52 protein-coding genes, 1 tRNA gene and 2 pseudogenes (1 of these 55 running past the window's edge) are annotated in these 57671 nt (G+C 64.2%); 25 read left to right on the forward strand and 30 right to left on the reverse strand.

The genetic code is table 11. The annotated features are described in order from the left end of the window. Positions 1–322: 322 nt before the first annotated feature. Positions 323–1021: a transporter substrate-binding domain-containing protein gene (locus F623_RS0110570; RefSeq protein WP_026278668.1), complete on the reverse strand. Its 699-nt coding sequence runs from the start codon at positions 1019–1021 to the stop codon at positions 323–325. A 103-nt stretch (positions 1022–1124) separates the two neighbouring features. Further along, positions 1125–2648 carry an NAD(P)H-dependent oxidoreductase gene (locus tag F623_RS0110575; protein WP_018868777.1) on the reverse strand — a complete coding sequence of 508 codons (1524 nt, stop codon included), beginning with the start codon at positions 2646–2648 and terminating at the stop codon, positions 1125–1127. Between the two features lie 114 nt (positions 2649–2762). Between F623_RS0110575 and F623_RS0110580 the strand changes: the two genes are divergently transcribed. Further along, on the forward strand, positions 2763–3254 hold the full coding sequence (locus F623_RS0110580; protein ID WP_018861541.1) for an SRPBCC family protein: 492 nt from the start codon (positions 2763–2765) through the stop codon (positions 3252–3254). Here F623_RS0110580 and F623_RS0110585 read toward each other — a convergent pair. Continuing rightward, positions 3221–3769: a cyclin-dependent kinase inhibitor 3 family protein gene (locus F623_RS0110585; protein ID WP_018861542.1), complete on the reverse strand. Its 549-nt coding sequence runs from the start codon at positions 3767–3769 to the stop codon at positions 3221–3223. The genes F623_RS0110580 and F623_RS0110585 overlap by 34 nt on opposite strands. Positions 3770–3871: 102 nt before the next feature. On the opposite strand from F623_RS0110585, the gene F623_RS13520 reads away from it, so the two are divergent. The 3 genes from F623_RS13520 to F623_RS0110600 all read left to right on the forward strand — a co-directional run bounded on the left by F623_RS13520 (position 3872) and on the right by F623_RS0110600 (position 5468). Then, positions 3872–4024 (forward strand): hypothetical protein, encoded by a 153-nt coding sequence (locus F623_RS13520; protein ID WP_018861543.1) that lies wholly within the window; start codon positions 3872–3874, stop codon positions 4022–4024. A 156-nt stretch (positions 4025–4180) separates the two neighbouring features. Beyond that, positions 4181–4834 carry a phosphoribosyltransferase gene (locus F623_RS0110595; protein ID WP_018861544.1) on the forward strand — a complete coding sequence of 218 codons (654 nt, stop codon included), beginning with the start codon at positions 4181–4183 and terminating at the stop codon, positions 4832–4834. Beyond that, positions 4821–5468: a dienelactone hydrolase family protein gene (locus F623_RS0110600; protein WP_018861545.1), complete on the forward strand. Its 648-nt coding sequence runs from the start codon at positions 4821–4823 to the stop codon at positions 5466–5468. Before F623_RS0110595 ends, F623_RS0110600 begins: the two co-directional genes overlap by 14 nt. Here the strand turns inward: F623_RS0110600 and F623_RS0110605 are convergent. From F623_RS0110605 to F623_RS0110625, 5 genes are all read right to left on the reverse strand, one after another. Then, positions 5443–5874, reverse strand: a complete 432-nt coding sequence (locus tag F623_RS0110605; protein ID WP_018861546.1) for an SRPBCC family protein — start codon at positions 5872–5874, stop codon at positions 5443–5445. The two genes, F623_RS0110600 and F623_RS0110605, sit on opposite strands and share 26 nt — an antisense overlap. A 22-nt stretch (positions 5875–5896) precedes the next feature. Beyond that, the gene (locus F623_RS0110610; RefSeq protein ID WP_018861547.1) at positions 5897–6376 is read right to left on the reverse strand and encodes a VOC family protein; all 480 of its coding nucleotides are present in this window, start codon (positions 6374–6376) and stop codon (positions 5897–5899) included. A 39-nt stretch (positions 6377–6415) separates the two neighbouring features. Further along, positions 6416–6793 (reverse strand): VOC family protein, encoded by a 378-nt coding sequence (locus F623_RS0110615; protein WP_018861548.1) that lies wholly within the window; start codon positions 6791–6793, stop codon positions 6416–6418. 89 nt (positions 6794–6882) lie between these two features. Continuing rightward, entirely contained in the window at positions 6883–7071 is a 189-nt protein-coding gene (locus tag F623_RS0110620) for a hypothetical protein (protein WP_026278670.1), read from the reverse strand. Positions 7072–7420: 349 nt separating this feature from the next. Then, the gene (locus tag F623_RS0110625) at positions 7421–9478 is read right to left on the reverse strand and encodes a sodium-translocating pyrophosphatase (RefSeq protein ID WP_018861550.1); all 2058 of its coding nucleotides are present in this window, start codon (positions 9476–9478) and stop codon (positions 7421–7423) included. A 500-nt stretch (positions 9479–9978) separates the two neighbouring features. Here F623_RS0110625 and F623_RS0110630 point away from each other — a divergent pair, with 500 nt between their 5' ends. Together F623_RS0110630 and F623_RS0110635 are read left to right on the forward strand one after the other, a co-directional pair. Then, complete coding sequence (locus F623_RS0110630; RefSeq protein WP_018861551.1) at positions 9979–10524, forward strand: HIT family protein; 546 nt, start codon at positions 9979–9981, stop codon at positions 10522–10524. Positions 10525–10650: 126 nt separating this feature from the next. After that, positions 10651–11319, forward strand: coding sequence for a c-type cytochrome (locus F623_RS0110635; RefSeq protein ID WP_018861552.1), 669 nt, complete (start codon positions 10651–10653; stop codon positions 11317–11319). A gap of 136 nt (positions 11320–11455) precedes the next feature. Here F623_RS0110635 and F623_RS0110640 read toward each other — a convergent pair whose 3' ends face one another. The 8 genes from F623_RS0110640 to F623_RS0110675 form a co-directional block, all read right to left on the reverse strand. After that, the gene (locus F623_RS0110640; RefSeq protein WP_018868535.1) at positions 11456–12370 is read right to left on the reverse strand and encodes a sulfite exporter TauE/SafE family protein; all 915 of its coding nucleotides are present in this window, start codon (positions 12368–12370) and stop codon (positions 11456–11458) included. Positions 12371–12498: 128 nt separating this feature from the next. Further along, a complete protein-coding gene (locus F623_RS0110645; protein ID WP_018861554.1) occupies positions 12499–13998 on the reverse strand; it encodes an SLC13 family permease in 1500 nt (499 codons plus the stop codon). Next, positions 13982–14551 carry a CBS domain-containing protein gene (locus tag F623_RS0110650; RefSeq protein WP_018861555.1) on the reverse strand — a complete coding sequence of 190 codons (570 nt, stop codon included), beginning with the start codon at positions 14549–14551 and terminating at the stop codon, positions 13982–13984. Before F623_RS0110650 ends, F623_RS0110645 begins: the two co-directional genes overlap by 17 nt. 253 nt (positions 14552–14804) lie before the next feature. Continuing rightward, complete coding sequence (locus tag F623_RS0110655) at positions 14805–15401, reverse strand: molecular chaperone TorD family protein (RefSeq protein ID WP_231367703.1); 597 nt, start codon at positions 15399–15401, stop codon at positions 14805–14807. A 193-nt stretch (positions 15402–15594) separates the two neighbouring features. Next, on the reverse strand, positions 15595–16431 hold the full coding sequence (locus F623_RS0110660; RefSeq protein ID WP_018868536.1) for an ethylbenzene dehydrogenase-related protein: 837 nt from the start codon (positions 16429–16431) through the stop codon (positions 15595–15597). Between the two features lie 14 nt (positions 16432–16445). After that, positions 16446–17573: a 4Fe-4S dicluster domain-containing protein gene (locus F623_RS0110665; protein WP_018868537.1), complete on the reverse strand. Its 1128-nt coding sequence runs from the start codon at positions 17571–17573 to the stop codon at positions 16446–16448. A gap of 19 nt (positions 17574–17592) precedes the next feature. Then, the gene (locus F623_RS0110670; protein WP_018868538.1) at positions 17593–21075 is read right to left on the reverse strand and encodes a molybdopterin-dependent oxidoreductase; all 3483 of its coding nucleotides are present in this window, start codon (positions 21073–21075) and stop codon (positions 17593–17595) included. Between the two features lie 154 nt (positions 21076–21229). Then, complete coding sequence (locus F623_RS0110675) at positions 21230–22009, reverse strand: hypothetical protein (protein WP_026279381.1); 780 nt, start codon at positions 22007–22009, stop codon at positions 21230–21232. Between the two features lie 196 nt (positions 22010–22205). Here F623_RS0110675 and F623_RS0110680 point away from each other — a divergent pair, with 196 nt between their 5' ends. Then, the gene (locus F623_RS0110680) at positions 22206–23480 is read left to right on the forward strand and encodes a hypothetical protein (RefSeq protein ID WP_026278672.1); all 1275 of its coding nucleotides are present in this window, start codon (positions 22206–22208) and stop codon (positions 23478–23480) included. Positions 23481–23643: 163 nt separating this feature from the next. Here the strand turns inward: F623_RS0110680 and F623_RS0110685 are convergent, their stop codons facing one another. Next, entirely contained in the window at positions 23644–25305 is a 1662-nt protein-coding gene (locus F623_RS0110685) for a GGDEF domain-containing protein (protein ID WP_231367704.1), read from the reverse strand. Positions 25306–25399: 94 nt separating this feature from the next. Here F623_RS0110685 and F623_RS0110690 point away from each other — a divergent pair, with 94 nt between their 5' ends. The 3 genes from F623_RS0110690 (at position 25400) to F623_RS0110700 (ending at position 28467) form a co-directional block, all read left to right on the forward strand. Further along, positions 25400–25876 (forward strand): hypothetical protein, encoded by a 477-nt coding sequence (locus F623_RS0110690; protein WP_231367705.1) that lies wholly within the window; start codon positions 25400–25402, stop codon positions 25874–25876. A gap of 230 nt (positions 25877–26106) precedes the next feature. Further along, entirely contained in the window at positions 26107–27345 is a 1239-nt protein-coding gene (locus F623_RS0110695) for an MFS transporter (protein WP_026278673.1), read from the forward strand. Between the two features lie 183 nt (positions 27346–27528). After that, entirely contained in the window at positions 27529–28467 is a 939-nt protein-coding gene (locus F623_RS0110700; protein WP_018868541.1) for a hypothetical protein, read from the forward strand. 107 nt (positions 28468–28574) lie between these two features. Here the strand turns inward: F623_RS0110700 and F623_RS0110705 are convergent, their stop codons facing one another. The 4 genes from F623_RS0110705 to F623_RS12915 all read right to left on the reverse strand — a co-directional run bounded on the left by F623_RS0110705 (position 28575) and on the right by F623_RS12915 (position 32983). After that, positions 28575–31247, reverse strand: coding sequence for an AMP-binding protein (locus F623_RS0110705; RefSeq protein ID WP_018868542.1), 2673 nt, complete (start codon positions 31245–31247; stop codon positions 28575–28577). 300 nt (positions 31248–31547) lie between these two features. Next, positions 31548–31880 carry an antibiotic biosynthesis monooxygenase gene (locus F623_RS0110710; RefSeq protein ID WP_018868543.1) on the reverse strand — a complete coding sequence of 111 codons (333 nt, stop codon included), beginning with the start codon at positions 31878–31880 and terminating at the stop codon, positions 31548–31550. Between the two features lie 49 nt (positions 31881–31929). Continuing rightward, a complete protein-coding gene (locus tag F623_RS0110715; RefSeq protein ID WP_018861569.1) occupies positions 31930–32250 on the reverse strand; it encodes a hypothetical protein in 321 nt (106 codons plus the stop codon). A gap of 301 nt (positions 32251–32551) precedes the next feature. Next, on the reverse strand, positions 32552–32983 hold the full coding sequence (locus tag F623_RS12915) for a TetR/AcrR family transcriptional regulator (protein WP_231367706.1): 432 nt from the start codon (positions 32981–32983) through the stop codon (positions 32552–32554). Between the two features lie 47 nt (positions 32984–33030). Between F623_RS12915 and F623_RS0110725 the strand changes: the two genes are divergently transcribed. Further along, positions 33031–34041: a TIGR00341 family protein gene (locus tag F623_RS0110725; RefSeq protein WP_018868544.1), complete on the forward strand. Its 1011-nt coding sequence runs from the start codon at positions 33031–33033 to the stop codon at positions 34039–34041. A 130-nt stretch (positions 34042–34171) separates the two neighbouring features. Here F623_RS0110725 and F623_RS0110730 read toward each other — a convergent pair. From F623_RS0110730 to F623_RS0110745, 6 genes and pseudogenes are all read right to left on the reverse strand, one after another. Continuing rightward, positions 34172–34910 (reverse strand): annotated as a pseudogene (locus tag F623_RS0110730) (transposase). Between the two features lie 210 nt (positions 34911–35120). Beyond that, positions 35121–35291, reverse strand: a pseudogene (locus tag F623_RS13300) (transposase); the annotation flags it as partial. A 726-nt stretch (positions 35292–36017) separates the two neighbouring features. Continuing rightward, positions 36018–36521: a hypothetical protein gene (locus F623_RS13435; protein WP_155984202.1), complete on the reverse strand. Its 504-nt coding sequence runs from the start codon at positions 36519–36521 to the stop codon at positions 36018–36020. 88 nt (positions 36522–36609) lie between these two features. After that, positions 36610–38046 carry a toll/interleukin-1 receptor domain-containing protein gene (locus F623_RS0110735; RefSeq protein ID WP_018868546.1) on the reverse strand — a complete coding sequence of 479 codons (1437 nt, stop codon included), beginning with the start codon at positions 38044–38046 and terminating at the stop codon, positions 36610–36612. Between the two features lie 249 nt (positions 38047–38295). Continuing rightward, positions 38296–39534 carry a ribonucleotide-diphosphate reductase subunit beta gene (locus F623_RS0110740; protein WP_018868547.1) on the reverse strand — a complete coding sequence of 413 codons (1239 nt, stop codon included), beginning with the start codon at positions 39532–39534 and terminating at the stop codon, positions 38296–38298. A 109-nt stretch (positions 39535–39643) separates the two neighbouring features. After that, the gene (locus F623_RS0110745; protein WP_018868548.1) at positions 39644–42538 is read right to left on the reverse strand and encodes a ribonucleoside-diphosphate reductase subunit alpha; all 2895 of its coding nucleotides are present in this window, start codon (positions 42536–42538) and stop codon (positions 39644–39646) included. Positions 42539–42977: 439 nt separating this feature from the next. Between F623_RS0110745 and trxB the strand changes: the two genes are divergently transcribed. The 6 genes from trxB (at position 42978) to F623_RS0110780 (ending at position 49908) form a co-directional block, all read left to right on the forward strand. Continuing rightward, positions 42978–44093, forward strand: coding sequence for a thioredoxin-disulfide reductase (gene trxB / locus F623_RS0110750; protein ID WP_018861580.1), 1116 nt, complete (start codon positions 42978–42980; stop codon positions 44091–44093). Positions 44094–44096: 3 nt separating this feature from the next. Further along, the gene (locus F623_RS0110755) at positions 44097–45317 is read left to right on the forward strand and encodes a GNAT family N-acetyltransferase (protein ID WP_018868549.1); all 1221 of its coding nucleotides are present in this window, start codon (positions 44097–44099) and stop codon (positions 45315–45317) included. Between the two features lie 324 nt (positions 45318–45641). Beyond that, a complete protein-coding gene (gene aat, locus F623_RS0110765; protein WP_018861583.1) occupies positions 45642–46397 on the forward strand; it encodes a leucyl/phenylalanyl-tRNA--protein transferase in 756 nt (251 codons plus the stop codon). A 195-nt stretch (positions 46398–46592) separates the two neighbouring features. Then, positions 46593–47267 (forward strand): hypothetical protein, encoded by a 675-nt coding sequence (locus tag F623_RS0110770; protein ID WP_018861584.1) that lies wholly within the window; start codon positions 46593–46595, stop codon positions 47265–47267. A gap of 146 nt (positions 47268–47413) precedes the next feature. Continuing rightward, the gene (gene gloA, locus F623_RS0110775) at positions 47414–47914 is read left to right on the forward strand and encodes a lactoylglutathione lyase (protein WP_018861585.1); all 501 of its coding nucleotides are present in this window, start codon (positions 47414–47416) and stop codon (positions 47912–47914) included. Positions 47915–48024: 110 nt separating this feature from the next. Further along, positions 48025–49908: a DEAD/DEAH box helicase gene (locus F623_RS0110780; RefSeq protein ID WP_018868551.1), complete on the forward strand. Its 1884-nt coding sequence runs from the start codon at positions 48025–48027 to the stop codon at positions 49906–49908. Between the two features lie 50 nt (positions 49909–49958). On the opposite strand, the gene F623_RS0110785 is transcribed toward F623_RS0110780, so the two are convergent. Together F623_RS0110785 and F623_RS0110790 are read right to left on the reverse strand one after the other, a co-directional pair. After that, positions 49959–50720: a TIGR01458 family HAD-type hydrolase gene (locus tag F623_RS0110785; RefSeq protein ID WP_018861587.1), complete on the reverse strand. Its 762-nt coding sequence runs from the start codon at positions 50718–50720 to the stop codon at positions 49959–49961. Between the two features lie 113 nt (positions 50721–50833). Further along, the gene (locus tag F623_RS0110790) at positions 50834–51454 is read right to left on the reverse strand and encodes a methyltransferase domain-containing protein (protein WP_018861588.1); all 621 of its coding nucleotides are present in this window, start codon (positions 51452–51454) and stop codon (positions 50834–50836) included. Between the two features lie 79 nt (positions 51455–51533). On the opposite strand from F623_RS0110790, the gene F623_RS0110795 reads away from it, so the two are divergent. The 8 genes from F623_RS0110795 to F623_RS0110830 all read left to right on the forward strand — a co-directional run bounded on the left by F623_RS0110795 (position 51534) and on the right by F623_RS0110830 (position 56800). Next, positions 51534–52241 (forward strand): MBL fold metallo-hydrolase, encoded by a 708-nt coding sequence (locus tag F623_RS0110795; RefSeq protein ID WP_026278674.1) that lies wholly within the window; start codon positions 51534–51536, stop codon positions 52239–52241. 64 nt (positions 52242–52305) lie between these two features. After that, positions 52306–52382: transfer RNA gene (locus tag F623_RS0110800), tRNA-Arg, on the forward strand. A 295-nt stretch (positions 52383–52677) separates the two neighbouring features. Beyond that, positions 52678–53124, forward strand: coding sequence for a hypothetical protein (locus F623_RS0110805; RefSeq protein ID WP_155984203.1), 447 nt, complete (start codon positions 52678–52680; stop codon positions 53122–53124). Between the two features lie 119 nt (positions 53125–53243). Then, a complete protein-coding gene (locus F623_RS0110810) occupies positions 53244–53564 on the forward strand; it encodes a rhodanese-like domain-containing protein (RefSeq protein WP_018861591.1) in 321 nt (106 codons plus the stop codon). A gap of 8 nt (positions 53565–53572) precedes the next feature. Next, positions 53573–54301, forward strand: coding sequence for a glycosyltransferase (locus F623_RS0110815; RefSeq protein ID WP_018868552.1), 729 nt, complete (start codon positions 53573–53575; stop codon positions 54299–54301). 104 nt (positions 54302–54405) lie between these two features. Next, positions 54406–55599 (forward strand): succinyldiaminopimelate transaminase, encoded by a 1194-nt coding sequence (gene dapC / locus F623_RS0110820; RefSeq protein ID WP_018868553.1) that lies wholly within the window; start codon positions 54406–54408, stop codon positions 55597–55599. Positions 55600–55632: 33 nt separating this feature from the next. Beyond that, entirely contained in the window at positions 55633–56454 is an 822-nt protein-coding gene (gene dapD, locus F623_RS0110825; protein WP_018861594.1) for a 2,3,4,5-tetrahydropyridine-2,6-dicarboxylate N-succinyltransferase, read from the forward strand. After that, positions 56447–56800 (forward strand): ArsC family reductase, encoded by a 354-nt coding sequence (locus F623_RS0110830; protein WP_018868554.1) that lies wholly within the window; start codon positions 56447–56449, stop codon positions 56798–56800. The genes dapD and F623_RS0110830 overlap by 8 nt, the downstream gene beginning before the upstream one ends. A 258-nt stretch (positions 56801–57058) precedes the next feature. Here the strand turns inward: F623_RS0110830 and F623_RS0110835 are convergent, their stop codons facing one another. Continuing rightward, positions 57059–57671, reverse strand: the 3' end of a protein-coding gene (locus F623_RS0110835; RefSeq protein WP_018868555.1) for a methyl-accepting chemotaxis protein. It continues 623 nt past the right edge of the window; the window shows 613 of its 1236 coding nt (coding positions 624–1236); the start codon falls outside the window, past its right edge — the gene reads right to left on this strand; its stop codon occupies positions 57059–57061.

Here is a 57671-nt window from a genome sequence, read left to right on the forward strand (position 1 = left end):
CTAGGGAGACGCTGATTTAATCGCGCGTCCGCGCTCGAGTCGCTTTTGCGTGGGAACAAGGCGCGGTGACTGCCGTGCAGTCATTCTGCACAAGGGAACCGCAACGCCGTTCCCGCGCCCGTTGTTGATCAAAAACGGGCGGCCGAGCCCCTGCAGTAAATGGCTTGCGGGGTTGGTGCCCCCTGTTCCCCGATCCTGCGTTGCGCCCCGAATCAATCAGCAACGGGCGGGTAGAACCACTACCCGCTACACGACGCGCCTTGTCTCGGAAAACAGGGGGCACCAACGCGGACGTGCGATCAAATCATCGTCTCCCTAGGCCTCAGATACCCAGCTCCCGCAGAACCTTGTCGATACGCGGCACCAAGTGCACATGTGGCGAGTCCTTGCGCACCAGCAGGTGCATCGAGGTCACGTCCAGGACGTTCGAGGAAGCCGCGACCCGATCCAGGGCATCGGCCTCGTCGGGGTAGGCCCGTTTCAGTTCCCGGATCGTGTGTTCGGTCACCTCGCTCATGTTGATCAGCACGTCCCCTTCGCCGGCCGCCAGGCGGCGCAGGTTTTCCGAAAGCGTTCCCTCGCGCTGCACGTCCAGGCCTTCCAAGTTGGCCTTGCCCCAGCCATTCCCGGCGTAGTCCAGCACACGGTAACCGGAAAAGTCCTCCAGATGTTCCTTGGCCAGCAAAGCATCGCGCTCCGGGTGATCCTCGCGTACAAATGCCACCCACTCCGGTTCGGCCAGGGCAACCTCACTCGCGACCAGATATTCCTCGCGCTCAGCCGTCATGGTGGTGATGATCGCATCGGCCTTGCCCTCCCTGACCAGACGTTGCGCCTCTTCCCATTCGTAAGGTTCATGGCGCAGTGGCACCCACAAATGGGCAAAGGCCTCCTGCATCAACTGCACGTAGTGGCCGACAAAGCGTCCGTCGCGGTTGATATACCCATATGGCGCCTCGTCCCGATCACCCGCGATATGAAACGCCTCGCGCTGATCCGCCACCGCAGGCACCGACAACATGCCCAATACCGCAATACCCGCTAACAGCCGTCCCAACATCGCTTACTCCCTCCATAGCATGCCGTCCAGACTCTGAATCCGCCGGTGGCCGGCATCCAGTCACTCAAGCCGCGGCGAGGTTCACCAGCGGCACCAGGCCGAACCACAGCACATAGGCTAGCGATACCGCCATCAGTCCGTCGATACGCCCGCCGGGCGCACCGCGCTGCCGCTCGCGCCACAGCATCCAACTCAGCCACAGCGCATGCGGCACGACGAAATAGGCAATGCCTGCATAGGCCCCCTGAGCCCAACCGGTCAGGTGGAATGCGGTTCCCGCAACCGCCGCCAGAACGGTGAACCCCAGCGCCACACCAAGGGCACCACCATGCCCCAGCCGCACCGCCAGGGTGCGCTTGGCCGCAGCCGCGTCCGCCTCGCGATCGGGAATACCGGACAGCGTAATCGACGGGATGATCGCAAGAAACAGCGGAAGGCTCAGCCACCAGGGCAGTGGATCCATCCAGTCCCCCGCGAGGAATACATACCCGCACAGCAACACGCCCAGGCTGTGGGTCAGCGCGACATCCACCTCCCCCAGCCCGCGGTAACTGAGCTTCACAGGTGGCGCCGTATAACCAATCGCCAGCACTGCCAGCACCCCCGTCACCACGAGCAGCGCAACAAGATCGCCAGGCGCGACCGCGAGCAGGGCCGCAAAGGCCGCTGCGAAGCCCCCCAGCGCCACCACCGTACCCGTGGTTATCTCGCGCAGCGACAGCCGCCCCTCCACCAGCACCCGCGAGCCGCCGGTAAACGGGCCGTAGAAGCGATTGCGGCGATCGGAGCCAAGGTCCACCCGTTCATTGACGAGAACCGTGGCGACCTCCAGCAGGAACAGGCACAGATAGCCCAGCCAGAACGCCGGATTACGCAACAGGCCTTCTTCCGGCGCTGCGGCGAGCGCCCCCACGGTATAGGCGACGAATGTCATCGGGTAGAACTGCAGTCGCAAGGCCTGTAGCCAACCACCCAACTTGAACGCCACCCGCTCACGCAGGCTCTCGCGCCCATGCCGCAGACGCAGCCCTTCCTGGCGTGCGCGTTCGAGCCAGGCCTCGCGCTTTCGGTCGTCGGCCTCGCGCACCGAGCCCAGCATGAGTGAACGCACCGGGCGGATGCCGCAAAAACCCAGGGTTGCCCGCGCCATCGCGTTGATTCCCGGCTGTCGATACATCAGTCGATGAATCAGTACCGGTGTGTCCATGGTGGTAATCAGTTGGGCGGATCGGCCCTGCAACAGACCCTCGTATCCGGTGCCGCCCTCGCAGTTTCGGAAGGCAAACTCCGGCGTCATTACCCGATCAAGAAAGCCCTTGAGAAGGGCCGGCATGGTGCCCCACCAGGTGGGAAAGACGAATACAAGATGATCGGCCCAGGCGACCAGTGCACGCGCCGCATCCAGATCGTGTTCCAGCGCCTGCTGATTCGGTGACGGTGTATGAACGTAAGGGTCAAAATCCAGGTTCGCGAGATCCAGGGAACGCACGTCCACACCGGCGGACCGCGCCCCGTCACGGTAGGCCTCGGCCAGCGCGCCGCACAGGCTGTCAGTACGCGGGTGGCCCAGGATCACGAGCACCTTCACGCGCGGTGGCTCCCGGCAAGGGGCTCGCGACCGCTACGCCCCGGATCGGGGGATGTGGTGCATACCGGGTTGCCTCCCTGCATACTCGACGTTCTCCGAATCCCGTCTTTGACCATGCCCACGATCGAACACCAGGCCCACATCCGAGCGGACCGACCCGATGTATTCGCTCTGATTACGCGGGTCGAGGAGTTCGTCCATTACAGCGAGGCTATCGAAACGATAGCGCGCGTCGGGGAGGCCCGCTACCGATGGGTGGTGCGCATCGCCGGCATTCCCCTGAATTTCGATGTCGAGATCACAGAATCGGAAGCTCCGGAGCGTTTTTCCTGGCAATCGCTGACCGGCGTGCAGAATCACGGGACCTACCATCTGACACCCGCGCAAGGGGGCACGAACATCCACCTGCTTCTCGAATACGAACTCGACAACCCATTGTTGGAAAAAACGATCCGCCAGGCGGCCAAACCGCTCATCGAGACCTTGAGCCGGGAGATCATCGGCAACGTGGAGGCGGAGTTGCACAAGACATCGGGGGAAGACGCAGACCGAGAGGGCCCGCGCAAGGGTCGTCAGGCCCGGTTTCCGGATGGGCCCAACAAGTAGCGCTGCTGGTCCGGGCTCTCGATCGCTCCGGGGCGCGCCCCGCGCACCGATCCGATGGCCTCCTCCGGCGCGAGGCCCCGCTCGATCAGTGCCAAGGCCGCAATCGTCCCCGCGCGGCCAAACCCGCCACCACAGTGAAAAATTACCCCCTCACCCGCATCCAACCGCCGGTGCACCTCGGGGCCGACCTCGCCCCATCGTAACTCCCATGGGCGATCCGGGGCCGCCATGTCACCGATCGGCAGGTGCAGCCACTCCATCCCCGCCGCATGCACGGCATCGCCCAGCTCGGGCACACCCAGCGCGTCCAGCTCATGCCCCTGGTTCAGCGTGACCACGGCCGTCGCTCCCCAACTGCGGATCGCAGCCAGATCCGCCACCAGATCCCGCTGACCACCGGGCGCACCCGGCTCGCACTTGCCGGGACAAGGCGTCATCCCGATCGTTCCGCCCTCTGGCAGGCGCACCGTGCCAATCTCGAGGGGGCTGGCCGGAGTATCGTCAGTCTGAGTCATCTAGTCTCTCTCGATCGTCAGGCGCCAGGGCCAGTCGTTCCGATCCTGGGCCCGCGAAGGACCCGTCTGCGAACCAACCCCGTATCCCCCAATCCTACCGGTATGGACACCCCGTTATTCATCCTCGGCCTCCTGTTGATCGCCAGCCTGACCACATTCTTCACCGGCGTACTGCCCTATCCCATCGGATGGATCATCCTGATCATCGCCTTCATCGCACGCTTGCTCTTTAGCCCGAAGTGCTCGATCGCGTGATTCGCTACCACGATCTCGAGATCCACTAGGCCTGCTGCCGAAGGCGGAGTATGAAGGCCCTGCTGGGGCCTCCTATTTTGCTCAGACCCACCGGATTTCCGGGCCATGCGGGCCTACACTTCAAGGCGATTCTTGTACATTTGTGACGGAGGCCCCATGCGTTTCCGGGACCGCACCGACGCCGGCCGACGGCTGGCACAAGCCCTGGACCGCTTCCGTGGTCAGCCCGGGGTCGTGTTTGCCCTGCCACGCGGAGGCGTCCCGCTGGGGGCCGAGGTCGCCCGGCACCTCGACATGCCCCTGGATCTCGTGATCCCGCGCAAGATCGGCCATCCGTTTCATCCCGAATACGCCATCTGCGCCGTCCCGGAACGCGGCGAACGGGTCTGCAACCCCCGCGAGGAAGAACGTGTCGACCCGGAATGGCTGGAGCAAGCCGAAGCGCGCGAGCGGGCCGAGGCTCACCGACGGCGCGAACTCTATTGCACCGCTCCCGCCCCGGACGTCACCAACAAAATCGCGATCATCGTCGATGACGGCATTGCCACTGGCCTCACCATGCGCGCAGCCATCCGCGATGCACGTCAGCGCCACCCGAGCCAGATCGTCGTAGCGATCCCCGTAGCGCCCGCCGACACGGCGGCACTGCTCGAGACAGAGGTCGATTACGTAGTGACCCTGGACACCCCGCAGTACTACCGAGGCTCGGTCGGGTCCTACTACGAATCCTTCGAGCAGACCTCCGACGACGAGGTCATCCATCTGCTGGCCACCGCATATCGTTCCCGGAAACCCGATGTCTCGCGCTGAACAACACGACGTAACGCTCGTACTGGATGGCCAGCCCCATCAGGGCATCCTCGGCCTGCCCGCCAGGCCTGTCGGGCTGGTCGTGTTCGCGCATGGAAGCGGCAGCAGCCGGCTAAGCCCACGCAATCAACAGGTCGCCCATGTGCTGCAGGCCGCCGGCCTTGCAACCCTGGTGTTCGACCTCCTGACGGAGGCCGAAGACCTCACCTACCAGGGCCGCTTCGATATACCGCTACTCGCCCAACGCCTGCTGCAGGCCTGTGAATGGGCGGCTTCCGAACCTCGACTCGCGCGACTCGCGGCAGGACTTCTTGGGGCCAGCACCGGAGCCGCCGCGGCACTCCTGGCCGCAGCAGAAGCCCCCGACAACATCCACGCCGTCGTCTCCCGTGGCGGGCGTCCGGACCTCATCGGCAAGGCGCTGGCCCGGGTCGAATCACCGACCCTGTTGCTTGTCGGTGGCGAAGACAGCCTGGTGATCGAACTCAACCGCGAAGCGCTTTCGCTCATGCACGCAACGCGCAAGCTCGTGACCATTCCCGGCGCCAGCCACCTGTTCGAGGAACCGGGCACGCTGGAGCAGGCAGCCGACCTGGCAGCCGCATGGTTTACCCGCTGGTTACGTTCCAGGTAGGCGGCCTGCTGGTCCCTTCCAGCAGTCTCTTCAGGGTATCCAGGTCCTTCTCTAACGCGTCGCGATCCGAGGCAAACTGCTCGGCGGACATCCCCGGCTGCCGGAAAAGGCTGAACACAAATTCGCTCCCCTCGCCGTTCGGCAGGACGCGCATGGGGTTGCGGACCACTTCGCCCGAGGGCAGTTCGACATCGTGGTCCATCACGCCGAGATCGTTGGGTAGCGCAAACCGAACTCGGACGGTTCCGAGCGGCCCATCCAGCAACCACGCATCCCCCTCCTTCCGAACCTCCGAACGTGCCAGTCCTTCGGCCCATAAAGGGAGATTCCCGGGATCGGAGGCAAAGGCATAGACATCCGCCGAAGAGCGGGCGATGTAGACGGTCACATGCACCACCTCCGCCATGCCTCGAGCGCCAACCTCCATCTCACCGGCCTTCGTAGGCCCGTACCAGAGCCGCAACGTCGAATTTCTTCATTTTCAGAAATGCCTGCGTGATCCGGGCCAGCGCCTCAGGATCGCCCGATCGCATCATCTCGTCCATCACCACGGGGACGATCTGCCAGGACAGTCCAAACTTGTCCTTCAGCCAGCCACATTCGACCTCCTGCCCGCCATCGGCCGTCAGCTGACCCCAGTAGTAGTCGATCTCCTGCTGGGTATCGCACTTGACCATGAACGATATTGACTCGTTGAACGGGACCAGCGGGCCCGCGCTGATCGCCTGGAACTCCTGCCCCAGGACGAAGAAGGTAACGACCTCCACCGAGCCGGACGGTGTGTCTTCCAGGGTTACGGTGCTCTCGACCCACGAATTCTCGAAAACCGAGGCGTAGAACTCGGCCGCTTCCCTGGCCTGATGCTCGAACCACAGGTGCGGCACAAGCTTTTGCTGAACGGTTGCCATGATGTCTCTCCCGTACCTCCGGGCTGTACTACTCGGACATCACACCCACTCATTGGCTCCGTGCTCGAATCCACCGCGATAGGGACTGCCGACACAAAAACGATGGCCACTCGGCGCCTGCATCACCACCCAAGCCTCGTGCCGGGACACAACGGTCGCGCCCTGGCCCTCCAAACGCGAAACCTCGGCCTCGATCGAGTCGGAGTCGATATCCAGGTGTGCGCGCGGCTCGTGATCCACGCGCTGGATGATGACCTGCACGTCCCCGGGCGGCGTGACGAGCTGGATGAAGCCGCTGGCCGCATCGAAGTCCTCGGGCATCGGGAAGCCCAGTGCGCTGGCCCAGAAACGCGCCTCGGCCGCCAGGTCCGGCGTCCGGCAGTCAATCACGATGTTTCCGAGTCGGCTCTTGTGCATGGTGTCAGGGGACAACACGGCACGCGCCCATCCCCAAAGCCACCGTTCGGTTCGGGAGAACACGCTGATGGGCGTGTTCTCCCGCCCCGTTAGCGCGGCTTGCAGGCCAGCCCGTACTCGAAGGTATGGATCTTGAAGCCTTCGGGAAACGCCGCCTTCAGCCGGCGTTCGAACTCGGCGTAGATCTCGGCCTTGTGCTGCTGGACATCCCAGTCGCGGCTGTCGCAATCAACCCCCTCGACGTCCAGCTCCATGTTCAGCTCCAGATCCGGAGCCATTTGCAGTCGGATTGTCGGCATCTCGGTTCTCCTTCCGTTTCGCTGGGCCCTAGGGAGACCCTGATTTAATCGCGCGTCCGCGCTCGAGTCGCTTTTGCGTGGGAACAAGGCGCGGTGACTGCCGTGCAGTCATTCTGCACAAAGGAGCCGCAACGCCGTTCCCGCGCCCGTTGTTGATCAAAAACGGGCGGCCGAGCCCCTGCTTTCAATGGCTTGTGGGGTTGGTGCCCCCTGTTCCCCGATCCTGCGTTGCGCCGCTTGCGGGTAGAACCACTACCCGCTGCACGACGCGCCTTGTCTCGGAAAACAGGGGGCACCAACGCGGACGAGCGATTAAATCAGCGTCTCCCTAGAGGACGGGCACCAGCAGCAGCGCCATGATGTTGATGACCTTGATCAGCGGGTTGATCGCCGGGCCCGAGGTGTCCTTGTACGGGTCGCCCACCGTGTCGCCGGTGACGGCCGCGTGGTGAGCCTCGGAGCCCTTGCCACCGTGGTGCCCGTCTTCAATATACTTCTTCGCGTTATCCCAAGCCCCGCCACCGGCGGTCTGGGAGATCGCCACGAACAAGCCGGTCACGATCGTCCCGATCAGCAGGCCACCCAGGGCCTCGGTACCAAGGAACACACCCACCAGTACCGGCACCAGCACCGGCAACAGCGAGGGCAGTATCATCTCGCGGATCGCCGCACTGGTGAGCATGTCCACGGCCCGGGTGTAGTCCGGCTTGGTGGTGCCCTCCATGATCCCGCTGATCTCGCGGAACTGGCGCCGCACCTCGTTCACGATCCCCGAGGCCGCGCGGCCGACCGATTCCATCGTCATCGACGCAAACAGGAACGGGACCAGACCTCCGATGAACAGCCCGACAATCACATTCGGGTTGCTCAGCTCGAAGTTGTGACCATCCCCGGTGTGACGCACCAGCTCGTGGGTGTAGTCGGCGAACAGCACCAGCGCCGCGAGGCCCGCCGAGCCAATCGCATAGCCCTTGGTCACCGCCTTGGTCGTGTTGCCGACCGCATCCAGTGCATCGGTGGTTTCACGCACCTCCGAGGGCAGATCGGCCATTTCCGCGATACCACCGGCGTTGTCGGTAATCGGGCCGTACGCATCCATCGCCACGATGATCCCGGTCATCGACAGCATGGTGGTGGCGGCAATCGCGATGCCGTACAGGCCCCCGAAGGCATAGGCGACGAGGATCGCCGCGCAGACTGCCAGCACCGGCGCGGCGGTAGCCTTCATCGACAGTGCCAGACCGGCAATGATGTTGGTCGCGTGGCCGGTGGTCGAGGCCTCCGCCAGATGGCGGACCGGACGGAACACGGTGGAGGTGTAATAGTCGGTGGCGACCATGATCACACCGGTCAGTACCAGACCCACCAGCGCCGCGCCATATAGCCGCAGGGCCGCTCCGCTCTCGATCCCCATGCTGGTGGCCAGCGCGTTGTCCGGCACCAGCACCAGCGTAATCGGCAGGAATGCCACCGCGGCCAGCCCGCCGGATACCATCAGGCCCTTGTAGAGCCCCTTGATGATCTCCGAGCCCTCGCGTGCCTTGACTGCAAAGGTGCCGATAATCGAAGCGAGGATCGCCCCACCACCCAGCACCAGCGGATACACCGCGGCCATCAGCCCCAGCTCGGGCAGCAGCAGCGTTCCCAGGATCATCGTGGCGATGATGGTAACCGCGTAGGTCTCGAACAGGTCCGCGGCCATCCCGGCGCAATCACCGACGTTGTCGCCCACGTTGTCGGCGATCACGGCCGGGTTGCGGGGATCATCCTCGGGGATACCCGCCTCGACCTTGCCCACCAGATCCGCTCCGACATCCGCGCCCTTGGTGAAGATGCCGCCGCCAACACGCGCGAAGATCGAGATCAGGGAGCCGCCCAGCGCCAGACCGACCAGCGGCGAAAGCCCAATGTCAGCTCCCTCTGGCGTGAGCCACCAGAGCACCGCGAAGTAGCCCGCGACCCCCAGCAGCCCGAGTCCGACCACCAGCAGGCCGGTAACCGCACCCCCGCGGAAGGCCACATCCATTGCGGCTTCCAGCCCTGACTTGGCAGCCGCGGCGGTTCTCACATTGGCGCGCACCGCCACATGCATGCCAATGAAGCCGGCGGCACCCGAAAGCACGGCACCAATCAGGAACCCGACCGCGGAGCCCACACCAATGACCAGCCACAACCCGACGAACAGCACCACGCCGACCACCGCAATGGTCGTGTACTGCCGCTTCATGTAGGCCGATGCGCCTTCCTGCACCGCACGGGCAATGCGCTGCATTTCCTGGGTTCCCTCCGATTGCGAGAGCACCCAGCGAATGGAAAACAGACCATAGGCCAGCGCGGCAACGCCGCACAGCAGCGCAAACACGAGGCCAAAAAATGGCATGGACATGGACTCCCCCTTCGATACGTCGTGGCACAAGTAATCCGGGCGTCGGGCACCCGCGACGGCCGACAGTCAGGCTGCCGACAGCCGCAACTGCCCGGCGCGAATCCGGGCATCCGGTTTGTGCTGCTGCCAGGTCGCGCATCCGCGCGACCGTCAAGGCGCGCGGCCACCGCTGATGCGGGGCGTACGTACTACCTCGACAAACGTATCGGGGGATGGTGGGTCTGATCGGAAAAACGTCGCAGGACAGACCGCAAAAACCCCTTGCAATGCTGGGGAACTTACGTGGTGCCATGCGGGGCGTCAAGCGCGGCGTTCATCAGGCGCAGAGGTACAGGCATGGTCCATGGTGCTTCAGTTGCCAGACCTCTCGGGCGTGAATGGCCAGGAACCGGGCGGTCCGTCAAGCAGGTTGCGCGCGGCTGCCCACCACGAACACGCAAAAATCCAGTAAGATCGTTGGCTTAAGCCATGAAACAAACCGAACACCGCCAGGCATCTCGATGACCAGTGCCACAACCGACAAGGATTGTTATTTCTGCCGAGTAGCGGCCAGACTGGCCGACCCGCTGATCTACGAGAACGACTCCTTCGTCGCCCTGTTCGACACGAACCCGGTCAACCCGGGGCATGCGCTCGTGATCCCGCGACGCCACGTCGTGTCCCTGTTCGAACTCGATGAAAAAGAACAGTCGGACTACTTCGACGCGATTTATGGCGTCCGGCAGGTGATCGAAAATACCGACCTGACCAAACTCTACCGCAGCATGCTGGTTCGCGAGGATCTGCGGGAGCGCCCGAAAGACCACATCGAAGGCGTACTGGAACTCCCCTTTCTAGGCAATCAGCCCGATGCCTACACGGTCGGCAACAACGACGGCCGTATGGCGGGGCGTAGCATCGATCACCTGCACGTGATCGTTCTCCCCCGCTACGAGGGCGACGTCGAAGACCCGCGAGGCGGCATCCGCAACGTCATCCCGGACCGCGCCAACTACCACAGGCCGCCGCACGCCCGCGTTCACACCGACCGTGTGGGATCCCAATAGCCCCACCGACCCAAGTGGCAAAGGCCGGCGCACCAAACTTGGCATCCGGCATTCCAGACTACCCCGCTCACGCAGAGGCCCCATCCCGCTACAATACGAAGAACCACCTTGCCACCGGGGGTTCCGATGACGGCTGCACACATCCCCTGCCAAAACGCTTTCCGGTTACTGCTCCTGATCGCCTCCCTGTGGCTTCTGGGGAGTGCGGCCAGCGCTGAAGAAGACCCCGGCGCACGCCTCGCCCATGAAGGCAACGAGCGCGGTGCGACCGCCTGCATCCAGTGCCATGGCGAACAGGGTCAGGGCCAGTCGCAGCCCCCATTCCCGCGCCTGGCGGGACTGCCAAGGGAATATCTGATCGAGCAGATGGAGGCCTATCGGGAAGGCCTGCGCCCGAACGCCACCATGGCGCAGATCGCGCAGAATCTGGACGACGACGAGATCGAAGCAATCAGCCGCTATTACGCCGAAATGGAACCGGCAGGCGGCCCGCACGACGTGCCGGACAATCTCGTCAACAAAGGGCGTGAGATCGCCCTCGATGGGCTGCCAGAACGCAACATTCAGTCCTGCGCCTCCTGCCACGGCGAAGAGGGGCGCGAGCGCAATCCCAGCCTGCCGCCACTGGCCGGCCATCCCCCCCAGTACCTGATGGCACAGCTCCAGGCATATGCCCACGGCGCGCGCGAAACCTCGCTCGCCGGACTGATGGAGGGTATTGCCAGCGAGCTGGAAGAAGAAGAAATGGCGGCCCTGGCGGCCTATTACGCCTCCCTGCCGGCCAGCGAAGAATAACCGGGGCTCGCCGGGCCCGGTCCATTCAGCCGGCCCTAATCCGGTCCCACCGCCCTCGTGGCTGGCTCAGACATTGCGGTCGGACCGTGATAGACCCCAGTCAGCGGAGGCGCGATCTACCGCTCAAGCGGCCTGCCTACTCTACCGAGGTTATCAGTGCCGACAGGTAATGGATCGCCAGCACCAGAATCACGACCCCCAGCAGCAGCGTCAGCGCCGCGTGAGGCACGTAGCGCTGTAGCCGCGCGCCGACATACATGCCCAAGGCGCCACCGATACCAAACAGCACACCCAGCTCCCAGTCCGGCCGCGTAGCGACGCCGGGTGGCGCGGGCAACAGGCTGTACATCAAGATACCCGCGATGGACGTGATGAAGGTGGCCGCCAATGCCGCACCTGCCACCGTGTAAACCGGCAAGCGGAAGATGGCGACGCAAAACGGTGCAATGAGTGCACCGCCGCCGATCCCGTAGATGCCGCCGATGATACCGACGGCGAAGGCCAGCAGCGCCATCGCCGGAAGGCTGAACGAGTGCGTGTCTCCCCCGAAGGTGAAGGTAACCCTGAAGGGGTCCACCGTCCGTGTACGTGCGACTGAGCCCGTCGCCATTCCCGATGTCCCCCAGCGGGCTTTTCCCCGCCAGGGCGCGAGATCGGTCAGCAAGCGCAAGGCGAGATACATGAGCACCATGCCGACGAAGACCTTGAACAGGGCCGGCTCGTACAGGTGATAGACCCGTACGTAATAGCCAACTCCTACACCGGGCAGGGTTCCCGCGACGATCACCCAGTTGAGCGACCACAGCATTCGCCCTTCGCGGAAAAAGCGGTAGACACCCGAGGGTATGGCAACAAGATTGAAGACCAGGTTGGTCGCGCTCACCGATGGGGCCGTGTAGTTCAGCACACTCATCTGAAACGGCAACAGCAGGAATGCCCCGGAGACACCCACCATGGCCGTCACCAGCGAGATGAGAAAGGCGATCAGCGGTGGCAGCCACAGGCTCGTTTCCACGCCCGATCGTGCAAACTCGTATTGGAGGAATTCCAAGGCGAGCCCCCTCGTTCTGACACAGATTCAGCGAGGGGACACGAACCCCTGCTGGCGCCCTGTCATGCCCGTCGCGATGCTCTGCCATCATGCCCAGCCGGGATCCACCGCCGCCGGCTCCGACCCGCTCAGCCCGTAAGGATGGGCATACCCAGAAGCGGCCAGATCACCAGCACCGAGAAGGCAATCACAACCGTAAGCACAATGCTGGCGGGAACGCCGGTACGGAAGAATTCCCAGGTGGAAAACTGACCGGACTGGTAGGCGATGGCATTGGGTGCGGCACCCACCAGGAACAGGAAGGGCATGCCAGTGGCGACCAGCGCCACGAACAGCACAACATGCGGACTCACGCCCATGTAGCCGGCCATAACCAGCGCGACCGGCAGCACGATGGCAATGGCAGCCACATTCATGATGACGTTGGTCATCACCACGAAGAACAGGCCCAGCCCCAGGACGAACAGCAGCCAGTGGGCGCCCTCGAACATACCGAGCCAGGTGATCGCCAGCCATTCGGCGGCCCCGGTCTGCCACAGGCAGAACCCGATACTCATCGCACCGCCGAACAGCAGGATGATGTTCCAGGGGATCTCCTCGAGTTCCTTCAGCGTGAGCACGCCCAGCGCGAAGAACAACAGCGTCGTCACCAACAGGATTGCCGGGCGGGAGACGGGCTCGAGCGCCGGGACCATGGCCTGCAACGCCAGTACCAGCACGGCGCCCAGAACGATGAGTATCGTGAGCCACTCGTCCCGCTTCATCGACCCCAGTTCCTGGTAGCGGCGCTCGGCCACTTCGGTTAGACCTTCGATGCGCTTTTTCTCCGGGGGGAAGAAGATCAGCATCATCCACCAGATGAGTACCGTCATCAGCAGCCCGACCGGCGCCAGATAATAGGTGACCTCGAAAAAGCCAACGTCGATATCGGCCACGTCCCGCGCAAAGGAGACCCCCACGATCCCGCGCGCCGAACCCAGCAGCGTGATGATCGAGCCAGCCCCCGCCGCGAAGGCCATCCCGATGAACAGGCCCTTGCCGAAGCGTGTCGGGCGATCCCCCGCGTCATACAGTGAATAGATCGCCAGCAGCACCGGGAAGATGGTCGCCGCCACCGCGGTGTGGGCCATGACCAGGGTGAGCGCGACCGTCACCAGGAACGTGCCCAGGTAGATGGTACTGGTGCGTTCCCCGACCAACATCAGCATGCGATAGGCAAGCCGTTGGGTGAGCCCCGACTTGGTGAACGCAATGCCAATCACCAGCGAGGCGAAGATGAACCACACGGCCGGATCCATGAAATTCCCGAATGCCACTTCGGGCGGGCGGATCAGGAACAGGGCCTGGAAGACACCGATCGCAATCGCGGTAACGCCGATCGGTATGGGGGTGAACACCCACCAGATGGCCGCCAGCAGGAACAGCCCCAGTGCGGCCTTGCCGGCGTCGCTCAGCGGGAATTCCTCGCCGGCCGGGTCGACCGCCGGGGCCGGAGCGTCCATGAACCAGAACAGGAAGAAGACCGCCAGTCCGGCGGCCAGGATCAACCAGCGCCGCCAGTCCAGCGTGTTCGGTGCTGCGCTGTCTCCCGGGTCGTCTTTCGACTCCGATCTAGGCTCCTCGCTCATGGACTTCTCCCAGTACGTGCTTGACGACCAGGTCGAAGATATCGGCCAGTCGCAACGCCCCGACCACCTTGTCCTCCTTGACGACCGGAAGCACGAAGGCACCGCACGCGACCATTTCCTCAAGCCCGTGCGCCAGCATGTCGTCACGGGAGAGCACTTTCCTCACTGGTTCCGCCAGATCGCCCGCGGTGTGCGAAGCCAGGTCGAGCCTTGTCTCCAGCTTGTCCGCCAGCAACCGCTCCCAGAAAACCTGCATGGCCACGTTCTCGCCGGAATCGGCCCGACCCCAGTACCCCTGGGCGGCACCACGGGCTTCCCGCTTGAGCAGCGAGGGCTCGATCGCTTTGAGCAGCGTGTGAATCGACAGGATCCCTTCCAGGCCGCCATCCTCCTTCAGGACCAGAAGGTGGCGAAAATAGGGAGTCCCATCCTTGCAGGGCTGGTGCCCCAGGGCCGTCAGTGCATCTTGTATGGTCGCGGTGGAAGGCAGGTGTGGATAGAGCTCGAGGGGAATCATAAACTCCCCGATCAGAAGTCGGTTCGGATCGGCCATCCCCTGCCCCTTTCAGAAACGCGTTTCCACGGAATCCGGGCGATCGGCGCACCCGCCTGCCGGCTCAACACACTCTGTTCAACAATAGACCGTAGACAAGAATGCAGCCAGCAGAAGGGCAACAGGCCAGGGATGGCCCGGCAATTCTTGGCGGTCAGCACGTGGCGTAGTGCCCCACACTGACCCGCAGCCTGGCGTGAAATCGCTGTCGTGTGTCCAGGCCCACTGTTGCCTTCACCCGTATGGTGCACGCTCAGTGCTGAGCGCCCTCCCGGTGCTGGAAGTGAACCGGCTGCTCGGCGGGTGCCCTGGCGCTTCCGCCCGTACCGTGCGGACAGATGAACTCGTCGGCCTGGAGGGGGTCTTCGAGCGGGCACTTGAAGGGCGTTGGGTCCACATTGAGGCGGGCGCACTCGTCGGCGAGTGCCTCGTCCAGCCATGCCGCGGTCTCCGGATAGGGGGAGGCGGCATTCTGCTCCCGCAGCAGCGGCAGCAAGACGCCCTGCCACCCTCCCAGATGGTCCGTCAGGAATCGGACCACGGCTTCATGGGTTACCTCCGCGTGTTCGTCCCACCCCTCGGAAATGGCGTAGGCCTCCTTGACCAGCAGGATCCCGTAGAACCCCAGCTGAACGGCCAGGTGATCGGGTCGCTCGGCGTCCTCATCCGACGTGTCGAGGCCAAAGGCCTGGTAGAAGCCGCTGATATCCGCCAGCAGCGGACCCGGCCCGGCGAGCTGGGTACTGCCAGCATAAGTGGCCGAGTGTAGGGAACAGGCCGTCCGGCCCATGAACAGGCGCGTGTACTCCGCCCTAAGGGTTTCGTCGTCGGCTGCTGCCCAGACTTCCACCACCGAGGATCCCGATGGAAGCACGGCGAGGATCTGGGGAGTAACGGCCGCTTCCAGTGCCTGGTGGATCCTCGCGCCGTCCCCGAGTCCTGGATAGGCAAAACAGGTGCCCAGAATCCGAAATCGGTAGGCCCGCGCGAGGAGATCAGAGATCTGGGGCTCCGGTGATTGGTTTTGCGCGCTGCACATGTGCTCACTCCTCGACCTTAAGGTCGATCCAGCTGGACCAGGACTTGCGGCCACCCACTTCGCGGTTTCCCCCGTCCCAGACAGCGAAGGCTGCAAGGGTATCGGTTCCCGGGGAGAGATCGGGATCGCCGGGCATCACTTGGTTGGCGGGCCGTGTGATCGCAACGCGCCAGGTCCCGTCCTCCCAGACACCCCAGCCGTCGGCATGCTGCATGGGTTTGACGGTGAGGCTGCCCCATCCCTCCGCCATCTGTTCCAGCACGGGGCTTTCGAATGGTCGGGCCACCGGATTATCCACACCCATGGCCCCGGCAAAGGCCCGGGCGTCGGTGACTCTCAGCACCTCGTCCGGATAAACGTCGACCAGGGCATAGGGATAGAGATCCCTTATGTCCGGCTCTCCATCGACCAGATCGCGCTGAAACGCGGCCCGCCACTGGAGGATGTTCACCTTGCCCCCAGGATTGCCCATCATCGGGCTGGCGGGTCCCTCCACGGGAAACTGGACCGCCACCTGGTCGCCAAAGGCGTCCGTCAGGAACCAGTCATCGCGGGTGTCGTCCTCCCATTCGATCAGGATCCCGAGCCAGGTCCCGTTGTTGACGGCCCTGACCGTCAGCTCGGTCACCGCGATATCGGCGTGATGAGGCCGCGTGACCTGCTGGGGGTTCAGGCGTACCGTCACAGTGGGCGCCTCTTCCCAGAACGCCGCCTCCGGATCGTTGAAGGGCCCGGTGGCATCCACCGGGACTGCGCGCAGGGTATCGGCCGCGGCCATGGGTGCCACGACCATGGCCACCACCAGGGTGGCCAGGCTGCGGTGCAATGCGGTCTTGTTCATGGCTGGCCCTCCTGTCAGGTCACATTGGTCCGGTGCACGTCGAGATCCGAGTCGTACTCGACCCGCATGTAGATGGGCTCGCGCATCGGTACCCGCACCACCTCGGCGCGTTTGGCGTCGTAGCCGATCACGTTCCTTCCCTCGACCTTGAAGTGGTGAATGATCTCGGGGGTGGCGCCGAACAGGAGCATCGCACCCAGCAGCTGGGGGTCCTCACTCGCACGCTTGTAGGTGTCGATGGCGTCCTCCACGCCCCAGCCGAACATCTGCCGCAGGTACTGCGGCGGGACATGGATCGGCGGGATATAGAAGGTGTTCGGCTCCAGGCCAAACTGGGGGTAGAGCGGCTTGCCGATCTTGGCCACATGGATCAGGTAATCCATGGGGTTGTCCTCGCGGATCTCGTCGGGCCGGGAGATGAAGCCCTGGAGCCGGATCTTGCCGATGCAGGTGATCGTGCACTGGGTCTGCCGGTTGTTCTCGATGGCCGGGTAGCAGCCGATGCACTTCTCCGACACACGCGTAACCGGGTTGAACATCACCTTCTTGTAGGGACATCCCTTGACGCATTCCCGGTAACCCCGGCAGCGCTGCTGGTCCAGGAGAACGATCCCGTCTTCCGGCCGCTTGTAGATGGACTGCCGGGGGCAGGCGGACAGGCAGGCGGGATAGGTGCAGTGATTGCAGATGCGGGGCAGGTAGTACATCCACTGCATGTGCGGCATGGTCAGCAGCGCCCCCTGCTCCATGGATCCGGTGCAGTCGTCTTCCCCGATGTTGGGATAGGCCCAGTCCTCGTCATCGGGTGTATAGCCCAGGACGATCTCGCCATCCGGGGCCGCCTCGAACAGGGTCCTGCCCTGGTATTCGGGGCCATCCATCTCCTGCACGCCGTGCTTGTCCAGAATGTTCACATCCCAGCCCAGCGGGTAGTAGCCGTAGGGCTTGGTTTCGACGTTGTTCCAGAGCATCTGCTCCTGGCCACGCCCCGAGGTCCAGGTCGTCTTGCAGGCGACCGTGCAGGTCTGGCAGGCGATGCACTTGTTGGTATCGAAGATCATGGCGAATTGTTTCTCGGGCCGGACCCCCTCGAAGGGGTAGTCCATCTCGCGACCGAGTTGCCAGTTGTAGACGCGGGACATGGCGAGTCTCCTTGAGCCGTTATTCGTCGGTATCGCGGATGAAGTCGCCCGCGAGATAGCGTTTCATGGCGTCGCTTTCAGACGTGGGCCGCAGCCCCAGGGTGACGGGGCGCCAGGCGCCCTCGCCCCCGATGCCGCCCGGTTCGGCCTTGGTGATCTTCGCCATGGCCTCGCGGGGGGCACCCGTCACGCAGTGGACATCCGCGGCGAAACCGCGGCCCTGGACATGGCTGAACAGGCTCCTCCAGACCAGACTGTTGGTCTGATGGGTGGGCTTGAGCCAGGAGCGGGTCAAGCTCTGGTGTCCGCCGTAGCGGAACATGGACTGGTAGTTGGTCTCGGGGTTCTTGGCGAGACCGTCCTCCCGTTCCTCGTGCCCCTTCACCGAGCCCGGGGTAGCCATGTAGCCGTTGAACCACATCCGTGTGACCCCCGGCGGCGTGCCGGGGTAGTACCGCGCCCGGGCCATGAGGCGGGCCACCTTGTAGGCCTCCTCCTTGCCCTCTTCCTGCCAGCCGCGGAACGGCAGCTCCTTGGGATCCCCGTCGATCCAGACATAGTCCCCGTCCTCGACGCCCAGCTCGCGGGCGTCGTCGGGGTGGATGTCCACATACAGTTCGCTGGAGCCGGGCATCCGCTTGTCGCGCCGGTAGATATCGCCGAAGGGCCCGAACAGCACCATCATGTAGTCGGTGTCGATCGGGGTCGTGTGGGCGCCATGCCGGTACTTCGGCGTGTGGAAGATGTAGCGGTAGCCATCCCCCAGCAGTGGGTGCTTGCTGGCCAGGATCTCTTCCCCGGTCCGAACGACGTTTCGCATCTGGCGGGGCTGGTGGCCCAGGTCGTCCGGGTCCATGCCCCAGTCCTCCGGCACTTTGGGGCGGATCGCCGGATGGTCCTTGGCCAGGATCACGCAGGGCTCGTGGAAGGTTGAATCCGAGGGCTCGCGATAGACGACCAGATTCTCGCCCGCCTCGATGAACTCCTGCTCCGGACGGTAGAACTCCAGCCGCCCGGTCTTGGTGTACCAGGGCTTGGATTCGTGCACCTGTTCGTAACTGAAGATCCGCGGGTAGGTCCGGGTATTCATCAGGGCGGGTACGCCCCGGCGGGCAAGCCCGTTAATGGTCTCGAATCGGTAGCCGCGCGTGGCCGCCGAGTAATCCAGGATCCGCTGCAGGTAGATGTCCACCCGGTTGTCGGCGACAAACTTCCAGTAGTCCTCGAACCGCTGGTCCCCCGTCTCCTCGGCCAGGGCCCGGGATACCAGGAGATAGGTCTCCATGTCGTGGATGGTGCCGTAGGTCCGCCGCAGCGGCGTGGAGGGGAATACCTGGAGGAACGGGTTGGTGTTCGAGGCGGTCATGTCCGGGTACTTGAACTCCATCCAGGAGTCCACCCCGTAGACGATGTCGCTGTACTCGCAGGACCCGGTCCACCACCAGTCGTTGTAGACCACCAGTTCCGTGTTGGGCAGCGTGTTGTTGACCACGTCGTAGTGGCCCTTGGTGTTGCCCAGGCTGGAATTGGAGTTGGCCTGCCAGATCGCCTTGGTCGGCGTGGGCACATGGTTGCCGGTGGTGATGACCTTGTCCCCGGCCTTCATGATCCGTTCGCCGTTCGACCAGTAGTGCATGGACTCGTAACGGATGGTGGAACGCCGCTTCACTTCCCCGTTCGGGTCCAGCTGGATGTCGAACGGGTCCTCGGAGGTCCACTCACCGGCCCCGGAGAACAGCGTGACCCGGTAGTTGCCGGCGTAGCTGCCGATATTGCCCCCGTGGCGACCCACGCTGCCGGTCAGCGCCACCAGCATGAAGATCGCGCGATCCTTGTTGTCGTTGTTCCAGAACTGGTTCGGGCCCATGCCGCACGCGATCAGCGTCTTGCCCGGGTGATCGGCAATATCGTTGGCCAGCCGGGTCACGGCCTCGGCGGGTGCCCAGGTAATCTTGCTGACCTGCTCGGGCTGGAGGTTCTCGTCGATGTACTGCCGGGTCAGGTCGAAGACCGGCCGCACCTTGACGGTCTCGCCGTTGGCCAGCGGTACCTCGAACTCGCCCTCCAGGGCCGGATCCACCCCCAGCTTCTCGAAGTGATCGCCCACCTGGTCGGTGGCCACTGCCGCCGGCTTGTCCTCGTTCCGATCCCAGACCACGTAGTCCGCGAAATCACCTTTCAGGTGCGCCGGGATGTAGCGGCCTTCCTGCTGGTGGGTAAGCGGGGCCTCTTCCCCTTCCGCCAGCACATGGGTCCAGTTGTCCGGCTCGGCGTCCTGATGGTCGGGGAACACATCGGTGGCCTTCAGACGCTCCAGCGTGTCCATCCTGACCAGCGCCGGAAGATCGGTGTACCCCTTGACGAAGGACTCGTCATAACGGCCCTCCCTCATAATCACGCCGGCCGCACCCAGCGCCAGGGCCGGGTCGGTGCCGGGACGGATCACGATCACGTCATCGCACTTGTTGGCGGTGGCCGAATACTCGACGGTAACGCCGATGGTCTTGGCACCCTTCAGCCGCGCCTCGGTCAGCCAGTGGCTGTCGGGCATCTTGGTGCAGATCCAGTTCATGCCCCAGGCGATGACCACCTCGGCGTTCTCGCAGTCATGAAACTCGAAATCGTTGGTCTGGTCGCCGCACACCATGGTGTGCCCCGGGGGAAGGTCGGTATGCCAGGAGTACGAGTCCCAGGCACCGCTGCCCTTGGCCTCGTCGGGGTCCACGCCGCGGACGTGGTGGTCCAGCAGCGCCATGGAGTTGCCCATCCGGAAGTTGCCCAGGATGCGGGTGGCGCCGAGCTTGGCCATACCGCCCCGGTACTTCATGGTCCGGGTGCCGGCGCCCTCCATCGCATCGATCATGGACGACTCGTATCCCTGGGCCTCCAGATACCGACGGCCCTGGTCCCCGGAGTAGATTTCTGCGATGTTCTTCAGGGCCTTAGCGTGATACTGGGCCGCCTCCTCGAAGTCGACCTTGATCCAGCCGTCCCATCCCCGGTTCAGCAACTCGCCGGGCGGTTTCCCGGTCTCCGCATCACGCGGAAAGCCACGGTCCACCCAGTCCTTGAAGCCCTTGCGCAGGAAGGCGCCCTTCACCCGCCGGTCGCCGTACAGGCGCCGGGTCAGCACCAGGCCCTTCTGGCAGCAGCGGGGATCCCAGCGGTGGGAGGCCTGGTTGCCGTACAGGTCCGTGGCCTTTCCGTAGCCATAGGTCGGCTCGATCCGCACCAGGACCTTGTTCTTGTAATAGGCCCGGAGCAGACAGTTGTGGGTATCGTTAGGCGCGCAGGTGAAGACAAAGGAGCCGTCGGTCCGATACAGATCCCGGTACATCTGCTCCCAGTCGCGATCCGGATAATCGGCAAGCGGGTTCTCGACGCTGACCGGCGAGAGGAACCGGAACTGCGCCAGCAGCGCACCCGGGTAAGTGGCGGCACCGAAGCCGGCCAAACCGGCCAGTTGCAGAAAGCGCCGACGAGAGAGGGGGATGTCTGCCATGGTCTCACCTCCGGTCCTAAGTCCGAGCCTGGTGAGAACCACGATCCTCCTCGATCACGCAGCTTTTATTGATTCATATCAAATAAAGCATCAACTCTCCGTAAGGATGGAACGACAGTGTCGAAAGTGCTGGATGGGCAGGGCAACCGTGCCCCTATTTCGCCATAACAGCCATTGCCTCTGGATCAAACGCCCACTGCTTGTCCCCCAAGCGGAACAGCAGCTTTCCTTCGGCCCAACCAGTCGCGTCGTACTGTCGTTGCTCCGGGCTGAGATCGTCGTGCACGGGGGCCCGTACCGGGTACGCGCTTGCGTCCATCGAGTCGCTCGGCGATTCACGGTCCACCACCGTCAGAGTGCGGTCACCAGCAGGCCCTTCCTGCACGAACACCGCATAGCGTCCATCCTCACTCCAGGGCCCGACCGTGACGCTTCCCCCATACTGAAACGCCGCCGGACTCGCCTGGCCGCTGTCCGTCTGCACCAGCCAGCCCGCGCCATGGGCCGCACCGCTGGTAGTCACCGCCAACCAGGCTTCGTCCGGGGACGCCTCGGCCTCCCGGAACCGGTCGGCCGCACCGAAGGCAGTCTGCTCGTCCACCTGGATGTCGCCGGGCAGATCCTCGATGCGGAGCAGTTTGGTGCCATTGCTGGCCCGAATGTGGTCATCGCCGATCTCGAGGGGAGCCATCATCGCGGCCTCTTCGTGCCCTGGTGCCCCCGGCGATGGCTCGTCCTGCTCCGACTGCGTGCAGCCACTGGCCACAATCAACCCGACGACGATGCCCGCATTGAGCCGCAGGACGGGGCCCGGCGTATTGCGGCGGGTTGCAGCCCACGACTCGCCAGGACTCCGCCGCTGCTGCAGCGCACCCTCTTGTTGTCGACCGTCCGCCCAGCTCTTCATGGCTGCACCATCAACGCGTAACTGCATTGGGGTCAAACCGAAGCCTCTGTACGCACCGCCGCGCCCGAAGCCCACAGTGGCCCACCTGATCCCGAAGACACCGTCACACCCGCATATAGGTGCGGAAACTCCGCACAGCGGCTATCTTTTAAGCGCGGGACAGGGCAATCCCGCCGTCGGGCACGGCATCACGCGACCCGCATGAGCAACCGCAGGGGGAAACATGCCAGGGAAATGGATCGTGGGCGTCCTTGCAGTGGCCGCCGCAGGAATCGGCTACTACCACTACGAGATCCGCCAGGTCGAACAGAAGCTCGACGACATGGCGGAAACCCTCCAGCCACTCGGCACGCTGCATTACGCCGACGTCGGCATCGGCCTCGGTGGCCAGCTTCATGTGAACCGGATCCTGTTCGAACCGCGCGATACAGCCGTGGGCCGCATACGGGCCGAACGCATCACCCTGGAGACCGGCAACCTTTGGCACCTCCTCCGCCTGCGGCACACCCTGGATGCCCGGCGCTTGCCCCGGCAACTCGGCTTTGCCATCAACGGCCTGACCCTTCCAGCCGGCTTCACGACCGGTGCACAGGGCGACGTCCCGGCGCTTTGGCTCGACACCGCCGGTTGCGGCTCCTATCAGGCCGCCCCGCCGGATGACCTGCTGGCCGCCCTCGGCTATCGCGACATCCCGCTGGACATGAGTATTCGCTACCACCTGGAAGAGCAGCACAACCGCTTTACGGTGCACAGCACCCTGGGCATGGGCCCGCTGGGCTTGGGCACATCTACGGGGCATTTCGAGCTCCAGGCGGCCTCGAACCGGGTCCGCGATGTCGCGCCCGCCCTGATGACGGCCTCGTTGCGGTCCCTGACCGTGGATTACGAGGACCGCGGGTACTATCCCGCTCTGATGGAGTTGTGTGCGGCCGAGATGGGCATGGAGCACCAGCAATACCTCGAACACCACAAAGCCGCTTGGCTCGAAGCCTGGGAACCCTTCGGGGTGCAACCGGGTCCCCTGATGGTTGAGGCCTATGGCCACTTCATCCAGCAGCCCCGGGGCTACTCCGTACGCTTCGGCCCGATCGAAAATCCGGCCTTGCTTTGGTCCAACCTCGACTCGCCGACCCAGTGGCTGGGGCAGGTCGAGTCCAGTCTGAGCGTGGCCGGTCGGCCCTTCGGTCGCCTGGATCTGCGCCCGATCTCCCCGCGTCCCGCCAGACAGGCCGCGGCTGCGGGCGCGCGGGGGGACACGCCTGTCAATACCTCGGGTCAAACCGCCGAGCCGCCGCGTGTACCGACCATCGCGTTGAATACACTGGGCGACCACATTGGCCGCAGCCTCCGCATCACCCTTGCCGACGGACGGGCCCGCAACGGCGAACTACTCGAAGTACACGAAGGGCACATCCGCGTGCGCCGGCGCTTCGGCAGTGGCTACATGGTCATCCCGATCGCCCTGGCCGACATCGACGAGGTGCGCTCATTGCGATAAACCCCAACACGTTGCCCAGACAGGTACCACCGGTACGGAACGGACCGATCGGGGTTACAAAGCAAACGCCCCTCCGCCCACCAATAATCCCGCTCAACGCGTTCAAGAGAGTTCGTGGGGCGTAGAGTTCATTGTCGCGGGGGACCGGTGCGACCCCGCCCTGTCAGGCTGACGCTACCACCACCCGGTTGCGGCCCTGATCCTTGGCCTGCAGCAGGGCGTTGTCGGCCCGCTTGAGCCAGTCTTCCAGTCGCTCTCCCGGCGTACGTTCGGCCACACCAAGGCTGACCGAGACCGAACCGCCCTCCCGCGAGTCGGAGGTCAACACCACCTCCCGCACCCGCTCCGCCAGCTGGCGGGCCTGGTCGAGGTCGGTGTGCGGCGCAAGCACGACAAATTCCTCGCCACCCCAGCGACACAGTCCATCCGATTCGCGCATCACGTTCTGCACGCACTCGGTTACCCGGCACAGGACTTCGTCCCCTACCGCGTGACCAAACTGATCGTTGATGTCCTTGAAGTGATCCAGATCCATGAAGATCAGGGAAAGCGGGTAACCGTGACGCTCGCTGCGCCGCAGTTCGCGGCGGACTTCTCTATCAAATCGCAGGCGATTCCACGCCCCGGTCAAAGGATCGGTACTGGCAAGCCGGACAAGCTCTTCCTGCTTCTCGCGCAGCATGCGCTCGACATCGACGCGGCGGCTCGCCTCGTGCTGAAGCTTCCGGTTGAGCCGCACAAAATGGAGCACCAGGAGTGCGAGCATGCCCATCACCGCCACCGTCAGCAGGGTCGCACGCTTCAGCCAGGTGTAGTCCGTTTCCGATCGTCCCTCATAAAGGAAACCGTCCAGCTCCACCGGGCCCGAAACCATTTCCAGTGCTTCGTACTTGGCCCCGATCTGCTCCCACCGCGCCGGATTCATGTGCCCCAGGGAGACGAGATCCGGCATGATCAGTTCCCGCAACTGTTCGGCCTCGAATCGCAAATGCTCACGACTCTTGTTCGGGGCATATTTCCGGTGGATCAGCTCGACGGCCTCGTCGATGTTGTCCAGGGCGTAGCGCCAGCCCCGCAGCGTGGCCTCGACAAACGCGTCCACCTCGTCGGGGTGTTGCTCGATCAGATCTTCGCGGGTAATCAGGATGTCGTTGTAGAAATTGACCCCGTAATCACGCGGCCGCAGCAGCCGATAATCGACACCCCGGTGTTCCAGGTACCACGGCTCGTTTGAGCTGTAGCCGTCATAGGCGTCCACCCGGCCTTCAATCAGGTCGTCCAGATTGAGTGTGGTCGGAATCAGGTCGAGCTCATCGGGATCGATACCCTCGCGCCGAAGCATCGTCAGCAGCTCAGCGCTTTCCATCGGTGGCATCAGCATCAGGCGCTTGTCAGCAAGGTCCAGCGGCGTGTGGATGTCGGAGTCCCCCAACACAATCCAGACGATCGGAGAGGTCTGGGCGATCGCGGCCAGCGCCACCACCGGCTTGCCCTCCATGCGCTCGAGCAACACGCCGCTGTTGCTGATCGCAAAATCCACGCGGCCGTCCAGTAGATCGCCTACCGGACGCAGTGCATGCGGACCGCCCTCCAGCAGCTCGACCTCCAGCCCGGCCTCCTTGTAGTAGCCGTTTTCGAGCGCCATGTAGTAGCCGGCAAACTGGAACTGATGTTCCCAGCGCAGCTGCACGGTGAACTCGGCATCCGCGTGAATCGCAGGGGACAATGGCACGAGCAACAGAAACAGCAGGAAGTACTGGCTAGCGGCCACTCGCTTGCCGCTTTGCGTCGCTATCCCACGGGGCATCCGCCTGCCATGCGCCATTCACCACTCCCGGGCTTGGCTTTTGATTCGAGACTAGCATCACAGGCTCGCCAATCCATACTCGGGTTTCTGCGGGAAGGCCGGAAGCCGTGCGGTGACCGGACCCAAGATCGGGGCTCCATTCAGACCGCTCGCACGAAAACCGCCCCCCGTTGAAGTCACGCCACTGGATCTCCAACGTGAGAATCGTCAGCGACACTTGCTGACACTGCATGCTCTGAGAACCAACACGAAGGAGCGAACCATGCAAAACACATCGCCAAAGCGTTCCCTGGCGCTGCTGGGATCCGTATTTTTAGCAGTTGGACTGGGCGCCCCCGTGGCCGCCGGCGACATCGAAGCCGAGAAAGACGAAATCCTTGCGGAGATGGAAAACGTGGCGGAACAAATGGCCATGCAGCGGGACCAGAGCCCTGCCGGCGCTGGGCAGGACGTGACTGCGGAGTACCAACAAATGAAGGAGCACGCGGCCCGGCAACTGTCCGTGGAATTCGGGGCGTCGGACTCCCAACTGCGATCTTTCCGTGAACAGGCTCGGGCCATCGGCTACGAACACGGCGTGATGGAGTGAGCCGTTCCGCCAACCTCCACCGCCGGAGCGTACAAACAAGCTGACATCCAGGACCTGACCCACTCACCGGCCCCCAACCCAGTCCTGAGTCCGCCTGCTATCCCGCGATATACGGAATACGGCCATTGCGGGCGGGGCGTCGCACCATCCGGGATGTGGCGCTCCGCCCTGTTGCGCCGTACAGACCTGCCTGTAATCCTTCTTGGAAATCGCGCAAACCGGCAGCCACCATGAGCGGGACATCCGATATAAGAAAAATGGGCTTCATCGCCCACATGGCGACCGTGTTCATCAACGGTCTGAACGACAATTTCTTCCGACTGGTGGTCATCTTTATCGCCGTGCGCGAGTTCGTCGCCGAGGGCGAGGGCACCTTCTATTACAGTCTGGTCGGTTTCGTCTTCCTGCTCCCGTTCGTGCTGTTTTCTCCCTGGGCGGGCTACATCTCCGACCGCTACAGCAAGAAGGGCGTCATCGTATCCACGCGGCTGGCCGAGGCTCTGATTCTGCTGGCGGCCGCACTGATGCTGATAACCGACAACTTTGTCGGGCTGCTCCTGACCACCTTCCTGATGGGCCTGCAAAGCACCTTCTTCAGCCCGGCCAAGTTCGGCATCCTGCCGGAGATGGTGCGCTACCAGCAGCTCTCCCGCGCCAACGGTCACATCCAGCTGTGGACGTTCCTGGCGATTATTCTTGGCACCGCTCTGGCCGGGTTCGTGATGGAATTCGCCGGCGAGGATCTGTGGATTCCGGCTGCACTGATCGTGGCATCCTCCCTTACAGGCCTGGCAACCAGCTTCTTCATCTCCCCGACGGTGGCCACCGACAACCCCGCACCGTTCCGGCTCAACGCCTTCGCGACGGTGGTGCAGTCGATCAACGAGATTCGTCCGCACCGCATCCTGTTCCTGGTCATCCTGGGCATCGCGTGGTTCTGGGCACTGGGCACCCTGTACCAGCTGAACGTACCCCTGTTCGCCGAGGTACACCTGGAACTCGGCGAATTCGCCACCGGCATCATCCTGACCACACTGGCGCTTGGCATCGGCGCCGGCAGCATCCTGGCCGGCTACCTGTCGCGTGGGGAAATTGCCCTGCACCACGCCCCGGCCGGTATGATCGGCGCGGCCCTGATCAGCGCCCTGTTGTTTTTCGCCGCTGACAGCTACCCGGCGACACTGGTGCTCATGGCGCTGCTGGGCGTGGCCTCGGGATTCTTTATCGTGCCGATCACCGCCTATCTGCAGGGACACAGTCCCGCCGAGCGACGCGGCCGCTTCATCGCCGCCAGCAATTTCCTGGCATTCGCCGCGATGCTGGTGGCCCCGGTACTGTTCTGGCTGCTCACCGGCCCGGCAGGCATTTCACCGGCGCTGGTCTTCGTGACCGGCGGGCTGGCTTCGCTACTCGTCGGACTGGCGTCCTGGCGGCTGTATCGCCGGCACCACGCAGAAGCGAATGCCTGACACCGCCAGACATCGGCATCGAACTTCCAATCCTGCCCGTTCGATCGAACTTCGAACCTCTGGCCCTGCCGGTTCTTCCAGTCAACGTGACCGGACCTCGTTCGTGCTTACCGCGTCGCACAGCAGGTACTGGCACTTTCCGCCGGCCTTGACCAATCTCACCGTATGGACACGGAACAACCCTTGCGCCTCCATCTGCCGCCGGGACGGTCGCCCCCGCGGCGTAGCGGCCTGATTTCGGCCGTGCTGGCCCTGGCGGTATTCGGCGGCGCGTGGGTCCCGGCGTCTGCCCTCGAGTACGGACCACTGCCGGAGCGACTCGAGGACGCAACCGAAGGCATCGAGCGCACGCCTCTGGATGCCGAACCGATACGGCTGGACTCCGATCAGGATAACGACACCGTCATGGTCCAGGTGGACGCCATCCTCGAGCATCCCTTCCATCAGGTGTCCCAGGAATTCCGGTCCGCGGCGGTATGGTGCGAATCCCTCTTCCTGCATATCAATGTGAAGGCCTGTGTCCACCATGGGGACGGCGAGCGGTCCGGCATCGAACTCTACATCAGCAGAAAGGGCTTCCAGCGCCCGGAAAACGCCTATCGGGTGGGCCTGGACTTCCGGGTCCAGATCTCCGAGGAGGACTATCTGGCCGTGAAACTGGCAGGGGACCGGGGGCCCTACGGCATCCGGGACTACCGCATGACCCTGGAGGCCGTGCCTCTGGATCCCGAGCGGACCCTTATCCACGTTCGGCATGCCGTTGATTACGGAGCCCTGGCCCGGGGTTTCCTGAACCTCTATCTCCGCTTCGGCGGCGGGGATCGGGTCGGCTTCACCGTGGTGGGGGAGGATAACGCCGGGAGGCCGATCTACGTCGACGGTCTGCAAGGTGTCATCGAGCGCAACGTGATGCGCTTCTACCTGGCATTCCAGGCCTATCTGGAGAGCCTTGAGGTCGCGGAAGAGGACCGTCTGGCGTTCCGCATGGCGCGCTGGTTCGACCTCACCGAGCGCTATCCCGAACAGCTGCGGGAGCTGGACGAGAACACCTACCTCCGACAGAAGGAGATGGAATGGCGCGAACAGGAAAGCCTGCAAGTACAGCGCGACGACCGCAATTGATCCTCTATCCGCCTCCTCGGCCTACCTGAGGACGACTCCGACGAGCGGGCCGCAAGCGCCTGTGGCCCGATATGCCCCCATGGCGTGGCCTCGCCTCGTGCGAGCCACTACCTCTTTTCTTCGGCCGCGGGTTCCCCTCCCAGGTCCCCGAGTGCAGCCTGAAGGACCTGCACGATCTCGCGCTCATCCTGGCCGTAGGCATCGACCGAAATCGGCTCGCCGATGATCACGCGCACCTTCTTACCAGGCCGCGGGAAGCTCCGACCCGGGGCCATCACCTCACGGGTCCCCTCAATCCATATCGGCACCACCGGCACGGGCTGCGCTGCGAGCACCAGCCCGATGCCGGGCCGCAGGCGCTGGAGACTGCCGTCCGGGGAACGCTGCCCTTCCGGAAACCAGACCAGGCTGTGGCCACGCTGCACTGTGGCGGCGGCCTGCAGGAGACTGCGTCGCGGTGCCGCGGCGGGATCGACCGGTAGAATGCGCGCGATGCGGCTGAACGCGCGGGAGAACCGGTTGGAAAACAGATAGGCCTCCAGGCCCGCCCAGTACAGCGCCTCCAGCTGCCGCGTGCTGAACGCCGGCAGCAACGCCAGCGGGTCCACGAAGCTCAGGTGGCGCGGCGCGAGGATATGGGGACCCGCGTCCGGATCGGGGAGACGGCCCTGCACCTCCACCCGCATCAACAATCGGCCCAGCAGCCGCGCACCCCCGAGGAGCAGACGGCCGGCCACCCGGCCGGCCGTCCCCGGCGGCTCCAGTGCACGCTGCTGGACGGAGTCGAGGGAAGACTCGGGATCCTGGAGCTGCTGCTTGAGCTCCCCTCGCCCTTCCTTCGCCTCCGCGGCTCCGGCCGCCTCCTTCAGCAGGTCACGCACCGTTTCCACGCGCTCGATCGCCGAATCGTCGAGGTCGATGCCGGCGCGATCCTCCAGCGCAAGCGTCAGATCCACCCAGTTGAGCGAATCGATCCCGAGTTCGTCTGCCAGCATGCTGTCCGGCGTCAGACGCAGGTCATGAAACCGCTCCGCAAGATAGGTCCATGTCTGCTCCGCTGCAGGATCCGACAGCAGCTGCTGGTCTTCCGGCGCCCAGGATTCCGGCGAAACCGGCTCCGGCCGCGCCTCGGAGACGGTGTCCTCCCGACCCAGCTCCTCGAACAGCTCTTCCAGCTTGTGCCGACGCAGCTTGCCCAGGCGCGTGCGCGGCAACGGGTCGAGCGCAACGCGCACCGTGCCCGGGCGATGATGACTTGGCAGTTCCTTCGCCGCCCGGTTCACCGCCTCCTTCAGGCGCTTCTCGAGATCGTCGCCGGTCACCTCGCGCAGCAGACCCGATTCGGGCACAACGACAGCGGCCAGGCGATCTTCGTGCGCCAGAACACCGGCCTCGCGTACATCGTCGATCGTCTTCAATGCATCTTCCACCCGTTCCGGATCAACGTTCTCGCCGCCCGAGAGGACGATCATCGAAGATTCCCGCCCGTGCAGGTGCAGATAACCGTCATCGTCGATCTCGCCGGTATCGCCGGTGCGGTACCAGCCGTCTTCGTCCAGGGCTTCCTTGGTCTTGTCCGGCAGGTTCAGGTAGCCGGAGAACACGTTCGGCCCGCGCGCCATCACCTCGCCACGCCCGTCGCCAGACTGCGAATCGTCGATCTTGAGCTCGACTCCGGGCAACGGCAGACCGGCGGCCTCGATCTTGAGCCGATCCGGCGGGTTGTAGGTCAGGATCGGGGAGGTCTCACTAAGGCCGTAGCCGGTCGCCACGTCCCAGCCCAGCGCCTGCAGGTTGCGCGCCAGCTCCGGATCGAGCGCCGACCCGCCAGCGACGACCAGCCGCAGGCGCGGGGCCAGGCGACTGTGCAGGCCCTTCAGCAGCCTCCGGCCGAGGTTGAGACCGAGCCGGCGGCGCGCCAGCCTGGAGACACCGATGATCCGCCGGAACACGAACGCCGCCAACCCGCCGCGCCCCGCGACCCGATCTTGCAGGGCCTGCCACACGGCCTCGTACAACCGCGGCACCCCAAGCATTACCGTGGCCTCGCCCTCGCGAAGTGCGCGCACGATCTGCGGACCCACCAGCGAGAACGGCACGATGATCGTTGCGCCCAGGGTCAGCGGGATCAGGATGCCCACGGTAAACGGATACACATGGTGAAATGGCAGGGGCACCAGCACCCGATCGCGATCGTCCGCGAGCTCCTGGTCGCACAACGCCTCCACGTTGCTGCTCAGGTTGGCATGCGTCAGCGGTACCCCCTTCGGCGGCCCCGTAGTACCGGACGTATAGAAGATCGCCGCGATATCATCCGGGCCCGCCACCGGGTCTGCCGGCGCCTTCGCGAGAAGCCCCTCCCAGGCATCCGCGGCATCGGCGTCCGCATCGAACAGGTAGGTGCGTACCTCGCCAAGTGCCTCGGGGAGCCGATCCCGGAGTTTCGTGGTGGTGAAGATGAACCGCGGTGCGGAATCCGAGATCGCGTGGTCCAGGTCCTCGCGCGGCATCTGGGTATCCAGGGGCACGAGGACCGCACCGGCATTCATCACGCCCAGGGCCGACACTACCCACTCGGCGCTGTTGGGAGCCAGGATCAAGACCCGGTCGCCCTGCTCGACTCCGGCCTGCTGCAACCCGGCCGCCAGGCGCCCCGCCCGTTCGAGCAGTCCCCCCCGCGAGAGGGCATCGGAGCCATCGCGGCTCATGGAGACGACCGCGTCCTGGTCCTCGCGAACGGAACGGGAAGACAGCAGTTCCCCGATGGTTTGCGCGCTCATCCTGAAATCTCCCATACCAGAGCCTGCTCGCCCCGTCAGACCGTGAGGCGGCGGCACGGCAGCCTCGCCAGCAGCGCCTCGCGGCGTCCATCACTGTATCGAGGCATGATTCGCCGTCTCTGTCATCCCCTCGAATCTGGGAGCATAGGACACAGAGGAGGATCTCGAGTTTCACAATCCCCGATCTGGCTGGGCTGACGTGGGCGCCAGATCCTCAAAGCCCCGCGCCTCGATGACCTGGCAGAACGAGAAATCACGGGTGTCCTCTTCCCTGTTCCCTTCCCTGTTTCGCCCGAAGTGTCAGGGACAACCGGTGTCGTCCGATCCTGGTGGGTCGACGCGCCATTCGGCGTCCGCGAACTCGCCGATCACCCGCACGTCCACGCACGTCGCCTGCTCTTCGATGATGCGGCGCACGCTGTCCGCCTGTTCCGCCTCCATCGCATCGCGCTTGTCCTTTGATTCCCAGTGCGCGATAGCCAGAAGTACGTACGGATCGCCAATCTTCCGGTGCAAGCGGGTGCCACGGGCACCGGGGGCCCGCTGGATGATCCGGCTGGCCCGCACCCAGGCATCGGCATACTCCTCGGCGGAACAGCCCGGCCGGAGGTGGATCTCGAACACGAAGATCATCCGCTTCCCTTCACCTGCGGTGGACCCGGCCGATGGCCGCCAGCAACGCTCAGTCGTGGAAAATGATGCGTGCGCCGGCGGGATCGATATCAATACGAGAGCCGGAATACTCGCAGGCGTCCGCGATGTCCTTCAGCCTAGGCATATCGTTGAGCTCGGCCAGCTTCCGCAGCAGGCCACTACCTTCGCAGTTGCGCTGCATCCCGCTGTCCGGGTCAGCGGTGCACCCGAACTCGCTGCCATCCACCGACCAGTCCATACCCGATGGCATCATCAACACCACCGGCTCCTCGTGCATCACCTGGAACTTCACCCGTGCCGCGTTCTGTCCGTCCTGCCAGTCCACGGTCGGGATGTTATCGCTGGCCATGAGGTCACTCCTTCCCGGTATCTCGGGCAGTCCCACGAGGCCGTTATAGTTCGCGTGGGACATCATCCGGCCTTCCCTGTGACGCTAGACCCCCTTCCGACAATGCTCAAGCAGTGCCTGCCGGTTGTCAGGCCTTGCGAGCTCATATCGAGACGCAACAATCATGTCTGCCGTTTTGCCATCCCGTTGCCACGGCGACGTTTACGGCCGCACTGCGTTTTCAATCAGGGCTGCCATCTCATTGCCAACGTCTGCGATGGTGGTGGTGTCCCGTTCGCTGCGGGCAAAGATCAAAGCCCCCTCAGACTGGAGGTGATGGTCCAGGCCAGGGTGACGGCTCGAACGGCCTGAAGCCCGCCGCTACAAGCGCATCCCGATACATCACCCTCCATTCCTCGAAGCTGGCATGCCACCCTTCCGCGAGCGCGGACTCCTCCTCCAGCATATCCAGCACGATGGACGCCACCGGACAGCCGAACGCGTAGCCGGACTCGCTGATCTCGCCCGCCGCCGCCTGAAAACACCTGCGAACCCCCTCGGCCGGGCCATGGGCACTTCCCAGACAATCCCGCAGCACCCGGCTTGCCTCCGCCACACCGGCCCGAACCGCCTCCAGGACCAAGTCATTCTTCCCGCCGGGAAAGTGGAAGTAGAGCGATCCGCGCGGCGCGCTGCTAGAAACATGGGCGTCCCCTTCTTTCTTCTTTTTTTGTCGCCCTTCTTTTGGTCGCAAGATGTGCCAGCCCCCCTGCTATGATGCCGCAAAGCAAAGGGGCGCCCATGAGCAGCAAGATCATCGAAGTCGTCGGCCCGGCCGGGCATCTGGATACCGTACTGGGAATCGCCGACGGGCTGGCCGTCGATGTTCTCTGGCACGGGGTGGACGAGAACCGTGACCGCATGGCCGTACACATGCTGGTCAGCACGGAATACCGCCAGCGCCTGCTGGACGACCTCTATCGTGTGCTGGGCGCGGTCGAGACCGCGCGCATCATGGTCCTGCCGGTGGAGGCGGTCCTGCCCGACCCGCTGCAGGACTCCAGCGCCGACGAGAAGGATGCAGCACGCACCGGCAAGAAGGCCCGCGCAATCTCGCGTGAAGAGCTCTACACCAACGTTGCAGGGGGCGCCGACCTCACCGGCCAGTTCGTCGTGCTGACGGTGCTGTCCACCATCGTCGCGGCCATTGGTCTGCTGGAGGACAACGTGGCCGTGGTGATTGGCGCGATGGTCATCGCTCCGCTGCTGGGTCCCAACCTGGCCCTGGCGCTGGGGACCTCCATGGCCGATACCCGGCTAATCGGACGCTCCCTGCGCACCAACCTGGTTGGACTCGGCGGAGCTATCCTGATCGGAATCCTGCTCGCCACTGTCATGTCGGTGGACGTCGGTGCGCGCGAACTGCAAATGCGCACCGAAGTCGGTCTCGACTCGGTCGCTCTCGCGCTGGCGTCCGGAGCCGCCGCAGTGCTGTCGCTCACCACCGGCCTGCCCACGGTTCTGGTCGGCGTGATGGTGGCCGTCGCCCTACTGCCGCCAGCCGCAACCGTTGGCATCATGCTCGGCTCCGGCGAGTTCTCCGCCGCCTACATGGCCTTCCTGCTACTGGCGGTCAACGTAGTGTGCGTGAACCTGTCGGCCAAGCTCGTGTTTCTCTATCAGGGGGTGCGCCCGCGCGGACGCGCTCAGCGGGAGGCCGCTGCGCAGAGCATGGCTGGCTATCTGCTGCTGTGGGCCGTCACCCTCGCCCTGCTGGTGTTTCTGATCCTGGAAGCCGACATCACACTGTAGGCTGCTCCAGCCCCATCGGGATTCGGGAAACAAGATCCAAGAGCGGGGTCGGACCTCGCTACCTGACTGTTTCAAATGGAACTTTCAGTCAAGAAGCCGTCTATGAATGTCTTATAGGCCATTTTCATGGTCAAAACCGCCCGTCCATGGCATAACCCGCTGCACCCTCACGAACACACGCCGTATCCCCCAAACTCGTCCACCTCGCGGCCCGGCGAGGGTATCCCCAATGACTTCTGCACTTCGTCCAAATACGCCCGACTGCCCACGGCCACGGACGTTGTCCAGCGATCGTCCCGGTTGGCAGGATCCCGAGCTAGCGCATCCTCCACCCACATTCGATGGCATTCCCTCAGCTCTGAGAACGAACCAATCTCCAATGACTCCAGCAGCGCTTGCTGGTCTAGTACTCGGTACCGATCCGGAGGCTCCTGGATATCTCGATAGCCGCTGGCTCCCCACTCACGCGGATGCTGCACCACCCCCGCCCGAACCATATTCAGGTCAATGTACACCACACAACGCGCCAGATGGGTGCCGGTCTCGACCGCCGTGGCGTGGTAGCGGTCCTCCCAGAACGCGCCCTTCCGGCCCTTGCGCCGGTTGTACGTCTGGCCGACCCGCCCCGCGATCAACTGCATGGCCCGCGGGATCTCGCCACGTCCCTCATCCCGCACCAGCAGGTGCACATGGTTGGACGTGACGATGTAATTCAACACGCACAGCCCATAGCGTAGCCGCGCTTGATACAACCAGTACCGCCACAACCGGCGGTCGCGCGCGAACTTCAGCAGAAACTCCTGCTTATGGCACCGGTGCGTGATATGCCAGACATGCCCCGGCAAGTGATGGCGATTCGCCCGTGGCATGGCTTCCCTCCCTGGAAGGCCCTTTTCCTGGCCAAAATGGCCGCGATAAGCTCCAATTACACCCTTTCTAGACCATCTTCCTTCGATCTTTCCGTGGGTTACCGTGGTCCGACCCCGTTATTGGCCGTTATTGAACGCGACCCCTTTCTAGACCATCTTCCTTCGATCTTTCCGTGGGTTACCGTGGTCCGACCCCGTTATTGAACGCGACACGCCCTGCAGCTCTCGCAGGCGCTCCAGCACCCAGCCCCGCCGGTGCTCGTAGTTCTTGCCCGAATAGGAATCCTCGCCGCACAGGAACGCGCGGCGAACACAACGACAAATGCAGTGGTAATACGGCGTCGTCTCGACCGAGACGAGTTCCTTCCTGGCTCGCGTCATCTCCGGACCCTCCCTGGTCCATGCACTGCCCCAAAACCTAGACAGCCCGCCTAAGACCGTCAAAAAATCATGGGTGTCCTCTTCTTCCTCTCTTCTTTCTGCGTTCCGAAAAAACACTACCATCTTTTAACCGTTGGCAGTAAACTCTCGACCTTGTTGTTCTTGCCATCGAAAACCCCACACTACCACCTAGCGGAGACCCACCGTGATCGCCCGGACAATCACCGTTTTGTCCCTTTCATTGTTGCTTGCATCTTGCTCCACCTATAGCTCAAACGTCCGAGTCGGAAACGACCTAACATACGTTAGCCTATCCGACCAACGTGACGCATCATTAAACGTCCACTTGTACGATGAAACACCGGAAGGTGCGATTCTACTGGGAACCGTTGACGCTGGACGCTGTCATCGCTCATTCGTAGAAACAAGCCCTAACGAAGATATACTTATACTGGACCTCAAGATCGCCGCCTATGTTCTCGGCGCCGACGGAATCTCTAATCTCACGATTAATCAGACATCTGCATTGACAAAAAATTGCTGGTACATGAGAAACGGCAATGCGACGGCATTCCGACTCCCGTACGAACCTCACCGACCAGCAATATCCAATTAAGGCGTTTGAGACCACCCTTGGAATCAAACGTCGCTGATTGCGCGTCATAGCCAACCGCAAGGGCAACCGAATATTCCCAAAAAATCACGAGTGTCCTGTTATTTTTATGATTACGAACCACTTAAGAGACGCGCGTACGGCTCCCAGCCATGAAGCTGAACAACCCCCTCAACAATCACTTCTATCTGTGGCTGATTTGTAACGTGTCCGCGCCAATATGAGCGCGCCGCCGCATCCCAGCCTTCAGGCGGCGCATCAAGGTAAGCGGCATCAAAAGATCCAAAACGGGATGTTTCAACGATACTGGCTGCAAGCACAACCCGCGCACCTTGCCACCACTTCTCGTTAGCCGCCGCCGCGTCCTCCGCTGAAGCAAAGAGATAGATTGCGCCCATTCTTGAAGGCGCGTGCGGAAACTCCTTCAGTCGCACGGCCTCAAGTACTGCCTCCTTCTCGGCCTCTAGCGTGTAGACCTCGTACGGTGAGCGCAGCCCTCCCAGCTCAGGCATGGCTTCGCGTCTAAGAGATACCGCTCTAAGACACCCCTTTGCCAAGCCAACGTTATGACAAAAGATCTCATCGCGCGGATCGATGGCATGAAAGTACTGTGTCATTCTGCGTTTTCTATGCCCAACGTTTTGCTAGGGGCGGCCGAGACGAAGTGTAGGCCGTTCCATGAAATCATGGGTGTCCTCTTCTTCGTTATGGACGTGTACATAATTCCTTATATCCCAGCAAAACTACCGGCGAAAACCCCTCGAATTCCCAGCGTGGTAGCCGCCGTGATCGATCAGCGTAACTTTGGAGCAATGGCTCGAGGTCTTTTGGTTTATCAATTAGCAACAAATGTTTTATCTTTTCAAAATACGCCCTCGACCGAGCTCTGGCAAACATTTCAAATGGACCATGAGGTCGATGGCAGTATAGGAGTGTTTCTGGCCACCACATCGAAAAGTCCTCTTCGGCCTCTATCTCGGCGCGCATAAACGCAATAAAGTCCGCCTGCATCAATTCTCGGAACTCTATACCCACACCAGTACAGCGCTCGCGCAATACATCCGCTCGAAGAGAAAGCCGTCTTAGGTCCAAGCGCTTATTTCTATGCTCCAATGAGCGCATATACTCTCTTAGCGCGACAAATCCCCTCATGGCATTGTGGCCATATTCCATGTTTCCGGGCAAATAGTATTGTTGTCCTAATAGAATATCCGCCACCTCGAAACGTTCATTTCGTAGCAAACAAGCTAGGGCATAAAGAAATAGCTCATGCACGACGAATCGAAAATTATCAAAATCCCAGTCGTTCCACTGGTTTACATCCTTCGGCCGATGCATGTACGGAATCAATTCTTCAAATAGCTTATGGATTCTACGCACGTACTCTTCATCAGCGCCATATTGTGCAATGGTTGAGAAAACCTGGATCGCTTCATTTCGATACGGCAAAAAGTCTTCGACACTCTTAATCACAGCATCATCGAATTCCCCTTCTACGCCTTTTAGCCGAAAGCGGTCGAGATTATGAGCAAGAATATTGCAATACTCGTCAAATGAACCCTTTGCATATGACTTTTGGTTCTTAATGGCGTCAATGCAACGCCTATAGGCTGCGGTCGTGCCAAGCGACACATGGTCACCACTTTCTAAGAATGATGGCGTGGTGCCTATCTCTGGCTTCACATAAAGTGGCTTATCAAAAACCCAACGTAGCAGTTTTTCGAAATTTTCCGAGTATCGATCATCCTCGCTAAGATCAATGTATATCCTGGACCGATAGTACGCGGGAAGGTACGCTTTTCCTGCTTCATCTTTCTCGCAAACAACCGCAACAAACTTTTCTTGTGACTGCTGCTCGTAAATTTCTTTTGAGATTATCTGAGTTTCTGTCCCAACTCCACCGGACCTTCCATCCGCTTTGGCGGAATATTCCTGATCACAAATAAGTACGACCTTTCCGATGTCAGGGTCATTCACCATCTGTTCCATAAATACGATTGCATCGTGCCCCTCCTTCAAGTCCCACTTATCGAGAATCACATCAACGCCGCTTTCTCTCAGCTCTGTGGCCAGTTGCAACACCCATTGCTCATGCTCTGTGCTCGACCAGCTGTACGAGATAAAGAGTTTCGGCGAGGTCATCGTTGCTCCTTCCTTGTATGACAGTAGATTAGACGGAATCTGTCATATTGGTGATATCTGGTGTCGAAAGACATCGCTCAGTATCTGACCAGCGAGGGGCAGAAGTCGTCGGCTCGGGGGCTTGCGGTACGCAGGCCGCTGAACCTAGCGTAAGCCTCCACAAAAAAGGGCGCCGTCTTCCGGCGCCCTCTTCTGTTGCTGCGTGACCATTTCCCTGGTTCCGCTTCGTTAGGGCTGGGCTTCCCAGCCTCAATCCCAGCTCAAAGCCCCACCCGTCTGATACTCCGTAACCCGCGTCTCAAAGAAGTTCTTCTCCTTCTTCAGATCGAGCACCTCGCTCATCCACGGGAACGGGTTGTCGGCCCCCGGGTACAGCTCGGCCAGGCCGATCTGGGCGCAGCGGCGGTTGGCGATGAAGTGCAGGTATTCCTCGAACATCTGCGCGTTCATGCCGAGCACCCCGCGGGGCATGGTGTCGCGGGCGTACTGCGCCTCCAGCTCCACCGCATCGCTGATCAGGGTGCGCATCTCGTTCTTGAAGTCTTCAGTCCACAGGTGCGGGTTTTCGAGCTTGATCTGGTTGATCACGTCGATGCCGAAGTTCATGTGCATGGACTCGTCGCGCAGGATGTACTGGAACTGCTCGGCGACACCGGTCATCTTGTTGCGCCGGCCCATGGAGAGGATCTGCACGAAGCCGACGTAGAAGAAGATCCCTTCGAACACAACGTAGAAGGCGATCAGCTCGCGCAGCAGCTTCTGGTCCGCCTCCGGGGTGCCGGTGCGGAAGTTCGGGTCTGCCAGGTGCTTGGTGAACGGCAGCGCCCACTCCGCCTTGGTGGCCACGGAGGGCACCTCGCGGTACATGTTGAAGATCTCGCCCTCGTCCAGGCCCAGGGACTCCACGCAGTACTGGTAGGCGTGGGTGTGCAGCGCCTCCTCGAAGGCCTGGCGCAGCAGGTACTGGCGGCACTCGGGGTTGGTGATGTGGCGGTACACGGCCAGCACCAGGTTGTTCGCCACCAGCGAGTCGGCGGTGGAGAAGAAACCCAGGTTGCGCTTGACGATGGTGCGCTCGTCCTCGGTCAGCCCATTCGGGTCCTTCCACAGGGCGATGTCCGCGTTCATGTTGATTTCCTGCGGCATCCAGTGGTTGGCGCAGCCGTCCAGGTACTTCTGCCAGGCCCACTTGTACTTGAAGGGCACGAGCTGGTTGAGGTCCGCGTGGCAGTTGATGATCTTCTTGTCATCGACGCGGATGCGCTCGGCACCCATCTCGATGTCTTCCAGACCGGTGCCGGTCAGGGCGTCTTCGTTCGGCTCGGCCAGCGGCTGGCCGGCGTTTTCCGGCTCCGGCGAGACGCTGGGCGCGGCGCCGGCGGTGCTCATCAGGGCTTCGTTCTCCTGAAAGCCCATGCCGGGGCGGACGGCGGGTTCTTTCTGGCCTTTGCCTTTGATGGCTGCGATCGGATCGTCCCAGGAAAGCATAGTGTCCCCTCTTCTTTTCGGTGGCGGCCCGGCGCGGTGGCCGGGCCTTTGGTTCAGTGCGTTGTGATCAGTGCGTGCTGCGTATTCGGTGCCCGTGGGCGAGGCCGCCTTACTGGCAGGCCTCGCAATCCGGGTCGAGGATCGAGCACGCCTTGGGTGCTTCCGGCTCGGCCGCCTGCTGGCCGCCGGAGACGGCGTTCAGCTTGTTGGCGCGCGAGGAGTCGGCCACGGTGCTCTTTTCCACGTGGGTGGCGCCCATGGAGCGCAGGTAGTAGGTCGTCTTCAGCCCGCGGATCCAGGCCAGCTTGTACAGGGCGTCCAGCTTGGGCCCGGAGGGCTCGGCCATGTAGAGGTTCAGGCTCTGCGCCTGGTCGATCCACTTCTGCCGGCGCGAGGCGGCCTCGACCAGCCAGCGGGTGTCCAGCTCGAACGCGGTGGCGTACAGGGCCTTGATGTCCTCCGGCACGCGGTCCAGCGGCTGCACGGAGCCGTCGTAGTACTTGAGGTCGTTGACCATCACCTCGTCCCACAGCTCGCGGTCTTTCAGGTCGCGCACCAGGTACGGGTTGATCACGGTGAACTCGCCGGACAGGTTCGATTTGACGAACAGGTTCTGGTAGGTCGGCTCGATCGACTGGCTGACCCCGCAGATGTTGGAGATGGTCGCGGTCGGCGCGATCGCCATGGTGTTGGAGTTGCGCATGCCGACCTTCTTCACCCGCTTGCGCAGCTTGTCCCACTCCAGGCGCTGGGTGGTGTCCATCTGCAGGTAGTCGCCGCGGGTCTCGGCCAGCTTGTCGATGGAGTCGATCGGCAGGATGCCCTGGCTCCACAGGCTGCCGGGGAAGCTCTCGTAGCGCCCGCGTTCCTCGGCCAGGTCGGTCGAGGCCTTGATGGCGTAGTAGGACACCGCCTCCATGGAGGTATCGGCAAACTCCACCGCCGCCTCGGAGGCATACGGCACGCGCAGCTTGTACAGCGCGTCCTGGAAGCCCATGACCCCCAGCCCCACCGGGCGGTGGCGCAGGTTGGAGCGCCGCGCCTGCGGCACGGAGTAGTAGTTGTAGTCGATCACGTTGTCGAGCATGCGCATGGCGGTGTTCACCGTCTGCTCGAGCTTGGCGTGATCCAGCTCGCCCGACTCGTTCACATGCGCGGCCAAGTTGATCGAGCCCAGGTTGCACACCGCGATCTCGTCATCCGAGGTGTTCAGGGTGATCTCGGTGCACAGGTTGGAGCTGTGGACCACGCCGGTGTGTTGCTGCGGGCTGCGCAGGTTGCACGGGTCCTTGAAGGTCATCCACGGATGGCCAGTCTCGAACAGCATGCCGAGCATCTTCCGCCACAGGTCCACGGCCTTCATGGTCTTGTGCACGCGCAGCTCGCCGCGCGCGGCCTTCTCTTCGTATTCGCAGTAGCGCTTCTCGAACTCGGCGCCGACCAGGTCGTGCAGGTCCGGGGTCTCGTTCGGGGAGAACAGGGTCCAATCGCCGTCCTCGGCCGCGCGCTTCATGAACAGGTCCGGGATCCAGTTGGCGCTGTTCATGTCGTGGGTGCGGCGGCGGTCGTCGCCGGTGTTCTTGCGCAGCTCGATGAACTCCTCGACATCGATGTGCCAGGTCTCGAGGTAGGCGCACACGGCGCCCTTGCGCTTGCCACCCTGGTTCACCGCCACGGCGGTGTCGTTGGCCACCTTCAGGAACGGGACCACGCCCTGCGACTTGCCGTTGGTGCCCTTGATGTGGGCACCCATGCCGCGCACGCGGGTCCAGTCGTTGCCCAGGCCGCCGGCAAACTTGGACAGCAGCGCGTTGTCGCGGATCGCGCTGTAGATGCCGTCCAGGTCGTCCGGGACGCTGGTCAGGTAGCAGCTGGAGAGCTGCGGGCGCAGGGTGCCGGAGTTGAACAGCGTCGGCGTGGAGCTCATGAAGTCGAACGAGCTCAGCAGGTTGTAGAACTCGATCGCGCGCGCCTCGCGGTCGATCTCGTTGATCGCCAGGCCCATCGCCACACGCATGAAGAACGCCTGCGGCAGCTCGAAGCGGGTGCCATCGCTATGGATGAAGTAGCGGTCGTACAGGGTCTGCAGGCCGAGGTAAGTGAACTGCAGGTCGCGCTCGGGCTTGATCGCCGCGCCCAGCTTGTCGAGGTCGTAGCGGGTCAGCTCGCTGTCGACCAGCTCCAGATCGGCGGCGCGGCGGATGTAGGCGCCGAAATACTCGGCGTAGCGCTCGGCCAGCTGCGCCTGGGTGGCCTCTTCCGGGCGGCCGTGCACGAAGCTCAGGGCCTCGCGGCGCAGCGAGTCCAGCAGCAGGCGCGCGGTGACCTCGGAGTAGTTCGGCTCCTGCTCGATCATCACGCGGGCCGCCATCACCAGCGCGGTGGCCACGTCCTTCTCGGCGACGCCGTCGAACAGGTTGCGGCGCGCCTCGGTCAGGATCTTCTGGCCATCGACGTGCTCGATGCCGGAACAGGCCTCGTCCACCACCGCCTGCAGGCGGGCCTCGTCCAGCGGTGCCTGGGTGCCGTCGGCGCGGGTCACGTTCAGGGTCGGGGCGACTTCCTGCTCGTCCACGCCCTGCTCGGCGGCCTCGGCGGCGCGCTTTTGCGCCTGCTGTTCGCGGTAGATCACGTAGGCCCGCGCGACCTTGTGGTGGCCGCCGCGCATCAGGGCCAGTTCCACCTGGTCCTGGATATCCTCGATATGCACCGTCATGCCCTGGGTGCCGGCACGGCGGAACAGGCTGTCCACCACCTGGCCGGCGACCTCCCTGGAGATCTCGTGGATGCGACGGCTGGCCGCAGCACTGCCGCCCTCCACCGCAAGGAAGGCCTTGGTCACCGCGACCTCGATCTTCGAGGCGTCGAAGCCGGTGACCTTGCCGTTGCGGCGGATCACCTGGTGCTGGCCCGGGCTGGTCGCCAGGACCTCGGCCGATGGCTCGGCTTGCGGCGGGTACTGGATGCCCTCTTGGGCTTCGGCGGTCGGGGTGTCGCTGTACATGGTGGCGGCCTCACGCGTAACTGTGGGTAGTGGACGTGAAGTACTATAGATCGGGGATCGGTAAGTGCCTAGACACAATATATTGTGCCTTCTGTTCGAATAACCGGCGCACAAGCCGTGGGCAAACTGTGGATAAAAACGCCGATTCCGCGTCCCGCCGCCATTCCCGGCCAGTTCGGCCCACGGTGGATAAATCGGCGCTGTTGTGATTGAGCGGACCGAGCATTAGCAAAGCCGAACATGAAAATGTTTTATGGTCCGCGATTACCGAATCGGTATCCGCCAACCGCATCCATCCGATGGACCCTCGCGCGCGGTGTCGGTGTTGGACAAACCCCCGCCGGGTACCAATAATCCCCGCCTTATCGAACCCGTCTTGCGCGCCGTCGGTCCGACCGCCGGTGCCAGCCGTATTCATCGAATTGACAGGGAGTACCGCATGAGCGACGCCAAGGACCCATCCGACAAGAAGAGCAAGAAGGCCGAGAAAAAGGCCGGGCCCAAGGCCGCCGTCGCCACCGGGTCTGTCCAGGCGGCGACTGGCGCCGTCTCGCTCTCCGGAGGCGGCGAGACCGAGCCCAAGGGCAAGAAAGGCGGCGACGACAAGAAACCGCGCCACTGCCCCTTGCTGATCCTGGGCTCCGGCCCCGCCGGCTGGACCGCAGCCGTCTACGCCGCGCGCGCCAACCTGAACCCGGTGGTGATCACGGGCCTGGAGCAAGGCGGCCAACTGATGACCACCACCGACGTGGACAACTGGCCGGGCGACAATGAGGGAGTGCAGGGCCCTGAACTCATGGAGCGCATGAAAAAACATGCAGAACGCTTTGATACGGAAGTGATCTTTGATCACATCCATACGGTGCATCTGAAAGACAAGCCCTATCGCCTGGTCGGCGATTCCGGCGAGTACACCTGTGATGCACTGATCATCTGCACCGGAGCGTCCGCCCAGTATCTGGGCCTGGACTCCGAACAGGCATTCATGGGCAAGGGCGTGTCCGCCTGCGCGACCTGCGACGGCTTCTTCTACCGCAACCAGAAGGTCGCGGTGATCGGCGGCGGCAATACCGCCGTTGAGGAAGCGCTGTACCTGTCCAACATCGCCTCCGAGGTCACCCTGGTGCACCGCCGCGATGCCCTGCGTGCGGAGAAGATCCTGCAGGACAAGCTGTTCGAGAAAGAAAAGAACGGCAACGTCACCATCGAATGGAACCACACCCTGGACGAGGTCCTGGGCGACGACTCCGGCGTGACCGGCATGCGCATCAAGCACGCGCAAAGCGGCGAGACGAAGGACATCGAGCTGATGGGCGTGTTCATCGCGATCGGCCACAAGCCGAACACCGACATCTTCCAGGGCCAGCTGGACATGGAGGGTGGCTACATCCAGGTGCAAAGCGGGCTGAAAGGCAACGCCACCGCAACCTCCGTACCGGGCGTGTTCGCCGCCGGCGACGTGATGGATCATGTCTACCGCCAGGCGGTCACCTCCGCCGGCACCGGCTGCATGGCCGCACTGGACGCGGAGAAGTACCTCGAAGAGAACGGCTGAGTCGTGAGCGCCGAGGGCGATACCCGGACGGCCCCGCCGGAAGACCCGGCCGAGCGCATCGAACTGCGTGACGGCCTGGCCGACGTGGACCAGCCCGCCTGGGACGCCCTGACCGGCGGCACCGAGCCGTTCCTGCGCCATGCCTTCCTGGAGGGCCTGGAGCGCCACGGCTGCCTGGGGCGGCAGTTCGGCTGGTTCCCGCAGCACGTGCTGATCTTCCGTGACGGGACGCTGATCGCGGCCGCGCCCGCCTACGCCAAGACCAACAACTACGGCGAGTTCGTGTTCGATTTCGCCTGGGAGAGCGCGTGGAGCCGCCACGGGCTCAACTACTACCCCAAGCTGGTCGTCTCCGTGCCCTACACGCCGGCCACCGGGCCGCGCCTGCTGGTGCACCCGGAGGCGCCGGACTTCGATCACCTGCGCACCCTGCTGGTGCGCGCCCTGGCCACCCGTGGGCGCGAGCTGAACGCCTCGGGCGTGAACATCCTGTTCCCCAACCAGGATGATCTGGACGTGACCCGCGAACTGGGCTTGGCCGAGCGCATGGGCTGCCAGTACCACTGGACGAACGCCGACTACGGAAGCTTCGACGATTTCCTGGCCGCGCTCAGCTCGAAAAAGCGCAAGAACATCAAGCGCGAACGCCGCCGCGTTGCCGAGACCGGCATCGAGTTCCGCACGCTGACCGGGGCCACCGGATCGCCCGAGGACTGGGCGCGCTTCCACCGCTTCTACGTCGACACCTTCGAGAAGCACATGGGCATCCCGACCCTGTCGGAGGCCTTTTTTGTGGAGACGGCGGCGACACTGGGCGACCAGGTGGTGCTGTTCGAGGCAAGGCGCCCAGGCAAGGTGGGCGACGACGAGACCATCGCCGCGGCCCTTTGCTATCGCAGCCACGACACCCTGTACGGGCGCTTCTGGGGCTGCACCGAGGAGATGGCCGACCTGCACTTCGAGACCTGCTACTACCAGGGCATCGAGTTCTGCATCCGCGAAGGCCTGGCCCGCTTCGAACCCGGCGCCCAGGGCGAGCACAAAATCCCGCGCGGGTTCCTGCCCACGCCCACCTACTCCGCCCACATGATCCTGACCGAGGGCTTCGACCAGCCCGTGCGCGACTTCTGCGAACGCGAGGCCCAGCTGATGCGCACCCAGTGCGAACGCCTGCACGAACACTCGCCCTACCGGCAAGTCCAACCCAACGATGATCACCCCTGAGCCACCCCCTGTAGGAGGCCAGCCCTCTGGCCGATGGGGCCGATCCCCACGCCCAATCGCGCAGAGGGCTGCGCTCCTACAAGGCCCCGCACGCCCGACCCAACCTGTAGGAGGCCAGCCCCCTGGCCGATGGGACCCATCCCCACGCCCAATCGCGCAGTGGGCTGCGCTCCTACAAGGCCCCGCACGCCCGACCCAACCTGTAGGAGGCCAGCCCTCTGGCCGATGGGGCCCATCCCCACGCCCAATCGCGCAGAGGGCTACGCTCCTACGGCCGACCCAACCTGTAGGAGGCCAGCCCTCTGGCCGATGGAGCGCCACCCCATGACCTCCGGCCCGCAGATCACCCTGCCCTGGCTGGACCCGGAACACCCGGAGGCGCCGTTCCCGGACCCGGCACATGCCCTTCCCGAACCAAACGGCCTGCTCGCGGCCGGCGGCGATCTCTCCGTGCCGCGGCTGCTGAATGCCTATCGCTCGGGCGTGTTCCCCTGGTTCGAGGCCGGGCAGCCGATCCTGTGGTGGAGCCCGGATCCGCGCGCGGTGCTGGAGCCGGGCCACTTCCGGATGCACCGCAGTCTGAAAAAAGCGATCCGCAATCGCGGCTATACCGTCAGCTTCGATCGCGCGTTCGAGGCGGTGATCCAGGGCTGCGCCGGGCCGCGCGAGTACGCCGAAGGCACCTGGATCACCGCGAGCATGCAGCAGGCCTACATCGCCATGCACCGCACGGGGCACGCGCATTCGGTGGAGGTCTGGGACGGCCCGCGCCTGATCGGCGGGCTCTATGGCGTGGCCGTGGGACGGCTGTTCTGCGGCGAATCAATGTTCTCGCGCGAGCGCGACGCCTCCAAGATCGCGCTGGCCTGGCTGTGCCGCCACCTCGTCTCCTGGGACTGGCCCCTGGTGGACGTGCAGATGGAGACCGAGCACCTGCGCAACCTCGGCGCGATCACCCTGCCCCGACGCGAGTTCATCGCACGCATCCACGAGATCGCGCACGCGCCCGAGGCACCCGGACCCTGGCGGGTCGATCCCGCCCTGAGCCCGCTCGACCCCGACTGGAACACCGCCCCGTAGTACAAGCGTCGCAAGTACTCCTTGTGGGAGCGGGCTTGCCTGCGAATGGCCCTTGCCAATGTCCGACGCGGGCAGGCGCTTCGCGGGCAAGCCCGCTCCCACAACCTCTGTCACAAGGCCCCCACCACCCGCCCTTTGCACCGGCCGAGGGTGCTTTATACTCCCGGCCACTGGGGAACCGAGCGGGAGATTCGGGTGGGCAAGGCATATCAGGGGGAATGGCGGGCCATGGCGCTCAATGGGCTGCGCGCGGGCCTGCTGGTGGCGCTGGCCGCGATCACGGCGGGCTGTGCAACGCTGGCGCCATCGCCGCCGTCGGACCAGAGCAATATCTGCGAGATCTTCCGCGAGCAGCCGCGCTGGTACGACTACGCCCGCGACTCCGAACGCGAATGGGGCACGCCCATCGCCACCCAGATGTCGTTCATCCAGCAGGAGTCCTCGTTCCGTAGCCACGTGCGCCCGGATCGCGAGCGGTTGCTCGGGATCATCCCGTGGCGCCGGCCGTCCTCCGCCTATGGCTATGCCCAAGCGCAGGACCCGGTCTGGGGCGAATACCGCGAGGATGCCGGCAGCATGATGGCGCGGCGCACGCACATGAAGCACGCGACCGACTTTATCGGCTGGTACAACGCGCGCACGCAGCGGATCACCGGCGTCTCGCTGGACAACCCCGAACACCTGTATCTGGCCTACCACGAGGGCCAGGGCGGCTATAACCGCGGCAGTTACCGGAGCAAGCCGCAGGTCCAGGCGGCCGCGCGTCAGGTCGCACAGCGGGCCAGCCGCTACGAGTCCCAGCTGCAAAGCTGCGAGTCCGAGTTCCGCTGCCGCCGCTTCTACCAGTTCGGGCCGTTCTGCCGGCAGTAGCCGACCCGTCTCGGATCATCCTCCCTTATCGCGAAGTACGCAGTGACGAGGGATCGAACGCGGCGTGACGGCGGTATTTGTGGGAACCTCGCAGCCTGTGTTCCAGTCTTCCGGGACAGGCCCTTTAGCCGAGACAAGGACGCACCATGAGCGACAACCCCACTGCAGGCTTTCGCTTGAACCACACCATGCTGCGCGTGAAGGACCCGCAGAAGGCGCTGGAGTTCTACCAGCGCGTGTTCGGCATGCAGCTGGTCAAGACGCTGGACTTCCCGGACTTCGAGTTCACGCTCTACTTCCTGGCGCAGCTCGGAGAGGACGAGCCGCACCCGCCCAAGGACGGCGGCGAGGCCACCCGCTGGATGTTCAGCCAGCGCGGCATCCTGGAGCTGACCTACAACTACGGCACGGAGAAGGACGCCGACTTCCACTACCACGACGGCAACGAGGAACCGCAGGGCTTTGGCCACATCTGTTTCTCGGTGCCCGACCTGGATGCGGCCGTGCGCTGGCTCGACGAGAACAACGTCGAGTTTGTGAAGCGTCCGGACGAGGGCGGGCTGAAGGACATCGCCTTCGTAAAGGACGTGGACGGCTACTGGATCGAGATCCTCGAACCCGCCCGGCTCACCGGCCTGGGGCATTGAAAGATCTCGACTGCCCCCTATGCACAGCCGCATTTCGTGTATGATGCGCGCTGAGTAGCTTCATCCGATTTTCGCCGGGCCTTTGTTCCGGCCCGCCCGAGTACCTCCAGATGTCCGAATCCCCCTCCTTCGCCGAACTCGGCCTGTCCGAGTCGTTGGCCCGTGCCCTGTTGCAACTGGGCTTTACCACCCCGACCCCGGTCCAGGCCGCGTGTATCCCGGCCCTGCTGGCCGGCGACGACGTGCTGGGCGAGGCCCAGACCGGCACCGGCAAGACCGGCGCCTTCGGCCTGCCGCTGATCGACTCGATCGATCCCGCGCAGCGTCGCGTGCAGGCGCTGATCCTCGCGCCGACCCGCGAGCTGGCCGGCCAGGTCGCCACCGCCCTGGAGGGCTTCGCGGCCAGTATCGACGGGCTCGAGATCCTGCCGGTCTACGGCGGCCAGCCGATGGGCGTGCAGATCCGCGCCCTGCGCGATGGTGCGCAGGTCGTGGTCGGAACGCCCGGCCGCGTGGTCGACCACATCAAGCGCGGCACCCTGACGCTGGATGCGCTGCGCATGGTGGTACTGGACGAGGCCGACGAGATGCTGCGCATGGGCTTTGTCGAGGAGATCGAGTGGATCCTCGAACAGACCCCGGCCGAACGCCAGACCACGCTGTTCTCCGCGACCATGCCGGCGCCGATTCGTCGCATCGCGCACCGCCACATGCGCGAGCCGCAGGAGATCCGCATTGGCGCTGGCAACGAGGCCGGCACCGACATCGACCAGAGCTATTGCCTGGTCGACCAGCGCCACAAGACCGAGGCCCTGTGCCGGATGATCGAGGTGGAACCGGAACTGGACGCGGCGATCGTGTTCGCCCGCACCAAGGCCGCCACCGCCGAGATCGCCGAGGCCCTGAATGCCCAGGGCGTGCAGGCCTCCCCGCTCAATGGCGACATGGAACAGGGCGAGCGCGAGCGCGTGGTGTCCGATCTGCGCGATGGCCGCCTGGACGTGATCGTGGCCACCGACGTCGCCGCCCGCGGCATCGATGTCCCGCGCATCACCCATGTCTTCAACTACGACGCCCCGGGCGATGCCGAGGTCTACGTGCACCGCATCGGGCGTACCGGCCGTGCCGGTCGCAAGGGCCGCGCGATCCTGTTCCTGGAGCCGCGCAAGCGGCGCATGCTGCGCGATATCGAACGCCTGACCGGCAAGCCCGTGCGCGAGCAGAAGGTCCCGGATCGCGCTGCAGTGATCGCCCGCCGCGAGGAGCGCCTGGCCGAGCGTCTGCAGGCCGAGCTGGCCGGCGAAGCGTCGCCGCAGCTTGACGCCCTCCTGGATCGGCTGCTGGCCAACGGCCAGATGGGCGAACGCGATCTCGCCCGCGCCCTGCTCGCCCTGGCGACCCAGGGCACGCCGCTGGATGGCACGCCCAATGCCCACGATCCCGTAACGGCGGCCGCCAGCCGCCCCGAACGCGACAGCCATCGTGCGGATCGCAACCGTGACCGCGCCCCCCGCCCCAGCCGTGGCAAGGACCGCGGGCCGGAAGCGGACATGGTGCGCTACTACATGCCGGTCGGGCGTAACCACGGCATCGCCCCCGGCGCGATTGTCGGGGCCCTGGCCAACGAGGGTGGCCTGAACGGCCGCGACATCGGCCGGATCGGCCTGCAGGACGACCACAGCCATGTGGACCTGCCGGCCGCGCTGGACGAGGCCGTGGTGCGCCGCCTGGGCAATATCCATGTCGCCAACCGTCGCCTGGAGATGGGTCGCTCCGTCCCGACCCGCGACTCGCGTGCGACCGAGCGCCAGGCCCCGGCCGCGCGCAAGCCCCACGGCCCGGGCAAGCCGGCCGCCAAGCGGCGTGGCCCGGCCCCGGCCAACGGCAAGCGCCCGGCCTATGCGGCCGCCGGAAAGCCGCGCAAGGCGCCGGGCCGCAAGGCCGCCGCCAGCCGCGGTGACGGCACGCTGTCGGTCAAACGCCGCTCGGCCTGATCCCCGCCAGGACCCGCGCGCCGGCCGTTGATGACCGGCGTGCGATAACCTCAACTCAGTAGCATATCCACGATGTCGGCCAGGCAGTCCGCCAGGCCGGCACCGGGGTGTTGTGCCCGCTGTTCGTCGCCGTCCTGATACTTGCCGGTGCGCACCAGACAGGCCGCCAGACCCGCGGCGCGCGCGCCGTCCACATCCCCCGACACATCGTCGCCCACCATCAGCACCTGCTCCGGTGGCAGATCCAGATCCGCAATCGCCGCATGGAACAGCCGGGCATCCGGCTTGCCGAAGTTCTCGGCCTCCACATCGGCCGCATACTCCAGTGCGCGTACGAACGGGCCGATATCCAGCGACAGGCCATCCGCCTCGCGAAAATAGCGGTTGGTCCCCATCACCCACAGCGGTGCGCCCTCCATCAGCACGCGAAACGCACGGTTGAGCACGGTGTAGTCGAACGCGGCGCCCATATCCCCCAACACGACCACGTCCGGCTCGCCCGTGGGCACGCCCTCGAATTCGGGTTCCAGCGCCGGGTGTACCAGCAGCAGCGGGGTGCGTGACTCGGACTCAAGCCGCTCGCGGATGGCGGAGGGGGCCGTCGTCAGCTGCGCGGGCTCGAACGCGAAGCCGAGGCCGGCCAGCTTGTCGATGATGGCTGCACGCGGCTCGCGTGTTGTGTTGGTGATCAGGCGGATCGGGAGCCCGGCGGCCTGTACCCGCCGCACGGCCTCGATGGCGCCAGGGAGGGCCTCGTCGCCCACGTACAGCACACCGGAAAGGTCCAGCAACAGTGCGCGGACCTGCTCCATTCTCTCCGGCGTAGAGTTAAGCATGGGTATCCCCCTTGCCGCGGTACGTCACGCGGTATCCGGCCGGAATCCGTGTGCCCCGGCCCGGGGCACGGGTGTGCCCTTCACCCGATTCAACGCCGAATCAGGCGATGAAGCAACTCGAACTTGCCGTTGGTGTGCTCGGTCCGCCCGGCGTCATTGCGCCACTCCCAGCGGCTGTCCGGGAACAGCGCACGCATGTCGGCCATCTCGCAGTGAAACGGCGGCCCGCCCTCGCGCCCGGTCTGCATGAAGCACGCGAACAGCTCGCCGCCCGGGCGCAGCCAGGCATGCAGCTGCCGCTCGTAGGCCGCCCACTGCTCGGGCGGGATCGCGCACAGGGAGGTCTGCTCGTAGACCCCATCCACCGGCGTCTCCGGCTGCCATGCCAGCATATCGGCCTGGACGACCTCCGCCGAAAGTCCCTCCCGCTCCAGCTGTTCGCGCAGATGGCGCACCGGTGTGGGGGCCACATCCAGACCAATCGGGTAATACCCGAGGCGCGCCAGGGCCGGGACCTCGTGCCCGAAGCCGCAGCCCGGCACCACGATCCGCGCGCCTTTCGCCAGGTCGGTGATCGCCAGCCAGGCCTCCAGCGACGGGCTGGGGCCACCGCGATCCCAGCGTGTGGAGCCCTCCTGATAGCGGGACTCCCAGTCGGCCTCCGCATCCAGGACGGCGTTAACGGCGGACGACTCTTCGGAATTTTGCATCTCTCTCCTTCCCTGCGGACGATGGAACCTCTCGAGTAGTAGAGCCTACCAAGATGGAAACAACTCAATGGAGATGCCGATGGACCGCAACGACCTGCCCTACCGCATCCACCGCCAGGAACTCGGGCCGATGGAGAACTTCGTCTACCTGATCGAGGACATGGCCAGCCGCCGCGCGGCAGTGGTGGACCCGGCCTGGGAGCCGGACGCGATCCTCAGCCAGGCGCGCGAGAAAGACGTGACCATCTCCGACATCCTGCTGACGCACAGCCACCACGACCACATCAACGGCGTCGAGGCGATCCTGGAACAGTACCCCAATGCCCGGCTGCATATCCTCAAGCCCGAGGCCGAGTTCTGGGGAAAAGAGCTGGAGCGCCCGGAACTCCACCACGGCGGCGACACGATGAACCTCGGCGACACCGAGATCCGCCTCCTGCACACGCCCGGCCACACCCCCGGCTCCGCCTGCTTCCATATGCCGGCCGGCGACGACCTGATTACCGGTGACACGCTGTTCGTGTTCGGCTGCGGCCGCTGCGACCTCTCCGGGGGCGACCCGGAGCAGATGTTCCATACGCTGAACGGGCTGCGCGAGGGGCTCCCGGCGCATACCTGCATCCACCCGGGGCACAACTACGCGGAGAAAGTCGAATCGACCCTCGCCGAACAGGACCAAGGCAACCCGTTCCTGCACTTCCACGACAAGGACGAATTCGTCCACTACCGCATGCACGAACACGACCGGGTGCGCTCCACGCCCTACCACCCCATCCCACGCGGCTGAGGCAATGCCTCATGGCGCTTGCATCCCTCGGGACCAATCGCGATAATGCGCGCCTTCAGTCGATGCGCCCGTAGCTCAGCTGGATAGAGTACCTGGCTACGAACCAGGTGGTCGGAGGTTCGAATCCTTCCGGGCGCGCCATATTCCCGAGAGAGGGCATCCAGATCCGGGTGCCCTTTTTCATTGTAGAAAGCCCCAAAGGATTCGAACCTCCGATAAACACGTCGGTTCGATCCCGAGCGCAGCGAGGAACGTGTCGGCCACCGGCCGACACCCGGAAGGGCCAGGCGCGCAGCGCCGCCGCTATCCTTCCGGGCGCGCCATATTCCTGAGAAAGGGCACCCATGTCGGGCTGCCCTTTTTCGTTTGTCCGATCTCAAAGGATTCGAGCCTCCGGACAGACACGTTGGTTCGATCGACCCAGAAATCACCTCTCATGTATCCACTCACCAGCCCCGTTCCCGACGCCTCCCCCGGCCTCCGTCCCTGCTGGATGGATGCGCTGATCACCCCACAGGCCTCCACCCGCCTGCGGCACGTCGCCCTCGGCCTGGTGCTGGCGATCGCCCTGATGGCCGCGGAGTTTGAAGCCGCGGCGGCCGGGTGGATTCTTCTCGGCCTGCTGGGTTCGGTGGCGGTGCTGGCCCTGTCGGTCGATCCGCGCTGGCTGTACCGCATGGCCTATCCGGGCGTGGTCGTGCTGGCGGTTGCCGTCGCCGTACCCACCGCCTATGCCGCCTACATCCTGGCCCTTTCAGGGGCCGTCGCACCCGCGATCGTGTTCGCGCTGGTCGCCCTGGCCGCCACACTGCTGGGCCCCGAGGAAGGCAGCCGCTGGCTGGAGCGACGCAGCCGCGAAGAGGACCGCCTGCGCCGCGGTTGAACGACCGCCACTCACCGGCAAGGCGTCCTCGCCTACTCCTCCCTTGCACGACAGCTGGCCACTTGCGACCTATCTCCAGTGAACTTAGCGTGTCGGCATCATCCGACACGGAATCCGCCATGCGCCAGATGTCCCCCCGGGAATTGCAGGACCACCTCGCCGAAGCTGACCAACCACCCGTCCTGCTCGATGTTCGCGAGCCCTGGGAGTACCAGCGCTGCCGTATCGACGGCTCGAAGCTGATCCCGATGGGCGAGATTCCGTCCGCCTACCAGGAGTTGAACCCCGACGACGAGATCGTGGTGATCTGTCACCACGGGGTGCGCAGCCAGCAGGTGTGCTGGTTTCTGAGCCAGGCCGGGTTCCACAGGGTGGTCAATCTGGCCGGCGGCATCGACGCCTGGGCGCGTGACGTCGACCCGCACATGGCGACCTACTGATCCCTCCCGTGCGCGGGCTCCCGGCCCTGTCGGTCATCGTCCCGGCGTGGAACGAGGCGCAGTGGCTGCCAGAGACCCTGGCGGCCCTGCAGCAGGCCCTCGCGGGCATTGACCGCAAGACCGAGATCATTGTCGTCGACAACGCATCCACCGATAGCACCCCACAGATCGCGCAACAGGCGGGTTGCCGGGTCGTGTTCGAGCCCGCACGGCAGATCAGCCGCTCCCGCAACGCGGGCGCCCGGGCAGCCTGTGGCGATTACCTGCTGTTCGTCGATGCCGACACCTGGCCCGACGCCGATCTGATCCGTGCGACGCTCACAGCACTGGACAGCGGCGAGGTTTGCGGCGGCGGCGCGCGAGTCGCATTCGATCACCTGACCCATCGCATCTACCGCTGGGGCGCGGCGGCCTGGAACACCCTGTCGGCACGTTTGGGAATCGCCGCCGGCTGCTACGTCTTCTGCACCCGCGAGGCCTTCGAGGCAGTCGGCGGTTTCAGCGAGCGGGTCTATGCCGGCGAGGAGGTCATCCTGTCGCGCGCGATGGCCCGCTGGGGCCGCCACCACGGGCAGCGGTTCCGGATGCTGGACACCCCGGTGCTGACCTCGGGGCGCAAGGCGGACTGGTTCAGCCCCGCCCAGCACATCCTGGTGGTGTTCCAGGCCCTACTGCTGCCCTGGAGCCTGCGCTCGCGCCGCCTGGCCTGGTTCTGGTACACCCGGCCAGGGGATTGAGGTATCGGGTGATCCAGCCTGCAAGCTCGGGGTCTCCACTTGGTGCCTGGCTCCGGTATACTGCCCGGTCTTTCGTTTCCGTCGAAGAACACACCCGAGCCGCCATGAACCCGCGCCTGGACCGGCTACAGCCCTACCCGTTCGAACGCCTGCGCCGGCTGTTCGAGGATCTGGAGCAACCCGCGGACCGCGAACCGATTGCCCTTTCGATCGGCGAGCCGCGCCACGCGCTGCCGGGCTTCGTCGAGCCGGTACTGCGCGATTCGATCCTGGGATTCAATCACTACCCCACCACCCGCGGCGAGCTCGAGCTGCGCGAGACCATCGCCGCCTGGCTGGAAAAGCGCTTCGGCCTGGATGCAGTGGATGCGGAGCGCCAAGTGCTGCCCGTCAGCGGCACCCGGGAGGCCCTGTTCGCGATTGCCCAGGCCGTCGTGGCCGGGAAGCCCGGCGCACGTGTTCTGATGCCCAACCCCTTCTACCAGATCTACGAAGGTGCGGCCCGGCTGGCCGGGGCAGAGCCGGCCTTCTATGATCTGGCCCCGGAGAGCGGCTACCTGCCGGACTTCTCGCACGTGGATGCAGCGACCTGGGATGAAGTACAGCTGGTGTACATCTGCAACCCCGGAAACCCCGCCGGGGCCTGCATGTCCGAGGCTGCGATGCAGGAATTACTTGGCCTGGCCGACCGGCACGACTTCGTGATCGCCGCCGACGAGTGCTATTCCGAGATCTATCACCCGGAGGCCGAACCGCCGGCCGGACTGCTCGGCGCCGCCACCCGCATGGGGCGCACGGGCTTCGAGCGCTGTATCGTGTTTCACAGCCTGTCCAAGCGATCCAACCTTCCGGGCCTGCGCTCGGGCTTCGTCGCCGGTGATGCCGACCTGCTTGAGCGCTTCACGCTGTATCGCACCTATCATGGCTGCACCCTGCCACCCCCGACCCAGGCCGTCAGTCGCGCCGCCTGGGCGGACGAGGACCATGTCGCCGACAATCGTGCGCTGTACGCCGAAAAGTTCGCGGCAGTCGTACCGATCCTGCAGCAGGTCATGGATGTCGAGCGGCCACAGGCCGGCTTCTACCTCTGGCCGCGTGTCCCCGATGGTGACGACGAGGCCTTCGCCCGCCGCCTCTATGCCGAAGCCGGGGTGACGGTCCTGGCCGGGCGCTACCTCTCCCGCAGCGACCCCGAGACCGGGCACAATCCCGGGGCGGGACACGTGCGCATGGCGCTGGTCGCCGAACCGGCCGCCTGCATCGAAGCAGCCGAACGCATCGTTTCACTCTATCGATAGAACCGATTTTTATATAATTACAAAGGACATTTCATGTCGGATATCAAAAGCATCATCGAAACCGCCTTCGAACACCGCGCCGAGATCAACCCGCGCAACGTGGAAACCAACGTCCGTGACGCCGTGAACGAAGCCATGGAGATGCTGGACAGCGGCCAGGAGCGTGTCGCCCAGAAGAAGGGCGGCGACTGGGTGGTCAACGAATGGCTGAAGAAGGCTGTTCTGCTGTCGTTCCGCATTGCCGAGAACGAATTCATCAAGGGCGGCTTCACCAACTACTACGACAAGGTGCCGTCCAAGTACGCCGACACCTCCAGCCGTGACTTTCGCGAAGGCGGCGTGCGCGTGGTGCCGCCCGCTACCGCCCGCCGCGGCAGCTACATCGCCCCCAACGTGGTGCTGATGCCCTCCTACGTGAACATTGGCGCCTACGTTGACGAAGGCACCATGGTGGACACCTGGGCGACCGTCGGCTCCTGCGCCCAGATTGGCAAGAACGTACATCTGTCCGGCGGCGTCGGTATCGGCGGGGTGCTGGAGCCACTGCAGGCCGCGCCCACCATCATCGAGGACAACTGCTTTATCGGTGCGCGCTCCGAGGTGGTCGAGGGCGTGATCGTCGAGGAAGGCGCGGTGATCTCCATGGGCGTGTATCTCGGCCAGTCGACCCGCATCTACGACCGCGAGAACGACGAGATCCTGTTCGGCCGCGTGCCGGCCGGCGCAGTGGTGGTACCGGGTAACCTGCCCTCGAAAGACGGCAAGTACTCGCTGTACTGTGCGGTGATCGTGAAGCGCGTGGACGAGAAGACCAAGGCCAAGGTCGGCCTGAACGCCCTGCTGCGCGATGTCTGATCTCGTCCTCTACGGGATCGCCAACTGCGACACCGTGCGCAAGGCACGCCGGGCGCTGGATGCGGCCGGCGTGGAGTTCCGCTTTGTTGACTTTCGCAAGGACGGACTCAAGGAGGCGCAGTTGCGCCGCTGGCTGGATGCCGTCGGCTGGGACACCCTCGTCAACCAGCGCGGTACCACCTGGCGCCAGCTCCCCGAGGATGCGCGCGAGGCCATCGACCAGGAGCGCGCGATCGCCCTGATGCTCGAACATCCGACGCTGATCAAGCGCCCGGTCGTCGAGCGTGGCGACGACGTGTACGTCGGCTGGAATGCGGCGACCGCGCGTGAGCTTGGGGCTGGCTAGCTGTTTCTAGCAGGCTCCAGCGCTCCGGCTCTTGCTTGCTTCGTTTTGGCTGGGCCTGGTGCCGCATTGGAGTTTACGGTGGCTTCGGTCCGCCGCCTGCCTGCGCTGTCTCGCCAGCGGGCGCCAGACCCCACCGTACGATGCGGATGAGCGCAGCGAATCGCATCAGGGTTAGCCCCGCCGTTGGAACGGTGCGTTTCGCTGCGCTCAACGGCACCCTACGCGACAGACCGTATACCAGATCTGACCGCAACCAGATCAGGCGCGTTGCTGGCGGAAGCCGGCTACCTCGGCCTGCAGGCGTTCGGCGAGGCCTTCCAGGGCCTCGACGGCCTCCTGCATCTCGCGGGCGCCATCGGCACTGCGTACCGCGATGTCGTTGATGTGGTGGATGTTGCGGTTAATCTCCTCGGCGACCTGGCTCTGCTGCTCCGTGGCCGAAGCGACCTGGCGCGTCATGTCGTCGATGGTGGTGACGGAGTCGTGGATGTATCCCAGCGTCTCCTCCGCCTCGCCGGCCTTGCTGACTGAAGACTCGGCCTGCTGTTGACTGACCTCCATCGCCTGCACGGCCTTGCCGGCCGCACCCTGCAGGCGCTGGATGATCTCGCGGATCTCGCCGGTGGAATCGTTGGTGCGCTGGGCCAGGTGGCGCACCTCGTCGGCGACCACGGCAAAGCCGCGGCCCGCCTCGCCGGCCCGGGCCGCCTCAATCGCGGCGTTGAGGGCCAGCAGGTTGGTTTTCTCGGCGATCTCCTCGATGACCTCGAGGATGGACCCGATATTGTCGGAGTCGCCCTTCAGCTCGTCGATGACGGTGCTGGCCTTGCGAATCTCGCTGGCCAGCGCATTGATCGACCCCTGGGTCGCC

The sequence above is a fragment of the Thioalkalivibrio sp. ALD1 genome (assembly GCF_000381245.1).
Taxonomy (GTDB): domain Bacteria; phylum Pseudomonadota; class Gammaproteobacteria; order Ectothiorhodospirales; family Ectothiorhodospiraceae; genus Thioalkalivibrio.

What these genes read in the sequence shown, in the direction of transcription:
- F623_RS0110595 (WP_018861544.1), top strand. Translation starts at nt 4,181, where the DNA reads ATGCGTTTCCGGGACCGCACCGACGCCGGCCGACGGCTGGCACAAGCC.
- F623_RS0110610 (WP_018861547.1), bottom strand. Translation starts at nt 6,376, where the DNA reads ATGGCAACCGTTCAGCAAAAGCTTGTGCCGCACCTGTGGTTCGAGCAT.
- F623_RS0110710 (WP_018868543.1), bottom strand. Translation starts at nt 31,880, where the DNA reads ATGATCTTCGTGTTCGAGATCCACCTCCGGCCGGGCTGTTCCGCCGAG.
- dapC (WP_018868553.1), top strand. Translation starts at nt 54,406, where the DNA reads ATGAACCCGCGCCTGGACCGGCTACAGCCCTACCCGTTCGAACGCCTG.
- F623_RS0110795 (WP_026278674.1), top strand. Translation starts at nt 51,534, where the DNA reads ATGGACCGCAACGACCTGCCCTACCGCATCCACCGCCAGGAACTCGGG.
- F623_RS0110585 (WP_018861542.1), bottom strand. Translation starts at nt 3,769, where the DNA reads ATGACTCAGACTGACGATACTCCGGCCAGCCCCCTCGAGATTGGCACG.
- F623_RS0110790 (WP_018861588.1), bottom strand. Translation starts at nt 51,454, where the DNA reads ATGCAAAATTCCGAAGAGTCGTCCGCCGTTAACGCCGTCCTGGATGCG.
- F623_RS0110665 (WP_018868537.1), bottom strand. Translation starts at nt 17,573, where the DNA reads ATGTCCCGCGTCTACAACTGGCAACTCGGTCGCGAGATGGACTACCCC.
- F623_RS0110570 (WP_026278668.1), bottom strand. Translation starts at nt 1,021, where the DNA reads ATGTTGTCGGTGCCTGCGGTGGCGGATCAGCGCGAGGCGTTTCATATC.
- F623_RS0110785 (WP_018861587.1), bottom strand. Translation starts at nt 50,720, where the DNA reads ATGGAGCAGGTCCGCGCACTGTTGCTGGACCTTTCCGGTGTGCTGTAC.
- F623_RS0110620 (WP_026278670.1), bottom strand. Translation starts at nt 7,071, where the DNA reads ATGGCTCCGGATCTGGAGCTGAACATGGAGCTGGACGTCGAGGGGGTT.
- F623_RS0110810 (WP_018861591.1), top strand. Translation starts at nt 53,244, where the DNA reads ATGCGCCAGATGTCCCCCCGGGAATTGCAGGACCACCTCGCCGAAGCT.
- gloA (WP_018861585.1), top strand. Translation starts at nt 47,414, where the DNA reads ATGAGCGACAACCCCACTGCAGGCTTTCGCTTGAACCACACCATGCTG.
- F623_RS0110680 (WP_026278672.1), top strand. Translation starts at nt 22,206, where the DNA reads ATGCCAGGGAAATGGATCGTGGGCGTCCTTGCAGTGGCCGCCGCAGGA.
- F623_RS0110685 (WP_231367704.1), bottom strand. Translation starts at nt 25,305, where the DNA reads ATGGCGCATGGCAGGCGGATGCCCCGTGGGATAGCGACGCAAAGCGGC.
- trxB (WP_018861580.1), top strand. Translation starts at nt 42,978, where the DNA reads ATGAGCGACGCCAAGGACCCATCCGACAAGAAGAGCAAGAAGGCCGAG.
- F623_RS0110660 (WP_018868536.1), bottom strand. Translation starts at nt 16,431, where the DNA reads ATGAACAAGACCGCATTGCACCGCAGCCTGGCCACCCTGGTGGTGGCC.
- F623_RS0110625 (WP_018861550.1), bottom strand. Translation starts at nt 9,478, where the DNA reads ATGTCCATGCCATTTTTTGGCCTCGTGTTTGCGCTGCTGTGCGGCGTT.
- F623_RS0110605 (WP_018861546.1), bottom strand. Translation starts at nt 5,874, where the DNA reads ATGGCGGAGGTGGTGCATGTGACCGTCTACATCGCCCGCTCTTCGGCG.
- F623_RS0110725 (WP_018868544.1), top strand. Translation starts at nt 33,031, where the DNA reads ATGAGCAGCAAGATCATCGAAGTCGTCGGCCCGGCCGGGCATCTGGAT.
- F623_RS0110675 (WP_026279381.1), bottom strand. Translation starts at nt 22,009, where the DNA reads ATGCAGTTACGCGTTGATGGTGCAGCCATGAAGAGCTGGGCGGACGGT.
- F623_RS0110705 (WP_018868542.1), bottom strand. Translation starts at nt 31,247, where the DNA reads ATGAGCGCGCAAACCATCGGGGAACTGCTGTCTTCCCGTTCCGTTCGC.
- F623_RS0110670 (WP_018868538.1), bottom strand. Translation starts at nt 21,075, where the DNA reads ATGGCAGACATCCCCCTCTCTCGTCGGCGCTTTCTGCAACTGGCCGGT.
- F623_RS0110695 (WP_026278673.1), top strand. Translation starts at nt 26,107, where the DNA reads ATGAGCGGGACATCCGATATAAGAAAAATGGGCTTCATCGCCCACATG.
- F623_RS13520 (WP_018861543.1), top strand. Translation starts at nt 3,872, where the DNA reads ATGGACACCCCGTTATTCATCCTCGGCCTCCTGTTGATCGCCAGCCTG.
- F623_RS0110740 (WP_018868547.1), bottom strand. Translation starts at nt 39,534, where the DNA reads ATGCTTTCCTGGGACGATCCGATCGCAGCCATCAAAGGCAAAGGCCAG.
- F623_RS13435 (WP_155984202.1), bottom strand. Translation starts at nt 36,521, where the DNA reads ATGACACAGTACTTTCATGCCATCGATCCGCGCGATGAGATCTTTTGT.
- F623_RS0110830 (WP_018868554.1), top strand. Translation starts at nt 56,447, where the DNA reads ATGTCTGATCTCGTCCTCTACGGGATCGCCAACTGCGACACCGTGCGC.
- dapD (WP_018861594.1), top strand. Translation starts at nt 55,633, where the DNA reads ATGTCGGATATCAAAAGCATCATCGAAACCGCCTTCGAACACCGCGCC.
- F623_RS0110780 (WP_018868551.1), top strand. Translation starts at nt 48,025, where the DNA reads ATGTCCGAATCCCCCTCCTTCGCCGAACTCGGCCTGTCCGAGTCGTTG.
- F623_RS0110615 (WP_018861548.1), bottom strand. Translation starts at nt 6,793, where the DNA reads ATGCACAAGAGCCGACTCGGAAACATCGTGATTGACTGCCGGACGCCG.
- F623_RS0110735 (WP_018868546.1), bottom strand. Translation starts at nt 38,046, where the DNA reads ATGACCTCGCCGAAACTCTTTATCTCGTACAGCTGGTCGAGCACAGAG.
- F623_RS0110650 (WP_018861555.1), bottom strand. Translation starts at nt 14,551, where the DNA reads ATGGCCGATCCGAACCGACTTCTGATCGGGGAGTTTATGATTCCCCTC.
- F623_RS0110635 (WP_018861552.1), top strand. Translation starts at nt 10,651, where the DNA reads ATGACGGCTGCACACATCCCCTGCCAAAACGCTTTCCGGTTACTGCTC.
- aat (WP_018861583.1), top strand. Translation starts at nt 45,642, where the DNA reads ATGACCTCCGGCCCGCAGATCACCCTGCCCTGGCTGGACCCGGAACAC.
- F623_RS0110630 (WP_018861551.1), top strand. Translation starts at nt 9,979, where the DNA reads ATGACCAGTGCCACAACCGACAAGGATTGTTATTTCTGCCGAGTAGCG.
- F623_RS0110805 (WP_155984203.1), top strand. Translation starts at nt 52,678, where the DNA reads ATGTATCCACTCACCAGCCCCGTTCCCGACGCCTCCCCCGGCCTCCGT.
- F623_RS0110600 (WP_018861545.1), top strand. Translation starts at nt 4,821, where the DNA reads ATGTCTCGCGCTGAACAACACGACGTAACGCTCGTACTGGATGGCCAG.
- F623_RS0110715 (WP_018861569.1), bottom strand. Translation starts at nt 32,250, where the DNA reads ATGGCCAGCGATAACATCCCGACCGTGGACTGGCAGGACGGACAGAAC.
- F623_RS0110580 (WP_018861541.1), top strand. Translation starts at nt 2,763, where the DNA reads ATGCCCACGATCGAACACCAGGCCCACATCCGAGCGGACCGACCCGAT.
- F623_RS0110745 (WP_018868548.1), bottom strand. Translation starts at nt 42,538, where the DNA reads ATGTACAGCGACACCCCGACCGCCGAAGCCCAAGAGGGCATCCAGTAC.
- F623_RS0110645 (WP_018861554.1), bottom strand. Translation starts at nt 13,998, where the DNA reads ATGAGCGAGGAGCCTAGATCGGAGTCGAAAGACGACCCGGGAGACAGC.